The 56,959-nt window shown below is 61.6% G+C and carries 52 protein-coding genes (2 of these 52 only partly in view); 25 read left to right on the plus strand and 27 right to left on the minus strand.

All coding sequences use genetic code 11. The features are described from left to right. From ACYP2A_RS02655 to ACYP2A_RS02685, 7 genes are all read left to right on the plus strand, one after another. Nucleotides 1–79, plus strand: the 3' end of a protein-coding gene (locus ACYP2A_RS02655; RefSeq protein WP_459742506.1) for a M16 family metallopeptidase. Its footprint begins 1,409 nt before the window's first position; only the last 79 of its 1,488 coding nucleotides appear in the window; its start codon lies beyond the left edge, outside the window; it ends in the stop codon at nt 77–79. Continuing rightward, complete coding sequence (rsmD, locus tag ACYP2A_RS02660; protein ID WP_459742508.1) at nt 79–663, plus strand: 16S rRNA (guanine(966)-N(2))-methyltransferase RsmD; 585 nt, start codon at nt 79–81, stop codon at nt 661–663. The genes ACYP2A_RS02655 and rsmD overlap by 1 nt, the downstream gene beginning before the upstream one ends. An 89-nt stretch (nt 664–752) precedes the next feature. After that, nucleotides 753–1,316 carry an RNA polymerase sigma factor gene (locus ACYP2A_RS02665; protein ID WP_459742510.1) on the plus strand — a complete coding sequence of 188 codons (564 nt, stop codon included), beginning with the start codon at nt 753–755 and terminating at the stop codon, nt 1,314–1,316. Then, nucleotides 1,313–2,317, plus strand: a complete 1,005-nt coding sequence (locus ACYP2A_RS02670) for a FecR family protein (protein WP_459742512.1) — start codon at nt 1,313–1,315, stop codon at nt 2,315–2,317. The genes ACYP2A_RS02665 and ACYP2A_RS02670 overlap by 4 nt, the downstream gene beginning before the upstream one ends. 11 nt (nt 2,318–2,328) lie before the next feature. Continuing rightward, complete coding sequence (locus ACYP2A_RS02675) at nt 2,329–4,695, plus strand: TonB-dependent siderophore receptor (RefSeq protein WP_459742514.1); 2,367 nt, start codon at nt 2,329–2,331, stop codon at nt 4,693–4,695. 278 nt (nt 4,696–4,973) lie between these two features. Further along, nucleotides 4,974–6,929, plus strand: a complete 1,956-nt coding sequence (gene betT / locus ACYP2A_RS02680; protein WP_459742688.1) for a choline transporter BetT — start codon at nt 4,974–4,976, stop codon at nt 6,927–6,929. Between the two features lie 221 nt (nt 6,930–7,150). After that, nucleotides 7,151–7,912 (plus strand): DUF3800 domain-containing protein, encoded by a 762-nt coding sequence (locus tag ACYP2A_RS02685; protein WP_459742691.1) that lies wholly within the window; start codon nt 7,151–7,153, stop codon nt 7,910–7,912. 84 nt (nt 7,913–7,996) lie between these two features. Here the strand turns inward: ACYP2A_RS02685 and ACYP2A_RS02690 are convergent, their stop codons facing one another. Continuing rightward, nucleotides 7,997–8,734: an SDR family oxidoreductase gene (locus ACYP2A_RS02690; RefSeq protein WP_459742517.1), complete on the minus strand. Its 738-nt coding sequence runs from the start codon at nt 8,732–8,734 to the stop codon at nt 7,997–7,999. Between the two features lie 43 nt (nt 8,735–8,777). After that, the gene (locus ACYP2A_RS02695) at nt 8,778–9,824 is read right to left on the minus strand and encodes a LacI family DNA-binding transcriptional regulator (RefSeq protein WP_459742519.1); all 1,047 of its coding nucleotides are present in this window, start codon (nt 9,822–9,824) and stop codon (nt 8,778–8,780) included. 213 nt (nt 9,825–10,037) lie between these two features. Between ACYP2A_RS02695 and ACYP2A_RS02700 the strand changes: the two genes are divergently transcribed. The 4 genes from ACYP2A_RS02700 (at nt 10,038) to mgrA (ending at nt 15,723) form a co-directional block, all read left to right on the plus strand. Continuing rightward, complete coding sequence (locus ACYP2A_RS02700) at nt 10,038–12,308, plus strand: TonB-dependent receptor (protein ID WP_459742521.1); 2,271 nt, start codon at nt 10,038–10,040, stop codon at nt 12,306–12,308. A gap of 1 nt (nt 12,309) precedes the next feature. Continuing rightward, nucleotides 12,310–13,632 carry an LLM class flavin-dependent oxidoreductase gene (locus ACYP2A_RS02705; RefSeq protein WP_459742522.1) on the plus strand — a complete coding sequence of 441 codons (1,323 nt, stop codon included), beginning with the start codon at nt 12,310–12,312 and terminating at the stop codon, nt 13,630–13,632. Nucleotides 13,633–13,643: 11 nt separating this feature from the next. After that, the gene (locus ACYP2A_RS02710; RefSeq protein WP_459742524.1) at nt 13,644–14,579 is read left to right on the plus strand and encodes an aliphatic sulfonate ABC transporter substrate-binding protein; all 936 of its coding nucleotides are present in this window, start codon (nt 13,644–13,646) and stop codon (nt 14,577–14,579) included. A 106-nt stretch (nt 14,580–14,685) separates the two neighbouring features. Beyond that, nucleotides 14,686–15,723, plus strand: coding sequence for an L-glyceraldehyde 3-phosphate reductase (gene mgrA / locus ACYP2A_RS02715; RefSeq protein WP_459742525.1), 1,038 nt, complete (start codon nt 14,686–14,688; stop codon nt 15,721–15,723). Here the strand turns inward: mgrA and ACYP2A_RS02720 are convergent. From ACYP2A_RS02720 to glnA, 7 genes are all read right to left on the minus strand, one after another. Further along, nucleotides 15,689–16,987 carry an amidase family protein gene (locus tag ACYP2A_RS02720; protein WP_459742527.1) on the minus strand — a complete coding sequence of 433 codons (1,299 nt, stop codon included), beginning with the start codon at nt 16,985–16,987 and terminating at the stop codon, nt 15,689–15,691. The two genes, mgrA and ACYP2A_RS02720, sit on opposite strands and share 35 nt — an antisense overlap. A 129-nt stretch (nt 16,988–17,116) precedes the next feature. Beyond that, the gene (gene ntrC, locus ACYP2A_RS02725) at nt 17,117–18,553 is read right to left on the minus strand and encodes a nitrogen regulation protein NR(I) (RefSeq protein ID WP_459742529.1); all 1,437 of its coding nucleotides are present in this window, start codon (nt 18,551–18,553) and stop codon (nt 17,117–17,119) included. Continuing rightward, nucleotides 18,550–19,635 (minus strand): nitrogen regulation protein NR(II), encoded by a 1,086-nt coding sequence (gene glnL, locus ACYP2A_RS02730; protein WP_459742530.1) that lies wholly within the window; start codon nt 19,633–19,635, stop codon nt 18,550–18,552. The genes ntrC and glnL overlap by 4 nt, the downstream gene beginning before the upstream one ends. A 314-nt stretch (nt 19,636–19,949) precedes the next feature. Beyond that, on the minus strand, nt 19,950–20,549 hold the full coding sequence (locus ACYP2A_RS02735) for a DUF4124 domain-containing protein (RefSeq protein ID WP_459742695.1): 600 nt from the start codon (nt 20,547–20,549) through the stop codon (nt 19,950–19,952). A 31-nt stretch (nt 20,550–20,580) separates the two neighbouring features. Further along, nucleotides 20,581–21,096, minus strand: a complete 516-nt coding sequence (locus tag ACYP2A_RS02740; RefSeq protein WP_459742532.1) for a DUF4124 domain-containing protein — start codon at nt 21,094–21,096, stop codon at nt 20,581–20,583. Between the two features lie 69 nt (nt 21,097–21,165). Beyond that, on the minus strand, nt 21,166–22,335 hold the full coding sequence (locus tag ACYP2A_RS02745) for a hypothetical protein (protein WP_459742534.1): 1,170 nt from the start codon (nt 22,333–22,335) through the stop codon (nt 21,166–21,168). Nucleotides 22,336–22,425: 90 nt separating this feature from the next. Next, the gene (gene glnA / locus ACYP2A_RS02750) at nt 22,426–23,832 is read right to left on the minus strand and encodes a glutamate--ammonia ligase (protein WP_459742535.1); all 1,407 of its coding nucleotides are present in this window, start codon (nt 23,830–23,832) and stop codon (nt 22,426–22,428) included. A gap of 335 nt (nt 23,833–24,167) precedes the next feature. Between glnA and thiI the strand changes: the two genes are divergently transcribed. From thiI to ACYP2A_RS02770, 4 genes are all read left to right on the plus strand, one after another. After that, nucleotides 24,168–25,622 carry a tRNA uracil 4-sulfurtransferase ThiI gene (gene thiI / locus ACYP2A_RS02755; protein WP_459742536.1) on the plus strand — a complete coding sequence of 485 codons (1,455 nt, stop codon included), beginning with the start codon at nt 24,168–24,170 and terminating at the stop codon, nt 25,620–25,622. A 139-nt stretch (nt 25,623–25,761) separates the two neighbouring features. Next, on the plus strand, nt 25,762–27,582 hold the full coding sequence (gene typA, locus ACYP2A_RS02760; RefSeq protein WP_459742538.1) for a translational GTPase TypA: 1,821 nt from the start codon (nt 25,762–25,764) through the stop codon (nt 27,580–27,582). A 161-nt stretch (nt 27,583–27,743) separates the two neighbouring features. Next, nucleotides 27,744–29,168 (plus strand): L-lactate permease, encoded by a 1,425-nt coding sequence (locus tag ACYP2A_RS02765; RefSeq protein ID WP_459742540.1) that lies wholly within the window; start codon nt 27,744–27,746, stop codon nt 29,166–29,168. A 23-nt stretch (nt 29,169–29,191) separates the two neighbouring features. Next, nucleotides 29,192–30,607 carry an aminotransferase-like domain-containing protein gene (locus ACYP2A_RS02770; protein WP_459742541.1) on the plus strand — a complete coding sequence of 472 codons (1,416 nt, stop codon included), beginning with the start codon at nt 29,192–29,194 and terminating at the stop codon, nt 30,605–30,607. Here the strand turns inward: ACYP2A_RS02770 and ACYP2A_RS02775 are convergent. From ACYP2A_RS02775 to ACYP2A_RS02785, 3 genes are all read right to left on the minus strand, one after another. Continuing rightward, nucleotides 30,604–31,062, minus strand: a complete 459-nt coding sequence (locus ACYP2A_RS02775) for a YkgJ family cysteine cluster protein (protein WP_459742543.1) — start codon at nt 31,060–31,062, stop codon at nt 30,604–30,606. The genes ACYP2A_RS02770 and ACYP2A_RS02775 overlap by 4 nt on opposite strands. 179 nt (nt 31,063–31,241) lie before the next feature. Continuing rightward, nucleotides 31,242–32,618 (minus strand): DUF3482 domain-containing protein, encoded by a 1,377-nt coding sequence (locus ACYP2A_RS02780; protein WP_459742544.1) that lies wholly within the window; start codon nt 32,616–32,618, stop codon nt 31,242–31,244. Then, nucleotides 32,611–33,981 (minus strand): DUF2868 domain-containing protein, encoded by a 1,371-nt coding sequence (locus ACYP2A_RS02785; RefSeq protein ID WP_459742546.1) that lies wholly within the window; start codon nt 33,979–33,981, stop codon nt 32,611–32,613. The genes ACYP2A_RS02780 and ACYP2A_RS02785 overlap by 8 nt, the downstream gene beginning before the upstream one ends. 92 nt (nt 33,982–34,073) lie before the next feature. Between ACYP2A_RS02785 and ACYP2A_RS02790 the strand changes: the two genes are divergently transcribed. Together ACYP2A_RS02790 and ACYP2A_RS02795 are read left to right on the plus strand one after the other, a co-directional pair. Continuing rightward, nucleotides 34,074–34,592, plus strand: a complete 519-nt coding sequence (locus tag ACYP2A_RS02790) for a dihydrofolate reductase (RefSeq protein WP_459742548.1) — start codon at nt 34,074–34,076, stop codon at nt 34,590–34,592. A gap of 154 nt (nt 34,593–34,746) precedes the next feature. Beyond that, nucleotides 34,747–35,814, plus strand: a complete 1,068-nt coding sequence (locus ACYP2A_RS02795) for an HAD family hydrolase (RefSeq protein WP_459742550.1) — start codon at nt 34,747–34,749, stop codon at nt 35,812–35,814. 174 nt (nt 35,815–35,988) lie between these two features. Here ACYP2A_RS02795 and ilvD read toward each other — a convergent pair whose 3' ends face one another. The 6 genes from ilvD to ACYP2A_RS02825 all read right to left on the minus strand — a co-directional run bounded on the left by ilvD (nt 35,989) and on the right by ACYP2A_RS02825 (nt 42,259). Next, the gene (ilvD, locus tag ACYP2A_RS02800) at nt 35,989–37,830 is read right to left on the minus strand and encodes a dihydroxy-acid dehydratase (protein WP_459742551.1); all 1,842 of its coding nucleotides are present in this window, start codon (nt 37,828–37,830) and stop codon (nt 35,989–35,991) included. Nucleotides 37,831–38,116: 286 nt separating this feature from the next. Next, the gene (locus tag ACYP2A_RS02805; protein ID WP_459742553.1) at nt 38,117–39,364 is read right to left on the minus strand and encodes a hypothetical protein; all 1,248 of its coding nucleotides are present in this window, start codon (nt 39,362–39,364) and stop codon (nt 38,117–38,119) included. Nucleotides 39,365–39,378: 14 nt separating this feature from the next. Continuing rightward, the gene (locus ACYP2A_RS02810) at nt 39,379–39,864 is read right to left on the minus strand and encodes a glycine-rich domain-containing protein (protein ID WP_459742555.1); all 486 of its coding nucleotides are present in this window, start codon (nt 39,862–39,864) and stop codon (nt 39,379–39,381) included. A 71-nt stretch (nt 39,865–39,935) separates the two neighbouring features. Continuing rightward, nucleotides 39,936–40,064: a hypothetical protein gene (locus tag ACYP2A_RS02815; protein WP_459742557.1), complete on the minus strand. Its 129-nt coding sequence runs from the start codon at nt 40,062–40,064 to the stop codon at nt 39,936–39,938. Between the two features lie 377 nt (nt 40,065–40,441). Continuing rightward, entirely contained in the window at nt 40,442–41,638 is a 1,197-nt protein-coding gene (locus tag ACYP2A_RS02820; RefSeq protein WP_459742559.1) for a class I SAM-dependent rRNA methyltransferase, read from the minus strand. 81 nt (nt 41,639–41,719) lie between these two features. Further along, on the minus strand, nt 41,720–42,259 hold the full coding sequence (locus ACYP2A_RS02825) for a type 1 glutamine amidotransferase domain-containing protein (RefSeq protein ID WP_459742561.1): 540 nt from the start codon (nt 42,257–42,259) through the stop codon (nt 41,720–41,722). A gap of 226 nt (nt 42,260–42,485) precedes the next feature. On the opposite strand from ACYP2A_RS02825, the gene ACYP2A_RS02830 reads away from it, so the two are divergent. From ACYP2A_RS02830 to ACYP2A_RS02840, 3 genes are all read left to right on the plus strand, one after another. After that, nucleotides 42,486–43,298, plus strand: a complete 813-nt coding sequence (locus tag ACYP2A_RS02830) for an HDOD domain-containing protein (protein WP_459742697.1) — start codon at nt 42,486–42,488, stop codon at nt 43,296–43,298. 18 nt (nt 43,299–43,316) lie between these two features. Further along, a complete protein-coding gene (gene mutM / locus ACYP2A_RS02835) occupies nt 43,317–44,129 on the plus strand; it encodes a bifunctional DNA-formamidopyrimidine glycosylase/DNA-(apurinic or apyrimidinic site) lyase (protein WP_459742563.1) in 813 nt (270 codons plus the stop codon). A 67-nt stretch (nt 44,130–44,196) separates the two neighbouring features. Beyond that, complete coding sequence (locus tag ACYP2A_RS02840) at nt 44,197–44,538, plus strand: multidrug transporter (RefSeq protein WP_459742565.1); 342 nt, start codon at nt 44,197–44,199, stop codon at nt 44,536–44,538. A gap of 12 nt (nt 44,539–44,550) precedes the next feature. On the opposite strand, the gene ACYP2A_RS02845 is transcribed toward ACYP2A_RS02840, so the two are convergent. Then, nucleotides 44,551–44,802 carry a YfhL family 4Fe-4S dicluster ferredoxin gene (locus ACYP2A_RS02845; RefSeq protein ID WP_095101006.1) on the minus strand — a complete coding sequence of 84 codons (252 nt, stop codon included), beginning with the start codon at nt 44,800–44,802 and terminating at the stop codon, nt 44,551–44,553. 97 nt (nt 44,803–44,899) lie between these two features. After that, nucleotides 44,900–45,382 (minus strand): pantetheine-phosphate adenylyltransferase, encoded by a 483-nt coding sequence (gene coaD / locus ACYP2A_RS02850; protein WP_459742567.1) that lies wholly within the window; start codon nt 45,380–45,382, stop codon nt 44,900–44,902. A gap of 245 nt (nt 45,383–45,627) precedes the next feature. Here coaD and ACYP2A_RS02855 point away from each other — a divergent pair, with 245 nt between their 5' ends. Continuing rightward, nucleotides 45,628–46,482: a sulfurtransferase gene (locus tag ACYP2A_RS02855; protein WP_459742569.1), complete on the plus strand. Its 855-nt coding sequence runs from the start codon at nt 45,628–45,630 to the stop codon at nt 46,480–46,482. Between the two features lie 8 nt (nt 46,483–46,490). Here the strand turns inward: ACYP2A_RS02855 and ACYP2A_RS02860 are convergent, their stop codons facing one another. From ACYP2A_RS02860 to epsC, 7 genes are all read right to left on the minus strand, one after another. Beyond that, a complete protein-coding gene (locus ACYP2A_RS02860) occupies nt 46,491–46,805 on the minus strand; it encodes an AzlD domain-containing protein (RefSeq protein ID WP_459742571.1) in 315 nt (104 codons plus the stop codon). Next, nucleotides 46,802–47,527 carry an AzlC family ABC transporter permease gene (locus ACYP2A_RS02865; RefSeq protein ID WP_459742572.1) on the minus strand — a complete coding sequence of 242 codons (726 nt, stop codon included), beginning with the start codon at nt 47,525–47,527 and terminating at the stop codon, nt 46,802–46,804. The genes ACYP2A_RS02860 and ACYP2A_RS02865 overlap by 4 nt, the downstream gene beginning before the upstream one ends. Before the next feature lie 45 nt (nt 47,528–47,572). Then, nucleotides 47,573–48,619 (minus strand): hydrolase, encoded by a 1,047-nt coding sequence (locus ACYP2A_RS02870; RefSeq protein WP_459742574.1) that lies wholly within the window; start codon nt 48,617–48,619, stop codon nt 47,573–47,575. Nucleotides 48,620–48,754: 135 nt separating this feature from the next. After that, complete coding sequence (locus ACYP2A_RS02875; RefSeq protein ID WP_459742576.1) at nt 48,755–49,768, minus strand: PstS family phosphate ABC transporter substrate-binding protein; 1,014 nt, start codon at nt 49,766–49,768, stop codon at nt 48,755–48,757. After that, a complete protein-coding gene (locus ACYP2A_RS02880) occupies nt 49,765–50,811 on the minus strand; it encodes a PstS family phosphate ABC transporter substrate-binding protein (RefSeq protein ID WP_459742578.1) in 1,047 nt (348 codons plus the stop codon). The genes ACYP2A_RS02875 and ACYP2A_RS02880 overlap by 4 nt, the downstream gene beginning before the upstream one ends. Nucleotides 50,812–50,833: 22 nt before the next feature. Further along, a complete protein-coding gene (locus tag ACYP2A_RS02885) occupies nt 50,834–52,981 on the minus strand; it encodes a TonB-dependent siderophore receptor (protein WP_459742699.1) in 2,148 nt (715 codons plus the stop codon). Nucleotides 52,982–53,186: 205 nt separating this feature from the next. After that, entirely contained in the window at nt 53,187–54,140 is a 954-nt protein-coding gene (gene epsC, locus ACYP2A_RS02890) for a serine O-acetyltransferase EpsC (RefSeq protein WP_459742580.1), read from the minus strand. Between the two features lie 200 nt (nt 54,141–54,340). Here epsC and ACYP2A_RS02895 point away from each other — a divergent pair, with 200 nt between their 5' ends. From ACYP2A_RS02895 to tcyN, 4 genes are all read left to right on the plus strand, one after another. Continuing rightward, nucleotides 54,341–55,339: a D-cysteine desulfhydrase gene (locus tag ACYP2A_RS02895; protein WP_459742582.1), complete on the plus strand. Its 999-nt coding sequence runs from the start codon at nt 54,341–54,343 to the stop codon at nt 55,337–55,339. Nucleotides 55,340–55,479: 140 nt separating this feature from the next. Beyond that, nucleotides 55,480–56,277, plus strand: coding sequence for a cystine ABC transporter substrate-binding protein (tcyJ, locus tag ACYP2A_RS02900; protein ID WP_459742584.1), 798 nt, complete (start codon nt 55,480–55,482; stop codon nt 56,275–56,277). Further along, on the plus strand, nt 56,274–56,942 hold the full coding sequence (gene tcyL / locus ACYP2A_RS02905) for a cystine ABC transporter permease (RefSeq protein WP_459742586.1): 669 nt from the start codon (nt 56,274–56,276) through the stop codon (nt 56,940–56,942). The genes tcyJ and tcyL overlap by 4 nt, the downstream gene beginning before the upstream one ends. 3 nt (nt 56,943–56,945) lie before the next feature. Further along, nucleotides 56,946–56,959, plus strand: the 5' portion of a protein-coding gene (tcyN, locus tag ACYP2A_RS02910; RefSeq protein WP_459742588.1) for an L-cystine ABC transporter ATP-binding protein TcyN. It continues 733 nt past the right edge of the window; only the first 14 of its 747 coding nucleotides appear in the window; the start codon lies at nt 56,946–56,948; its stop codon lies off the right edge, out of view.

Consider the following 56,959-nt stretch of genomic DNA (forward strand, 5'->3'; position numbering starts at 1 on the left):
CCCCACCGTGGCGCAGAAACCCCTGCCGCCACCCACTGACAAACCCGCCACACAGCCTGTTGGCGTTCCGGAGCATTAATGGCCAATCCACGTCCCAAAACGCACAACGGCCAGGGCCAGTTGCGCATCATCGGTGGCGAATGGGGCAGCCGACGCCTGAGCTTCCCCGACGCCCCGGGCCTGCGCCCGACGCCTGACCGGGTGCGTGAAACACTGTTCAACTGGCTGGCGCCGTCCATCGCTGGCGCCAAGGTGCTGGATGTCTTCACCGGCAGCGGCGCGCTGTATTTCGAAGCGCTGTCGCGAGGGGCAAAATCCGGTCTGGCGCTGGACAATAACCAGGCGGCCATCGCCAGCCTGCGGCAGAACCTTGAGCTGCTCAAATGCGCGAACGGCCAGGTGCTGCACAGCGATGCACTGCGTCATCTGGAAACGGCGCCAGCCGAGGCCTTCGATGTGGTGTTCCTTGATCCGCCGTTCCATCAAGGCCTGCTGAGCAACGCCTGCGCCCTGCTGGAGTCGCGCGGCTGGTTGTCCGAACACGCGTGGATCTACACCGAAAGCGAAACCCCACCCTCCACCACCGGCCTGCCGGGCAACTGGCGGCTGCATCGCGAGAAAAAGGCCGGTCAGGTGTATTACGGGCTTTGGCAGCGGAGCTGATTTCGCATGGCCATCGGTCGAACCGCCGATGGCCAACCCAATCAAGAGCGCTTATCATCCGCATTTCCGTCGGTTGCGCTGTTTTCACCATGCCCAAGCCCCCTCCTCCCGATCCTGCCGATCCGCCGTCATCTGACGCGCCGCCCGGGCAGGAGGTATTGCAGGCGTTTTTACAACAGCAAGGCCGGGTGAAAAACCAGTTGAGCCGTTGGGTCGCCTGCCGGGCGACCGCTGCCGATCTGTGCCAGGAACTGTTCATTCGTCTGTGGCGGCGCAAGGAAGTGCCGGTCGAGGACCTGGGGCCGTACCTGATGCGCAGTGCGCGCAATATGGCCATCGATCATCTGCGCAGCGAACGCAGCCGGCTGCGCACCGAGTCGGCCCTGTTGCCGGAACAACTGTTCGCCGAACCCAACTCGCTGGCCGACGGGCATCAGGCCAGTCATGAACTCAATCAGGTGCAAGCCGCTCTGCGCGGCCTGCCGGAACGCACCCGACACATTTTTTTGCTCAACCGCATCCACGGCAAGAGCTACAGCGAGATCGCCAGCCTGCTGGATATTTCCTCCAGCGCCGTTGAAAAGCATATGATGCGGGCCCTCCAGGCCTGCAAGAGCAGCCTGGGCGCGCCCATTGCCAAGGCATCGTCATGAACGTGGTCAGCTCCTCACCTCGCCGGCAGAGCGAGGACATCGCCCTGCACTGGGTCAGCCGCCTGGCCGCCGAGCCCGATAATACCGACCTGGACGAAAGCCGCCTGCCGGCTGCCGAGCAGCAGCGCTTGCGCCAATGGCTGGCCAGCGATGCCGCCCATGCCGAGGCTTATGCCCAGGCACGACAGCTGTGGCAGATAACCGGCCCTGTTGCGGCACAACTGGCACAGGAAGACGACGCCGCGTTGCAGGCGATTCTGCGCCAGAGCAAACCTCGATCCCGTCGCTGGCCTGTGCCGGTGGCCATGGCCGCCAGCCTTTTACTGGCCAGCCTGCTGGCGCTGTTCTGGCGCCCGGAGCAGTGGCTGGACGACCTGCGCGCCGACTATCGCAGCGCCCCCGGACAACTGAGCCGCATCACCCTGGCCGATGGCAGTGACGTGCTGCTCGATGCCGACAGCGCCATTCAGGTCGACCTGAGCGAGCAGACCCGCTCTATCCGCTTGCTGCGCGGTGCGGCGTTTTTTCACGTCAAACATAACGGCCAGCCCTTTGTGGTCCGTGCACACGGTGGCGAAACCCAGGTGCTGGGCACCCGCTTCGAGGTCCGCAACGAGCCGCAAGGCGCGCAAGTCACCGTTGAGGAAGGCAAGGTCGCCGTACGCGCCCAACCGGACAGCGAGCCACAGTTATTGACCGCCGCCCAGCGTACCGACTATCGCCAGGGCCAGGCCGGCAGCCTGCAGAACGTGGCCATGCCAGAAGCTCTGAGCTGGCGCGAAGGTCGCCTGAGCTTTCGCCGCCAGCCGCTGAGCGAGGCGCTGCAGGTGGTGCAGCGTTACTCTCAAGAGCGCATCGTGCTGCTTGATGCCAGCCTGGGCACCCGCCCGGTCAGCGGCGATTTCGCCAGCAATGACCCACAGGCCATGCTGACGGCCTTTCAGGCGGTGCTGGGCTATTCAATGCTGCGCCTGCCGGGCGGCACCGTGGTCATTCGTTGACCGGCCGCTCAATGCGCTGCCCGTGGCGACCCTGGCTGCTGGTCACCGCCCTGAGCCTGTCCATGCCCGTTCAAGCAGCAGACGCTGCGCGCTACAGCATTACCCTCGCCGCCCAATCGCTGACCGACGCCCTGGCCTTACTCAGCCGCCAGACCGGGCAGAACATCGTCTACACCGACGAACAGCCCTACCGGCTGCAGGCACCGGCTTTAAGCGGGCAACTGAGTGTCGAACAGGCCCTGACTCGCTTGCTGGCCGGCACCGCCCTGACCTTTCAGCGCATCGATGACAGGACCCTGGCGCTGACATCGCCCGTCGCCGCCACCCCCGCAGGCTCGCTGCACTTGCAGCCCTTGCGCATCGACAGCCAGCGCCCTGACAGCTATCAGCCGCAAAGCAGCACGCGCATCAATCATTCCAGAGCATCATGGCTGGAACAGCCGCAATCGATCAGCCGCGTGCCCAATGCCGTGCTGCAAGACCAGCAGCCGCGCAACCTGGACGATGCCTTGCGCCATGTCAGCGGCGTGACCCAGGGCAATACGCTGGGCAGCACCCAGGACACGCTGATCAAGCGTGGCTTCGGCGATAACCGTGACGGCTCGATCCTGCGCGACGGCATGCCGGTGGTGCAGGGGCGCAATTTCAACGCCAGCACCGAGAGCATCGAAGTGCTCAAAGGTCCGGCCGCCCTGCTGTATGGCATTCAGGACCCTGGCGGGGTCATCAACGTGCTGACCAAAACCCCGCAATTACAGGCCCGCAACGAGGTACAGGCGAAGACCTCGCTGTACGCCCACGGCCGCGCAGGTACGGCGACCACGCTGGACAGTACCGGGCCCTTGGGCGACAGCGGGCTGGCCGGGCGGCTGATTCTCGATCATCAGGATGAAGACTACTGGCGCAACTACGGCGTGCGCCGCGAAAGCCTGGTCGCGCCGTCGCTGGCATGGTACGGCGAGCAGGACGAGCTGTTGCTGGCCTGGGAACAGCGCCGCTTTGTCACCCCGTTCGATCGCGGCACGGCCATCGACCCGAGCACCGGCCGGGTACTCGACATCCCCTATGACCGGCGCCTGGACGAGCCCTTCAACGACATGACCGGGCGTTCGCAGCTGTTGCGCCTGAGCTACCGCCATACCCTGGCCAATGACTGGGAACTGCGCGGGGCCTACAGCTATAACAAGGAAACCTACGACGCTTACCAGGTGCGCATCACCGCCGTGAACCCGACTGCCGGCACCCTGACGCGCAGCATGGACGGCACGCTGGGCTCGTTGAGCCGCGACCAGCAGGGCCAGCTTGAACTGTCAGGCAGCACACGCTGGCTGGGCATCGAGCACGACATGATGGCCGGGCTGAGTACCGAACACCGGCTGTACTTTCGCCGCGATCTGTTACGCCAGACCAGCCAGAGCACCTTCAGCTACCGCAGCCCGGTGTATAGCCGTGAAGTCGTGCCGACACAGGTGTCGGACAGCGCCAGCGATCAGCTCGACCGGCTGCGTACAAACGCGCTCTACCTGCGCGACACCCTGAACCTGAGCGAGCAGTGGAGCGCGATACTCGGGGTGCGCTTGCTCAGCTACGACCAGTACGCCGGTCGCGGCCGGCCGTTTCATGCCAATACCGATATCAACGGCAGCGCCTGGGTACCCAGTGCCGGGCTGGTCTACCGGTTTGCCCCGGACTGGTCGTGGTACGCCAGCTACAGCGAATCGTTCAAGCCCAACTCCAGCATTGCGCCACTGAACGCCGCCAGCGCGCAGATCATCGATTCCAGTATCAAGCCCGAGCAGGCCAGCGCCTGGGAAACCGGACTCAAGGTCGAACAACCGGACGGACTGTCGGCCAGCCTTGCGCTGTATGACATCCGCAAGCGCAACGTGCTGGTCAGCGAAACCGTCGACGCTTTGCCGGTCAGCCGCAACGCCGGGGCGGTGCGCTCGCGCGGCCTGGAGCTGGAAGCCAGCGGGCGCCTGGCCGAACGCTGGCAACTGATGTTCGCCTGGAGTTTCACCGATGCCTGGGTGACCCGCGACCCGACCCTGCAAGGCAAACCGCTGCAAAACGTGCCGCGCCAGAGCGGCTCGCTGTACCTCAGCCATGACTTGAGCGACCACCTGCACCTGGGCGGCGGCCCACGCTATGTCGGTGAACGGGCCGGGGATCCGGCCAACAGTTTCCAGTTGCCGGCCTATACCGTCACCGATGTGTTCGCCCGCTACGACACCCGTCTGGGTGAGCACAAGGCCAGCCTGCAACTGAACATCAATAACCTGTTCGACCGGCGCTACTACACCTCCAGCGTCAGCCAGTACTTCGTCTCGATGGGCGATGCGCGCCAGTGGGTGTTGTCGGCACGGCTGGAGTTTTAGGACCTCACCGGCTCTACGGAACGATCCGCCCACTGCACACGTCCTACTCCTGTTCCTGCCCCTTGAAAAAGGCCTGCGATTCGTCATCGCCGGTCCTTTCATGTTTAAATTGAACGTTCAATCAATGATGAACGGTGGTCCGCTGCCCGCTCCCAACAGGAGGCAAAGCCTTTGTCCTGCTTACGTCTGATCCTTGTTTTCCAGGCTCTTGTTTTCCAGACTATGGAGGCGTATCGACCATGAATACCCTCAACCCCGCCTCCAGCGGCCCGGTGCGCATGAATGCGCCGGTTTTCTACTTCGCTGCCAGCTTCATCCTGATCTTCGGCATCGTCGTCATCAGTTTTCCCGAGGCCAGCGGCCAGTGGCTGCTGGCGGCACAAAACTGGGCGGCCAGCACGGTCGGCTGGTACTACATGCTGGTCATGACGCTGTATCTGGTCTTCGTGGTGGTCACCGCCTTGTCTGGCTACGGCAAGATCAAGCTCGGTGCCGACCACGACGAGCCCGAATTCAGCTACCTGTCCTGGGCCGGCATGCTGTTCGCCGCCGGCATCAGCATCACCCTGTTCTTCTTCTGTGTGTCTGAACCGCTGACCCACATGCTGCAACCGCCGCAAGGCGAGGCCGGCACCGTGGACGCGGCACGCCAGGCTATGCAGTTGCTGTTTCTGCACTGGGGCCTGCATGGCTGGGGCGTGTTTGCCTTCGTCGGCATGGCACTGGCGTACTTTGCCTATCGGCATAACCTGCCGCTGGCCTTGCGCTCGGCGCTGTACCCGCTGATCGGCAAGCGCATCAATGGTCCGATCGGTTATGCGGTCGACGGCTTCGGCATCATCGCCACGATTTTCGGCCTGGGCGCCGACATGGGCTTTGGCGTGCTGCACCTCAATTCCGGCCTGGATTACCTGTTCGGCGTGGCCCACACCCACTGGGTACAGGTCGGCTTGATCACGCTGATGATGGGCGCGGCCATCGTAGTCGCAGTGTCCGGGGTCGACAAGGGCGTGCGCGTGATGTCCGACATCAACATGCTGCTGGCCTGTGCATTGTTGCTGTTCGTGTTGTTCGCCGGCCCCACGCAACACTTGCTCAACACGCTGGTGCAGAACATCGGCGACTACCTGGGCGCGCTGCCGACCAAGAGTTTCGACGTGTATGCCTACAAGAGCGTCGACGGCTGGCTGGGTGGCTGGACCGTGTTCTATTGGGCCTGGTGGATTGCCTGGGCGCCATTCGTGGGCCTGTTCATCGCGCGTATTTCGCGTGGCCGCACCATTCGTGAATTCGTCTTCGGCGTCTTGCTGATTCCGCTGGGCTTCACCCTGGCCTGGATGTCGATCTTCGGTAACAGCGCCATTCACCAGGTGCTGGAAAACGGCATGACCGCGCTGGGTCAGTCGGCCATCGACGATCCGTCGATGACCCTGTACCTGCTGCTGGAAACCTATCCGTGGAGCAAGACGGTCATCGCCGTCACCGTGTTCATCAGCTTCGTGTTCTTCGTAACCTCTGCCGACTCCGGCACCGTGGTGCTTTCGACCCTGTCGGCCAAGGGCGGCAGTGCCGACGAAGACGGCCCGAAATGGCTACGGGTATTCTGGGGCGCGGCCACCGCGTTGATCACCAGCGGCCTGCTGTTCTCGGGCAGCATCGATGCGCTGAAATCGGCGGTGGTACTGACCTCGCTACCCTTCTCGCTGATTTTGCTGTTGATGATGTGGGGGCTGCACAAGGCGTTCTACATGGAGTCGCAGCGCCAGCTGGCGCAGCTGTACTCGCTCGCCCCGGCCTCCGGTGCCCGACGCGGTGGCTGGCGTCAACGCCTGAGCCAGGCCGTGCACTACCCGTCGCGTGACGAGGTGTACCGCTTCCTCGACCAGACCGTACGCCCGGCCATCGATGAGGTGACAGCAGTGTTTGTCGAGAAAGGCCTGAGCGTCAGCCAGGTGCCTGATCCGGCCAACGATTCAGTCACCCTTGAAATCGGCCACGGCGAAGAACGTCCGTTCATCTACCAGGTGCAGATGAAAGGCTTCTTCACCCCGTCCTTCGCCCGTGGCGGCATGGGTTCCAAGCAACTCAACAACCGCCGCTACTACCGCGCCGAAGTGCACCTCAGCGAAGGCAGCCAGGATTACGATCTGGTGGGTTATACCAAGGAGCAAGTGATCAACGACGTGCTTGACCAGTACGAACGGCACATGCAGTTCTTGCATCTGGTGAGGTAGGCATCATGACGATCGCGGGTGATGTGCTGTAACTATGCATTATCCGCTCGTGTGATTTTGCGGCCAGGCTCGCAGCTAACATTGTCCTCATGCAAGCAGGTGGTCATGCCGGATCCTGATTTCACGAACCCCCGCTCGATCTGTTTACGACACAAATCAATACCGAAATAAGCGCTGAAGAGCCTGGTTCTTCAGCGCCGAGCGGCCGGTTTAGCAATTACATCGTATACGTCGATGAAAGCGGTGATCACAACCTGGATAAGGTTGACCCTAATTATCCGATGTTCGTACTGGCATTTTGTGTATTCCATAAACGGTACTACTGTGAATCGGTAATTCCCGCTTTGCAGAAATTCAAGTTCAATCACATGGGGCATGACCTGATCGGCTTGCACGAGCTTGATATACGTAAGGAAAAGGGGCAGTTTTCAGGTGTTTTTACGTCACGAAAAGACAAGGACGACTTTCTCGACGAACTCACCGGGATTATCGAAAAGAGCCACTTCATCTTGATCAGTTGTGTAATTGACAAGCGCCGGCTTGTGGAAAAACACGGAGTTTCAGGCAATCCGTACCATGTGGCACTGGAGTTTTGTCTACTGACCCTGCATGAGTTTTTAGTGGAAAAAGGTCAGCAAGGCGCATTGACTCACGTCGTTGTAGAGCGACGAGGCAAGAAGGAAGATAACGAATTGGAGCTTGAATTTCGTCGAAAATGTGACGGCGCTAATCCAACGGGCCTGTCGTTGCCTTTCGATATAGTTTTTGCCACCAAACAGGTCAACTCAACGGGCTTGCAGTTTGCTGATCTCGTAGCACGTCCGGTTGGGCTGAGTGTCTTGAAGCCTCAGCAGGAAAACCGGGCATTTCAGGTGCTCAGGAAAAAATTTTACTGTAGCGGTGGTCGTGATGCTGTGGGAGCTGGATTTGAGAATTGGGGGTTGAAAATTTTCCCTGCTCCAGAAAGCGAAAAACCCCGGTGAAGCTCACCGAGGTCAAGACGCCGACCGGGATCTCCCAGTCCATTTGTAGCGGAGTTTAGGTGTACAACCAAAGGCTGTCAATATTCAAGCGAGGCCGCCGTTGGCCCGCAGCACTTGCCCATTGACCCAGCCAGAATCCGGCCCTGCCAGAAACGCCACCACGCTGGCGATATCGTCTGGCTGGCCGAGGCGTTGCAGCGGCGGCAGGCTGGCGAAATGCTGGATCTGCTCCTCGGTCTTGCCATTCAGAAACAGCTCGGTGGCCACCGGCCCCGGTGCGACAGCATTCACCGTGATGCTGCGTCCGCGCAGTTCTTTGGCGAATACCGGGGTCATGGCTTCGACGGCGGCCTTGCTGGCGTTGTAGATCGCATAGCCGGGCAGGTTCAGGGCCAGGGCGGTGGTCGAGAAGTTGATGATCCGCCCGCCGTCGTTCAGGCGGTTGCTGGCTTCGCGCAGGGTGTTGAACACGCCACGGGTGTTGACCGCAAAGGTCTGCTCGAACAGTTCGTCGCTGGTTTCGGCCAGTGGCGTGGTCTTGAGGATGCCGGCGTTGTTGACCAGCACATCGACCTTGCCCAGATGATGCTCGGTGGCGTCGAACAGCCGGCGCACGTCGGCGGGGCTGGCGACATCGGCCTTGATCGCAATCGCATCGCGACCTTCAGCCATCAGTTCGGCCACCAGATTGTCGGCTTCGTCGGCGCTGTTGGCGTAGTTGATCACCACGGCAAACCCGTCGGCGGCCAGGCGCCGGGCGATTTGTGCGCCGATGCCGCGTGAGGCTCCGGTGACGATGGCGACTTTGCGAGGACGACTCATGAGGCATCTCCTTTCAGCGTGAGTAGGCATCTATCATAGAGCGCTATGTGCTTTCCCGTTCGATCAGACGGCAATCGAGCAGGTTCAAGCGCTGGATTTCATCCTCGACCGGCAATACCCCGAGGCTCTGCAATACCCGCTGCGCCGCCAGCACGCCGATTTCCAGCGCCGGGGGCTTGATGGTGCTCAGGCTCGGCAACAGCATTTCGGCGAAAGCGTAGTCGCCAAACCCCATCACCGCGCAGTCCTGTGGAATCGACAGCCCCGCACGCTGCCCGGCCAGCAGCCCACCGGCCGCCAGGTTGTCGTTGGCGAAAATGATCGCGTCCGGGCGTGTCTCGCCGCTCATCAACTGCTGCATGGCCTGCTTGCCGGCCTCGAACGGCGCCAGCCCCAGGTCCGGGGCAAACACCCACGTTTCAAGACCCAGCGCTTTCAAGGTGTCGGCATAACCGTCGCGGCGCTCCAGTGCGCTGAAATCGCCAGCCACGCTGTTCTGCACAAAGGCGATGCGCCGGTAGCCCTTGCCATGCAGATACTGCGTGGCCGTAACGCCGACCTGGTAATGGGAAAAACCGATCTGGATCGGGTTGCGCTCCGGGCGGTAATCCCAGGTTTCGATCACCGGCATGTCGGCCTGCTCGATCATCTTTTGCGTGCCGTCGGTGTGAAAGTGGCTGGTCAGCACCAAGGCTGCCGGCGACCAGCCGAGAAACGCCCGCACCGCGCTTTCTTCCTGTTCGGCCGAGAAGTAACTGGAGGCCAGCAGCAACTGGAAGCCGTGCTGGCTCAGGGTGTCGCTGAAGCCCTGAATAGTGCTGGCGAAGATCGGCCCGGAGATGTTCGGGATCACCATGGCCACCACCTTGCTGCGCGCCGAGGCCAGCCCGCCGGCCACCAGATTGGGTACATAACCCAGCTCTTCGACCACCGCCGCAATACGCTCGCGCAGGTCCGCAGAGACCTGCTCGGGCTGGTTGAAGTAGCGCGAAATGGTGATCGACGACACGCCGACCTGCTGGGCCACGGCACTGAGCGTGACTCTACCGGCGCCTCGGCGTTTGCGTGTTGCGGGAGGAAGCTCTGCCATGCCTGATCGTTCGCATAAAAGAAAAAAGAATATAAAAGTAATTTTTCAGTATTGGACGCTCTATGGTCCGTTTTCTGATACTGGCGATGTTAGCGCTAACGTCATGGTTTGTCTGCTACTCGCCACTGCGAATGCCGAACCCCGTTTAGCTGCAATAATCCGAAGATGCGTGGGGCATCGACGAACTTAGGCAATTTTCAGGCAGGCACGCAGATGCACACGACACTTGGCAGCGGCACCGCACACACTCCTTTGGCACAGGCCATCGGGCACGCTCATTCAGGGCGGGCACGTCATTGCGCGTGGCTGTTGATGGGCCTTGCCAGTTTGCCACTGGCGCCTGGTGTGGTGCTGGCAGACACCACCCAGAACGCTTCCGATGCGCCGGTGCTCAATGCCGTGACGGTCACCGCCACACGCCGCGAAGAGTCGCTGCAAAAAGTCCCGGTGGCGGTCTCGGTGGTCGAAGGCGAACAGCTTGAGCGCGACAACCGCAATGGCGTGGCCGGACTGGTGCAGCAAGTGCCGAGCCTGAACTTTCGTACCGGCGCCTCGAACAAGGACACCTCGCTGTTCATTCGCGGCGTGGGCACCATTTCGACCTCGCCGGGCGTCGAGCCCACCGTGGCAACGGTCATCGACGGCGTGGTACTCGGTCGTCCGGGCCAGGCGACGCTGGACCTGCTGGACCTTGAGCGCATCGAAGTGCTGCGCGGCCCGCAAGGCACGCTGTTCGGCAAGAACGCCTCGGCCGGTGTCCTGAACATCGTGACCAAGGCGCCGACCGAAGAAACCCACGGCTACATCGACCAGTCGTGGTACAGCGGCAACGAAAGCCGCACCCGCTTCGGCATCGGCGGCGCGCTGATTCCCGATACCCTCAAGGGCTCGGTCACCACGCTGTTCGGCAGCTACGACGGCAACGTCGACAACAAGGCCAACGGCCAGGAAGTCAACGGCTACAACCGCAAGGGCGTGCGCGGCAAGCTGGAGTTCACCCCCACCGACGACGTCACCTTTACCCTGGCCGCCGATTACATGCAGGCCCACGACGACGCGCCCAACGGCGTGGTCAGCAAGAGCCTGACGCCTGCGTTCGCCAGCGCCCTGGCCCCGGTGAATGCCAGCAGCGACAACCGCGATGTGGTCAGCGATTACCGCAGCCATGTCGACGATGTGAACAAGGGGTTGTCGGGCCAGCTGGACTGGCAACTGGGTGATTTCACCCTGACCTCGATCACCGCCTGGCGCGGCTGGGACAACACCCAGTACCAGGACGGCGACCGCCTGAGCATCATCAGCCCGGCCTTCGCCGGCACCGAAGACAAGGGCGACCTGGAATACAACCAGTACTCGCAGGAACTGCGCCTGGCCTCGCCCAAAGGCGGCTTCGTCGAGTACGTCGGCGGCTTGTTCTATATGCATGGCAAGAGCGACGAAACCTACCAGCGCACGCTGATCACCACGACCTCGCGTGACCGTGGCATCGCCGACTACAGCACCACCAGCGAAAGCTACTCGGTGTTCGGTGAAAGCACCTTCAACCTGACCCCGGACCTGCGTGCCATCGCAGGCGTCCGCTGGACCCATGACAAGCTCGAATACGATCACCGTCGCGTCTCGACCTCGGCGGTCACGGTCAGCGGTATCCAGCCGGCGACCAGCAGCTCGGGCTCGGTGGACGAAGACGGCAAGTCCGGCCGCCTGGGCCTGCAATACGACCTCAGCGACACGGTGACCAGCTACGTGACCTATTCGCGTGGCTACAAGGGCCCGGCCTACAACGTGTTCTTCAACATGCAGCCGCGCGACACCGATGCACTGAAGCCCGAGACGTCGAACACCTGGGAAGTCGGCATCAAGGCCAGCGCCTGGAACAACCGCCTGACCACCAACCTGGCCGTGTTCCACAGCGATTACGACAACTATCAGGCGAACTTCTTCGACAGCGTTGCCGGCCAGGTCGTGACCCGGCTGATCAACGCCGGCAGCGTAAAAACCGAAGGCGTCGAACTCGACTACGCGCTGCAAGTGACCTCGCAATTCAAGGTTTCCAGCGCACTGGCGTACACCAAGGCGCGCATCGACAGCTTCGCCTGCCCGGCCGGTGCCGCCGCGTCGTGCAACGTCGATGGCAAGACCCTGCCGTACAGCCCGGACTGGAAAAGCTATGTGCGCGCCGACTACAGCATCCCGCTGGACAACGGCCTGGATATCGAGCTTAGCAGCGACTACAGCTGGCAGAGCGAAGTGCAGTACGACATCAGCCAGAACGTCGACACCAAACAAGGCGCCTATGGTATCTGGAACGCCAGCATCGCTCTGGCCGACTACAACGCCGGCTGGCGCGTCGCCTTGCTGGGCAAGAACCTGGCCGACAAATCGTACTCGCCAATGCTGGCCACCGGCGGCAACTACATCTACCGCGCCGTGCCGCGTGACGATGAGCGTTATTTCGGTGTGCAGTTACGTAAGGATTTCTGACATGAGCAAGCGGCAACTGAAACTGGGCGCATTCCTGATGGCCACCGGGCACCATGTTGCCGCCTGGCGCCATCCGCAAGTACCGGCTGACGCGGGCCTGGATTTCAAGCACTACAAGCACCTGGCCCAGGTGGCGGAGGCTGCGCGTTTCGACGCGCTGTTCGTGGCCGACAGCGTGGCCGCCGCGACCGGCGAGATCGCCAGCCGCATGGCGCGCTCCGACCACTTCGAGCCGTTGACCCTGCTGTCGGCGCTGAGCGCGGTCACCGAGCACATCGGCCTGATCGCCACGGCGACCACCACCTACAACGAGCCGTACCATGTGGCCCGCAAGTTCGCATCGCTGGATCACTTGTCTGGCGGGCGTGCGGGCTGGAACCTGGTGACCTCCGATGCCGCCGCCGAGGCGCAGAATTTCGGCCTCGACGAACACGTCGGCCACGCCGAGCGCTACAGCCGGGCGCGGGAGTTTCATCAGGTGGTGACCGGCTTGTGGGACAGCTGGGCCGACGACGCGTTTAGCCGCGACAAGGCCAGCGGTCAGTACTACGACCCGGCCAAAGTGCATGTGCTTGACCATCAGGGCGAGCACTTTCGGGTCAAAGGCCCGCTCAACGTGGCGCGTTCGCCGCAGGGCCAGCCGGTGGTGGTGCAGGCCGGTTCTTCCGAGGTGGGTCGCGACCTGGCGGCGCGGACCGCCGAAGTGGTGTTTACCGCACAAACCTCACTGGCCAGCGCGCAGGCATTCTATGCCGACCTCAAGGGCCGGCTGGCCGCGTATGGCCGCAGCCCCGAGTCGCTGAAGATCATGCCCGGCGTGCTAATCGTGGTGGCTGAAACCGAGGCCCTGGCCAAAGCAAAATTCGAGTCGTTTCAGGACCTGGTCGAGCCGCAGGTCGGCGTGGCCTTACTGGGGCGCATGCTGGGCAACTTCGACCTGTCGGGCTATCCGCTGGATGGGCCGTTACCTGAACTGCCATTGACCGACAGCGGCCAGCGCAGCCGTCAGGTGTTGCTGACCGAACTGGCCACGCGAGAAAACCTAAACCTGGCGCAACTGGGCCGGCGCATCGCTGGCGGGCGCGGGCATTACAGCCTGATCGGCACGCCTGCGCAGATCGCCGACGAGTTGCAGAACTGGTTCGAAAACGGCGCCGCCGACGGCTTCAACGTGCTGGTGCCGCATTTGCCCGGCGGGCTGGAAGACGTGGCGCGCTTGCTGGTGCCGGAACTGCAACGGCGCGGCCTGTTTCGCACTGAGTACGAAGGCAGCACGCTGCGCGAAAACCTTGGCTTGCAACGCCCCGCCAATAAATTTGAATGAGGCTTTCACCGATGAAACCACTGGCATTACTCGCCGCAGCCCTGGCGTTCTGCGGGCTGCTCAATACCGCCGTCGCCGCTGACCCCGAGACCCTGCGCATCGGCTTTCAGAAAGGCTCGATTCCGCTGGTACTGGCCAAGGAACACAGCTTGCTGGAAAAGCGTTTCGCCCATACGCAGATCAAATGGATCGAATTCCCGGCCGGCCCGCAGATGCTTGAAGCGCTGAACATCGGCAGCCTGGACATCGCCTCCACCGGTGATATTCCGCCGATCTTCGCTCAAGTGGCCGGTGCCGATCTGGTGTATGTCGGTGCAGAACCCCCCAAGCCTCAGGCCGAAGTGATTCTGGTGCGCAAGGACAGCCCGCTGCAAAACGTCGCCGAACTCAAGGGCCGCAAGGTCGCCCTGCAAAAAGGCTCCAGTGCCCACAACCTGGTGCTGCGCTCGCTGCTCAAGGCCGGGTTGAGTTTCAAGGATATCCAGCCGATCTACCTGAGCCCTGCCGATGCCCGCGCCGCCTTTGAAAACGGCAGCGTCGATGCCTGGGCGATCTGGGACCCGTACTATTCCATCGCACTGGTCGAAGGCCATAGCCGGCTGCTGGCCGACGGCACCGGGCTCGGATTGTCGGGACCGGTCTACACTGCACGACGCGGCTTTGCCGAACAACACCCGGCGTTTGTCCAGCAGGTGCTGGACGAACTGACCGGCGCCGATGAACTGACCCGACGCCAGCGCGAACAAAGTATCCAGATTTTGACCCGCAGCATGGGCCTGCCCGCCGAGGTGATCGGCCTGTACATCGACCACCGTCCGGTGTCGCCGAGCCTGCCGATCACGCCGGAAATCATCCAGGCGCAGCAGGTAACCGCCGACCTGTTCTTCGACAACCGCCTGATACCAAGGAAGGTCGATATCCACAAAGCCGTGTGGCAACGTCCGTAGGACCGACTTTAGTCGGGAAGCAGACGCCGCAATTTTGCGTTGAGGCATTCGCGGCTAAAGCCGCTCCTACGAGAAACTCCAAATCCAGAGAGCCGGGACTTCTTCAATGACCTACATCGCTGCCGAAAACCGCTACACCGACATGCTCTACCGCCGTACCGGCCGCAGTGGCTTGCTGCTGCCGGCCTTGTCGCTGGGGCTGTGGCACAACTTCGGCGACAGCACGCCGATCGACACCCAGCGCGCCATGTTGCGCACCGCGTTCGATCTGGGCATCACCCATTTCGACCTGGCCAACAACTACGGCCCGCCCTACGGCAGCGCCGAGGTGAACTTCGGCCGCCTGCTGCGCGAAGACTTCAAGGCCTACCGCGACGAACTGATCATCTCGACCAAGGCCGGCTGGGACATGTGGCCAGGCCCTTATGGCCAGGGCGGCGGTTCGCGCAAATACGTGCTGGCCAGCCTGGACCAGAGTTTGCAGCGCCTGGGCGTCGATTATGTGGATATCTTTTATTCGCACCGCTTCGACCCCGACACCCCGCTGGAAGAAACCGCCGGCGCCCTGGCCACTGCCGTGCAGCAGGGCAAGGCGTTGTACATCGGCATCTCGTCGTATTCGGGCAGCAAGACCCGGGAAATCGCCGCCTTGCTCAAGCAATGGAACGTGCCGCTGCTGATCCATCAGCCGGCCTACAACCTGCTTAACCGCTGGGTCGAAAAAGACCTGCTCGACGCCACCGACGACCTGGGTGCCGGCGTCATCGCCTTCACCGCCCTGGCGCAGGGCCTGCTGTCGGACAAGTACCTCAATGGCGTGCCGCAAGACGCACGGGTCAACCGGCCCGGCGGCGGCTCGCTGAAGGCCGAGCACTTGTCGGAGCAGAACCTGGCCCACGTTCGCGCCCTCAACGAGATCGCCCGCAGCCGCGGCCAGAGCCTGGCGCAAATGGCGCTGGCCTGGACCCTGCGTGACCCGCGTGTGACCTCGGCCTTGATCGGTGCCAGCCGCCCGGAGCAGATCGTCGAGAACGTCGCAGCCTTGAACAACCTGACATTCAGCAGCGAAGAGCTGGCGGCCATCGATAGCTTTGCGGTCGAAGGCGGTATCAACCTGTGGGCCAAGCCTTCCTTGGCGCAGTGATCGGCGCCGCTTCGCTGCGGTAACCCGGCAGCGCTTTGCGCGGCGGTGGCCCGAAGGCCGGCACGGACGGCGCGGTGTCGTGGTACTGCGGGTAATGCGCCTGAAAGTCCAGTGCGGCCTGGATGATCTGCCAGTCGCTCAAGGGTGGCCCGCAAAAGGTGGCGTTGATCGGCCATGAACGAAGCGCGCCGCTGCCGCCATGGCTGATGGGGAAAGTGACCATCGGCCAGCCCGGAATACTGGCCAGGCGGTAGCGCTCTTCGCCGCCCTCCAGGGAAGCGTCGCGCAGGCCTGCCGGCGAGCCTTGCGCCATGACCAGCATGAAATCCAGACCGTGGCTGCGTAGCGCACTTTCCCAGCGTTGCGCCGTTTGCGGCAATGGATCGGGGAACTCCAGCAGCCGCGCACCCAGCGTGCTCAATTGGCGCCTGAGGCGTTCAAAAGCCTGTCGGTAATCGGCCTCGAACGGGCTGACTGGCAGCGCCGGCACACCAATGTTCAGTCCGGCCAAGGGCGTGGCGCCGGGCTGCGTAACGGCGGGCAGCGGATCGCTGCTGCCCAGCGTCGCCAGAATCAACGAGGCATCGCGCACCGAGCGGGCAATGCTGCCCGGTAATTCGCAGCCCGGCACAAGACCTGCCGAAGGCTTGATCGCGCTGGCGCCATTGGCCGCTGCCGGAATGATCAGGCCATCGTCGCCGACCTCGGCCAGCGTGGCAGCGCACAACCGATTGACCGGCGCGATGGCGGCAAAATCGGTGCTGATGTTGCGGGTGGTCGTCGGGTTCAGGCGGTGGCCAAGCAAGACCGCACCCTGATCGCGCAGATGGACGAACAGGGCCGAATCGGCTTTGCCCGGACTGGCCAGGCGTCCGTTGCGACCTTCCTGGCCTGTGCCGGAAAACAACTCGCGCGCACCCAGCACAATGCCGCACAGCACAGGTGCCGGACCGCGCGGATCGTCGCTGCTGCTCAGCCATTGATCGGCCAGGCGTGCCTGGGTCAGGGCCTGCTGGGCATCGATGTGGACAAAGGCGTTGTAGCCACCGTAATCGGCATGCGGGCCGCAGGCACTGTCGAATTCGTAGGTGCGGGCCAGATAAGCGATGGTGAGTTGTTCGGCGGTCAGTTCGCCGGTGCGAAACAGCACCGCCATTTCGGCGACCTGGTAGTCGACGATACGGTCGCGCAGCTTGATGGACGAGCGTGGCGGCAGGTTGACGTAACTATGGAGCACGTCGGCTGAAGAGATGCGGTGGTCCATCGCAATAAGCTCCTTGTGGTCTTGCCGAACAAGACCGTTCATGGAGCTAATCAGCGAATGTCGCAGACGTAAACTGACAGAAATACCAGCATGCCCCGCCACGCCTTATGGGCCGGGCATGCCCTTTGGTCAGCTGTCTTCGCCGTCGTCTTCGTCGCCGCCGTCGACCTTCATGCCCAACTCCTTGATCTTGCGCGTCAGGGTATTGCGACCCCAGCCCAGCAGCACGGCAGCATCGCGGCGACGGCCGGCGGTGTGCTTGAGGGCGGTCTCGATCATGATCCGCTCGAAGGCCGGGACGGCGCTGTCGAGCAGGTTCGACTGGCCACGCGACAGTGCCTGGTCGGCCCACTGGCGCAGAGCCTGTTCCCAGTTGGTAACAGGGGCTGCGTCTTGCGGAACGTTGAGCAGTTCAGGCGGCAGGTCGCTGACGTGCACTTCGCGGCCCGAAGCCATGACCGTGATCCAGCGGCAGGTGTTTTCCAGTTGCCGCACGTTGCCCGGCCACGGCAGGTGTTTGAGGTATTCCTCGGTCTCGGTCTTGAGCAGCTTGGGCTCGACCGCCAGTTCTTGCGCGGCGCGGCTGAGAAAGTGCCGGGCAAGCGTCGGAATGTCTTCGCGACGGTCCGACAGACGCGGGATGTGGATACGGATCACGTTCAGGCGATGGAACAAGTCTTCGCGGAACTTGCCGGCATGCACCAGGGTTTCGAGGTTCTGGTGAGTCGCCGCGATGATCCGCACATCGACCTTGACCGGCGTGTGGCCACCGACGCGGTAGAACTCGCCATCGGCCAGCACGCGCAGCAGGCGGGTCTGGGTGTCGGCGGGCATGTCACCGATTTCATCGAGAAACAGCGTGCCGCCGTCGGCCTGTTCGAAGCGGCCACGGCGCAGGTTGGCGGCGCCGGTGAAGGCACCTTTTTCGTGGCCGAACAGCTCGGACTCCATCAAGTCCTTGGGGATGGCGGCCATGTTCAACGCAATGAACGGGGCGATAGAGCGTGGGCTGTGGCGATGCAGGGCATGCGCCACCAGTTCCTTGCCGGTGCCGGACTCGCCGTTGATCAGCACGGTGATGTTGGAATGGCTCAGGCGCCCGATGGCGCGAAACACTTCCTGCATCGCCGGCGCTTCACCGATGATTTCCGGGGTGCGCGCCACGACCTGTGGCACGTCCAGGCCTTGTTGCTCCTGAGCGTGCTGATTGGCGCGCTTGACCAGCGACACCGCTTCGTCGACATCGAATGGCTTGGGCAGGTACTCGAAGGCGCCGCCCTGATAAGAGGCCACGGCACTGTCGAGGTCCGAGTGCGCGGTCATGATGATCACCGGCAGGCGCGGGTGCTGCTCGCGAATCTTGGCCAGCAGGTCCAGGCCACTGGCGCCGGGCATGCGGATATCGGAAATGATCACATCCGGCTGCTGGCGGGCCAGGCGGCTCATCACGCCATCGGCGCTGTCGAAGCTTTGCGTGGTCATGCCTTCCTGTTGCAGGGCTTTTTCCAGCACCCAGCGGATGGAACGATCGTCATCTACGATCCAGACAGTTTCACTACGGCTCATGTCGAAGCGGCTCCTTGTTCCAGCGGCAGGAAGATCGAAAAGTTGGTGTGGCCGGGATGGCTTTCACACTCGATCAGGCCCTGGTGCTGGCTGATGATGTTCTGGGTAATGGCCAGGCCCAGCCCGGTGCCGTCGGGACGGCCGCTGACCATCGGGTAGAAAATGGTTTCCTGAAGCTCGGGCGGGATGCCGGGGCCGTTGTCGATGATCTCGACCTTGCTCACCAGCCGGTGGCGAATATGGCCGATGGTGAACTGGCGCATCGCCCGGGTACGCAGGGTGATGCGGCCCAGGCGCAGCTCGTTCTGGCTGCCGATGGCCTGCATGGCGTTGCGCACGATATTGAGCACGGCCTGGATCATCTGCTCGCGGTCGATCAACACATCGGGGATGCTTGGGTCATAGTCACGCACCAAAGTGATGCGCCCCTGACTTTCGGCATCGACAAGGCTGCAGACCCGCTCGAGCACTTCATGAATATTGGTCGAGGCCAGCGACGGCAGCTTGTTGGAACCCAACATGCGATCGACCAGATTACGCAGCCGGTCGGCTTCCTCGATGATGACGTTGGTATAGTCCTTGAGGCTTTCTTCGGGCAGCTCACGCGCCAGCAATTGCGCCGCACCGCGAATGCCGCCCAGCGGATTCTTGATCTCGTGGGCCAGGCCGCGCACCAGCATCTTGGTGGTTTCCTGCTTGGACAACTGGGCCTCTTCCTTGGTGATACGCAGCAGGCGGTCACGCGGGTGGACTTCGAGCAGCAGCAGGGTCTCGCCCTTGTTGAGGATCGGGGTGACGGCGTAGTCGACAGTCAGGGTCTGGCCGGTCAGCGCCGTGAGCATGGCCTCGCGCTTGGTGAACGGGTGCGCATGTTCCACCGCCTGGCGAAGCGAACTGAGGGCTTCGGCGGACTCGGTGAACAGTTCGCTGATGAACTGGCCATGGCTACGCTGACCACTGATGGCCAGCAGCATTTCTGCGGCGGGGTTCATGTACTCAAGGCGCAGGTCGGCGTTGAGCAGGATCGTCGCAGTGGTCAGATTGTCGAGTAACAATCGGTGCAGCGCGTCGCTGATAGTCATGAATCCGGGTGACCTCTTTTGGCACATTGCAATCACGAACTGTAACGCTGGCAGGATTTGCCAGCCTGGGCACCGTCTTCAATACGGTGCGTAACGGAGTGCTGTGCTGGCTGAAGTTGCAAGAACCAAACCAAGGCTCCGAAAAGAAGCGGCTGTTCCGCAAAAACCGGGCTTTTATTGTGCCCTTGTTGAAAGCCCGCGACCTTTGCGCGTCAAAATTGAACCGAAGTGGGGCTATAGGCCAGTGCACTGGATTATTTATGCACCAGTTTAGTGCTTCGTGGCGTTTTGGTAAGAATGTGCCCGGTATCGATTCAGAAAGACGGCAACCAGCTGCTTTTTTCTTCAGGCTTGTCCTTGAGCGCACATTCCGGGCGCACGCCGTATTCCTCGACCTTGCAGGGGTTGGCCTGGCGCTTCTGGGTCAGTGACTGGCGCTGCAGGTGAAATGGCTGGTTGGGGGTCTTTTCCAGCAACTGGCCGTTCTGGTCGAGGATTTCCACCGACAGCTGGTGAGTGCCGCGGTCGATATTGCTCAACGGGAATACCGGGCTGCGGCCAGGCTCGCCCACCGGCTGGCCGTCGAGCAGCAGGCGGTAAGCGTGGCCTTCCTGCAGGGCCGGGTCGCTGCTGACGGTGACGATCAGATTGCCTTCCATGTTGCGCAGGGTGGCATCGGGCTCGGGCACCAGAATGCGCAGCAGTTCGTAGCGGGCGGCCGGCTTGACCCTGGCAGGCGAAGCCGGGCTGAGCTTGACGCTGCGGGTCGGCGGCGTGCCGGTCATGTTGTTGGTTGGTGCGACGTCTACGCGCCTGGCGTTCTTGTGGGGCTGGTCGGTGAACACCTGGTTGCCCTGGGCGTCGGTGTAGGTATAGATGTCGGCGGCCATCAGCGAGCTGCTGGCCAGCGTCATACTCAGTGCCAAGGCGTGCACAAGCTTCACTTCAAGGCCTGCCAGCGGCAACGCGCATGATACTCAGGGTCACATTCGGGCTCTGCTGGATGACCCCACGCGCATCCTGCACTACCACTGCAAAGCTGTGCTCGCCACGTGCCAGGTTGACCACTTGCAGCTTTGGCAGGTTGCTGGCCTGGCCGTAAGGGCTGCCGTCGACCAGCAGTTGCAGGCGATGGCCCGATTGCAGACGTGGCTCTACCGCAACATTGAGGGTAAAGGTGCCGTCGTTGGCGCGCACCGTGGCGTCACCGGGCAGGTCGGTCAGTTCCAGACGCTGATAAACAGGCTGTTCGGCCGGGTTCTGCACGGGATTGCTGACGGGCGCCGCAGGACGCTGGGCCTCGACGCTGTTGAGCGGCTTGAGTTCGACCGCTTCGGCCTTGGCGCCATCGGGCGGCTGGTTGCTGAAGGCAGGGTTGCCGTTGGCATCGGTGTACTTGTAGATCTGCGCCATGGCGGGCACACAGATCAACAGCAGCAGGCAGGCAAGGTAACGGCGCATGGACTTCTCGGCATCAATGGGGCGCGATGGGCAATCAGCATAATGCACATTGGTGCGCCGTGCGTGGCCTCAGTAGTCGCGCACCTGATCGAACCACTGTTGCGCCATGGATTCGGTCACGCCCAGGCGCAAGGCGTCGGCGCACTGGCCGAGTTGCCAGACCGCTTCGCCCAGGTCTTCGCGCTCGCTGGTTTCGATACCTTTGAAGGCGTTGAAGCAGCGAGCGAAGGCGGTGATCGCCGCTTGGGCCTGCGTCAGGTCTTGCGCATCGCTCAGTTGCACCAACGCCCGATCGAAGGCCTGGTTGGCCTGCGTGGCCTGTCGTTTCGGCCAGCCCGAGAAGGGTCGGCCAAATTCGGCTTCCCACCACTGCGCCTTGCGCAGTTGACTGACCGAGGCATGCCTCGCCCATGTGCGCTTCTTGAGCTGCTGGCGCAGGCGCTTGCCGGTGTCTTCTTCAACATTGAAGGCGATGAAACTCTCAAGCTTCGGCCAGGTGTCGAGCGGTGGCAGCGCGCTCAGTTCAGGCATGAAGCGCAATTGCAGTGTGTGCAGCGCAGGGTGATGGGCCAGTTGCTCAAGATCACAGAAATGCCCCCGCAGGCTCAGCGACACAAGGTTCGGGAAGCGCGCCAGGCACTTGAGGGAAATCGGCTGCGCCATCGGGCCGTTGTGCAGCGTCAGGTCGTCGACGCGATGCAGTTCGCCCATATCGGGCAGCACGTAAGGCTGCGCGTTTTTGCGGGCCAGGGTGGTGGGCGCAAGCGCCAGACTGCTCGGCAAGTCGCCGTCGGCACTGAAGCGGGTCAGATCGCCTTCGACGCTCAAATGGCGATGCGGCCAGACTTCGTGGCTGGGCAGGGTCAGGTGCAGGTGCCCGCCCGACCGGCTCAGGTCCAGTGACAGTTGATGGATGTTGCTGTGGCGGGCATCAAGCCGGGTATCCCCAGCCAGCACCGGTGTCCAGTTCAGGGTTTCGATCGGGCGTTTGCAGGCCCAGGCGAAGAATCCGCTGTCGCTGCCGGTATAGCTCAGCACGCGCGGCCAGGGCGAGCCGGCCGGGGTGCTGAAGGCATCGAACACATTCCAGTTCAATGGCTGGTGCGCCTCGACGTGCAGGTCGGCGTTTTTGCCCAGCGCTGCCGGACCGATGCGCAGCAGGCCGACGCCCGGCTCCCGAATCAGGGTGTGGCTTGCGGGGCCGGTCAGGTCGATGAGGTGCTGCGGTTTTTTATCCATGAGCGGCAGGATAACGCTGCAGGACCAAACGAAAAAGGCCACCCGAAGGTGGCCTTTTTCGTGGCGCGGGTTTGACCCCGCGCACTGGAATCAGCAGCTGTAGTACAGCTCGTATTCCAGAGGGTGTACGAAGGTGCGGACTTTGATTTCTTCGTGGCTTTTCAGCTCGATGTAGGCATCGATGAAGTCATCGGAGAACACGCCGCCCTTGGTCAGGAACGCACGGCCCTTGTCCAGCTCTTCCAGAGCTTCTTTCAGGCTACCGCAAACCTGTGGAATCTCTTTGGCCTCTTCAGGCGGCAGGTCATACAGGTTCTTGTCGGCAGCATCGCCTGGGTGGATCTTGTTCTGGATACCGTCCAGGCCGGCCATCAGCAGTGCTGCGAAGGCCAGGTACGGGTTGGCAGCCGGATCCGGGAAGCGGGCTTCGATACGACGGCCACGTGGGCTGGAGACGTAAGGAATACGGATCGAGGCGGAACGGTTACGTGCCGAGTAGGCCAGCATGACCGGTGCTTCGAAGCCTGGGACCAGACGCTTGTAGGAGTTGGTCGACGGGTTGGTGAAGCCGTTCAGGGCCTTACCGTGCTTGATGATACCGCCGATGAAGTACAGGGCGGTGTCGGACAGGCCGGCATAGCCTTCACCTGCAAAGGTGTTCTTGCCGTCTTTGGCGATCGACAGGTGGACGTGCATGCCCGAACCGTTGTCACCGTACAGAGGCTTTGGCATGAAGGTAGCGGTGCGGCCATACGCGTCGGCAACGTTGTGAACAACGTACTTCAGGGTCTGGACTTCGTCAGCCTTCTTGACCAGCGTGTTGAATTTCACGCCGATTTCGTTCTGACCGGCAGTGGCCACTTCGTGGTGGTGCACTTCGACGAACTGGCCCATTTCTTCCAGTGCGTTGCACATGGCAGTACGGATTTCGTGGTCATGGTCGACCGGTGGCACCGGGAAGTAGCCGCCTTTGACGCCTGGACGGTGGCCTTTGTTGCCGCCTTCGACTTCCTGGTCAGTCATCCACGAGCCTTGCTCGGAGAAGATCTTGAACATGGAACCGGAGATGTCGGACTTGTATTTGACCGAGTCAAAGATGAAGAACTCAGGCTCAGGACCTACGAAGACGGTGTCACCGATACCGGTGGTCTTCAGGTATTCCTCGGCGCGGTGAGCGATGGCGCGCGGGTCGCGATCGTAACCTTGCATGGTCGAAGGTTCGATGATGTCGCAGACCAGGATGATGGTCGGCTCTTCGGTGAACGGGTCCAGTACAGCGGAGTCGTCGTCCGGCAGCAGGATCATGTCGGAGGCTTCGATGCCTTTCCAGCCTTCAATGGAGGAACCGTCGAACATCTTGCCGACTTCGAAGAAGTCGTCGTCCAGCGCATCGCGCGCCGGCATGGTGACGTGCTGCTGCTTGCCCTTGGTGTCAGTGAAGCGCAGATCAATCCATTTAACGTCATGATCTTTGATGAGTTGAACCGACTTCGACATGGTGTCCTCCGGGTGACTTGAGGCCTTTGCTTGGTATTGGCCCCGACGATTTGGGTGATGCACGGCGCAGAATACTCTGCCATGGCAACCTGCCTCACAAGGGAGCAAATTGCATGCCAGTGCCCCGAGTTGGGTTGAGCGCCCCAAATACACGCGTTTACGGCGTTCAAACGGATTTTACGGGAAATATATGCACCTTAATGAGGCTGAATTTGTCTTTAGTGGTCTTTTTTGGTGCGCCGATGATCGGGTGTACGATAACTGGTTAAACCTTGAGCAATTTCCGCTATAATCCGCGCCCCTCTTTTTTAGCTGGCCCCACGCGCATTGTTTCTATGAAACTGATCGTCAAAGTTTTCCCCGAAATCACCATCAAAAGCCCGCCGGTGCGCAAGAAGTTCATTCGCCAGCTGGCCAAGAACATCCGTGTCGTCCTGCGTGAGCTGGATGCGGACATCGTCGTGGGCGGTGTGTGGGACAACCTTGAGGTCGAAACCCGGCTGACCGATCCGAAAATCCTGCAGGGCATTACCGAGCGCCTGAGCTGCATGCCCGGCATCGCCAATTTCCTGCAGGTGGCCGAATACCCGCTGGGCGACTTCGACGATATCGTGGCCAAATGCAAGGTGCATTACGCCGACCTGCTGCCGGGCAAAATGTTTTCGGTGCGCTGCAAGCGCGCTGGCAGGCACACCTTCACGTCCATGGAAGTCGAGCGCTACGTGGGCAGCCAGCTGCGCCGTGAATGCGGGGCCGCCGGCATCGAGCTGAAAAAGCCCGAGCTGGTGGTGCGCATGGAAATCCGCGACCAGCGCCTGTTCGTGATCCACAGCCAGCATCAGGGCCTGGGCGGGTATCCGCTGGGCGCGCTGGAGCAGACCCTGGTATTGATGTCGGGCGGTTTCGACTCCACCGTGGCGGCTTACCAGATCATGCGCCGTGGCCTGGTCACGCATTTCTGCTTCTTTAATCTGGGCGGCCGCGCCCATGAACTGGGCGTGATGGAAGTCGCGCACTTTATCTGGAAAAAATACGGCAGTTCCCAGCGCGTGCTGTTCATCAGCGTGCCGTTCGAGGAAGTTCTGGGCGAAATTCTGCAAAACGTCGATGACAGTCATATGGGTGTAGTGTTGAAGCGTATGATGTTACGCGCAGCCTCTGCCATGGCTGACCGACTGGAGATCGACGTGCTGGTGACCGGCGAAGCGATTTCCCAGGTGTCGAGCCAGACCCTGCCGAACCTGAGCCTGATCGATTCGGCGACCGACAAGCTGGTACTGCGCCCGCTGGTGGCGACCGACAAGCAAGACATCGTCAACCTGGCGACCCAGATCGGCACCGCCGAGTTCGCCCGGCACATGCCTGAATACTGCGGGGTGATTTCGGTCAACCCCAAGACCAATGCCAAGCGCAATCGCGTCGAGCATGAAGAAACCCGCTTCGACATGGCGGTGCTGGAGCGTGCCCTGGAGCGCGCCCGGCTGGTGACCATCGATCAGGTAATCGATGATCTGGGCCAGCATGTCGAGGTTGAAGAAGTCCAACAGGCCCTGGCAGGCCAGGTCATCGTCGACATCCGTCACCCGGATGCCCAGGAAGACCAGCCGCTGCACGTGCCGGGCGTAGAAGTACAGACGCTGCCGTTCTATGCACTGAACAGCCGTTTCAAGGAACTGGACGGTAATCGCCAGTACCTTTTGTATTGCGACAAAGGCGTCATGAGCCGCCTGCATGCTCACCATCTGCTCAGTGAGGGGTATGCCAATGTGCGCGTATATCGACCGAGCTAAGTGCCCGGGGCTGTTTGCCTGTGGCTTGCGTCACCGGCCCCCCGACGCCTTGCGGCATCGGCCGACGCCTTGAAGCTTCAAACGCTAATCGCTGACCCTCACCGGGCAGCAAACCGAATCCTCTGATCGAGATACACAAGTGATCGAAAATCTCCGCAACATCGCCATCATCGCCCACGTTGACCATGGTAAAACCACCCTGGTAGACAAACTCCTGCGTCAGTCCGGCACTCTGGAGCGCAACGAGCTCAACGACGAGCGCGTGATGGACTCCAACGACCAGGAGAAAGAGCGCGGTATTACCATTCTGGCGAAAAACACCGCCATCAACTGGAACGGCTACCACATCAACATCGTGGACACCCCGGGCCACGCCGACTTCGGCGGCGAAGTAGAGCGCGTCATGTCGATGGTCGACTCCGTGCTGCTGCTGGTCGACGCTCAGGACGGCCCTATGCCGCAAACCCGTTTCGTGACCAAGAAGGCGTTCGAAGCCGGCCTGCGTCCGATCGTGGTCATCAACAAGGTTGACCGTCCAGGCGCGCGTCCGGACTGGGTTCTGGACCAGATTTTCGACCTGTTCGACAACCTGGGCGCTACCGAAGAACAACTGGACTTCCAGGTTGTTTACGCCTCGGCCCTGAACGGCATCGCCGGCCTGGACCACACCGCCATGGGCGAAGACATGACCGCGCTGTACCAGGCGGTTGTCGATCACGTTCCGGCCCCTGCCGTTGACCGTGACGGTCCGTTCCAGATGCAAATCTCGGCACTGGACTACAACAGCTTCCTGGGTGTTATCGGTGTTGGCCGTATCGCCCGTGGTCGCGTCAAGCCGAACACCCCGGTGGTCGCCATCGACGCCGACGGCAAGCGCCGCAACGGTCGTATCCTGAAGCTGATGGGTCACCACGGTCTGCACCGTGTAGACGTTGAAGAAGCAGCGGCCGGCGACATCGTCTGCATCAGCGGCTTCGACGAGCTGTTCATCTCCGACACCCTGTGCGACCCGTTGAACGTCGAGGCCATGAAGCCGCTGACCGTCGACGAGCCAACCGTTTCGATGACCTTCCAGGTCAACGACTCGCCATTCTGCGGTAAAGAAGGCAAGTTCGTGACCTCGCGTAACATCAAGGACCGTCTGGACAAAGAGCTGCTGTACAACGTGGCCCTGAAAGTTGAAGAAGGCGACAGCGCCGACAAGTTCAAGGTTTCCGGCCGTGGTGAGCTGCACCTCTCGGTACTGATCGAAACCATGCGTCGCGAAGGCTTCGAGCTGGCCCTGGGCCGTCCTGAAGTGATCATCCGCGAAGTCGACGGCGTCAAGCAGGAACCGTTCGAAAACGTCACCATCGACATCCCTGAAGATTCGCAGGGCAAGGTCATGGAAGAGATGGGCCTGCGTAAGGGCGACCTGACCAACATGGTGCCGGATGGCAAAGGCCGTGTTCGTCTGGAATACAACATCCCTGCTCGCGGTCTGATCGGTTTCCGTAACCAGTTCCTGACCCTGACCAACGGTGCTGGCATCCTGACCTCGATCTTCGATCGCTACGACACCGTCAAGTCGGGCCACATGTCCGGCCGTCAGAACGGCGTTCTGGTTTCGGTTGAAACCGGCAAGGCACTGACCTACTCGCTGGAAACCCTGCAAGCGCGCGGCAAGCTGTTCGTCGAGCACGGCCAGGAAATCTACAACGGTCAAATCGTCGGCCAGAACAGCCGCGACAACGACCTGGGCGTCAACCCTACCAAGGGCAAGAAGCTCGACAACATGCGTGCTTCGGGTAAAGACGAAACCATCGCTCTGGTTCCACCTGTGAAGTTCACTCTGGAACAGGCTCTGGAATACATCCAGGAAGACGAGCTGTGCGAAGTCACGCCGAAGTCCATCCGTCTTCGCAAGAAGATCCTGGACGAAAGCGAGCGTACCCGCGCTGCCAAGAAAGCCAAGAACTGAGTAATCGGTTCAAGCGCTGACTAAAAACGCCCCCGGTCGCAAGGCCGGGGGCGTTTTTTTATGTGTATTGAAAAACACCGCCTGTCTGTATCTGCCGCCCGCTTCGAGCCTCGCGCACCCTGTCCCGAACATGCTCTCCACTGATTCGGGAAACGTAAACCATGGCACCCCTGTTGTTGCAACTTTCACCCCTCGGCCTGGTGATTGCCTTGATCCTTGTCCTGCGCAGGCCGCCGGTGCAGGCGGCGTTCATGGGCGTGGTGCTGGTGCTGCTGTTATGGCTGACGGGAATGGCGGCACCCTGGTCTGCAGCCTTGTCGGCGATCATCGCGCAAGACACCGCGATTCTGTTTCTGAGCACCGCCTGCGTCATCGTGCCGGGGCTAGCCTTTGTCATTCAGGTAGAGCAGCGCGGTGCGCCTGCTGCGATTGGCGAATGGGTCAAGGGGCTGGGCTGGAAGCCGGCCGCGCAGGTGATCTTCATTGTGCTGGGCCTTGCGCCCTTGCTGGAGGCCATGACCGGCTTCGGCGTATCGCTGATTGCCACCGTGCCACTGCTGATGGGCCTGTTCGGTCGTGCGGCCGGGATGAAGATCGCTCTCGCCGGCATGGTCATCATGCCGTGGGGCACGCTGGGTCTGGCCACCTCGATGGGTGCCTTGCTGGCGCACCTGCCGGCGCAAACCCTGGGCAGTCATTCGGCGCTGATCAGCGCCCCGGTGTTTTTCAGTCTGGCGGCCATCGCGTTGTGGCTGGCTGGCATTCGCAAGGTTGCGCCGTGGCTGGGCCTGTTGCTGATGACCGCGCTGTTCATCGCGGTGCTGTACGCGATCAATCGCTGGATCGGGCCGGAAGTGTCCGGCGTGCTGGCGGCGCTGGCCGTAGCGGGTGTGGGCCTGGGGCTTTCGTTTGTGCAGCGCAAAAGCCTGCTGCGCTGGCCGCCCGTGGCGTGGCCCTATCTGGCGCTGCTCGGCATCGTGGTGCTGTCGCGGGGCATCTTTGTGCTGTCGGGCTGGGATGGGCTGTGGGTCATCCAAGGCGAACGGGTGTCCTGGAAGCCGTTGGCGTCGCCGGGGCTGGCGTTGCTGATCGTTACCGTACTGATGTCGATCAGGCCGGGCGCTGCGTCTGGCTTTGACTGGGCCGCACTGTTCAGGCGCAGCCGCTTTCCGGTCGCGACCATCCTGTTGTTTTTGCTGCTGTCGCAGGTGATGGTCAACGCCGGTTTTCTGCTGGAGGCCCAGCGCTTTCTGCAGTCGCTGTCGGGGTTGTCTCTGGCGCCCACAGTGGCGCTGTTCTCGGGCGTAGCCGGTTATGTCACCGGCTCCAACGTCGGTGGCAATACGCTGGTGATGCCGTCAATCGCAGCACTGTCTGGCGAGCACGGTGCCTGGCTGGCGGCGATGGTCAACAGCGCGACCGGGCACGGGGCGCTGGGGTCGCTGTCGATTCTGTCGCTGATCACCGGGCTGGCGGCGGCCAATCGGCAAGAAGAACACCACCTGGTGCGCTTCGGCTTTGCACTGGTGCTGCTCAACATTGTCATCGTCGCCGTGATGGGCGCCGTGCTACTTTCCCGGCTCTGAATATCGACCCAGCAAGAGCCGACATGCACCGCTTCGATGAATCCGCCAAACGCTGGCACGTGGTCAGAGACTGGGTCATTCGGCAGATCGAGGGCGGTGAGTGGGCGCCTGAGGCAAAACTGCCCTCGATCCGCACGCTGGCGCGGATGTTCGAGACCAGCATCACCACCGTGCAGCGCGCCTTGTCCGACCTTGAGGCCGATGCCTGGATTCTCAGCGTGCCGAGGGTCGGTTATCGGGTGGCGAGAAGCGGCGGGACTGCAGGCTTCGACCTTTCCGGAGTGACGGTCAACGTCAACCATGCGGTGGTGGCGATGCTGGCTCAGGCAGCCAGCCACGACACGCCGTCCCTGAGTTCGGCGGTGCTGCATGCCGATCTTGCGCCTGATGTGCTGCTGAACAAATGCCTGGTCGCGGTCGCCAAGGCCGACATCGCCCTGAGCGGCCTTGTCGCACCACCGGGTCTCGCCGCATTGCGGCGGCGGATTGCCGGGTTGATGCTGGCGCGTGGCGTGGTTTGCGCCCCGGAGGACATTCTGGTGACCAGCGGCGACACCACCGCACTGGAACTGGCGCTGGAAGCGGTGGCCCCCAAGGGCGCGACCGTGGCCATCGAAACCCCGACCTACTACGGCATTCTGCAAACCCTCGAGCGCCTGGGCTTGCGTGCCTTGCCGATGCGTACCGATGCCCAGCAAGGTCTGGACATCGATCATCTTGACGAGGCACTGAAGCAGAAAAGCGTCGCCGCGATCTTTCTTAATCCGACTTTGCAGAACCCGCGTGGCTTCATCATGGGCAATCAGGCACGCGCACGGTTGTCGCAACTGGCCAGCGCCGCCGGTGTGCCGGTCATCGAGGACGATATCTTCTTCGACCTGGTACCCGAGGCGGATCGCCCGCGTGCCATCAAGAGTTACGACACGGGCGGCAACACGCTGTATTGCTCATCGTTTTCCAAGACCGTGGCGCCCGGCTACCGGGTTGGCTGGTGCGTGCCGGGAAAATACCGCGATGCCATCCTGGCGCAGATGTTCTCTCGCAACCTGGCGGTGTCGAGCATTGCCCAGCATGTCTTGAACGAGTTCATCGGGCGCGGCTACATGGAAGAACACCTCGCCCGGTTGCGCACCCGGCTGAGCGAGGTAACGGCGACGGTCGAGGCGCTGGTGCGCAGTGATTTCCCGCCCGGCACACGCTATGTGCCGCCACGCGGCGGGTTCATTCATTGGTTCGAATTTGCCGCAGAGACCGATATGGACGCCTTGCAACACCTGGCGCGTGAGCGCGGTTGCCATGTGGCGGGCAGCGGGATTTTCTTTGCCGATGGTCGCAGTGCCACAGGGTTGCGTGTGTGCCTGGGCACCACGCTGTCGCCTGCGTTAGTGCACAGCCTGAAAACCCTGGCGGCCTGTGCACATCTGGCAGGGGCGGCTTAGAACTTGATCGGTGCCCGTGCCGAGCTCTGGTTCAGCGCGCTGCTGCTGTTGTTACGCTCGACAGCCTTGGGCTTGTACGCGCAATAGCCGGGGCGCGGGCCGATCTTGGGGTGGCTGCGGCAGGTGTCGGGGCGTTTTTCGTAGATGGTGCACAAGCGGCTCTTGCGGTCCAGGTACAGGCAATCGTTGTTGCTCATGCGCTGCAGGGTGAAGATCCCGCTCTTCTGGTTATAGCGCTCGATGGTGCCTTCCTTGAGCAGGCGCTTGGCGATGTTCTTCGGTGGCTCGCCGCTTTCGAACTCATCGACCACGCCGATGCGGATCAAATCCTTGATCTTCACTTCCACCGGCAGCGTGCAGCAGCTGGAAATACAGCCTCCGCACATGTGGCTGGCGTATTTGGCCCAGGTTTCAAGGCGGTCGATTTCAGCGGCGGCAATCAGCGTAGGTTTCATTATAAATTCTGGAGGCGGACATCACGGGCGCGGAATGATACCGGTCCCGAAGGGTTTGCAGTAGCGATACATGATGGCCGGACATACGCAGCCTTTCGTAGGAGCGGCTTTAGCCGCGAACCGCAGCGCCACTGTTCCCGACTAAAGTCGGTCCTACGCGGAACGCCACCCGGTCGGTGTCAGGTGTGCAGCACCTGCGCCAGTTCCTCCAGCGTTTCCTGCCGTTCTGCCTGGCTCAGCCGCGCATGTGCATTGAGCGCCGACCATTGCGGGTGGGCGCGGGCCTTGCGCAACGGCTCGGGCAGTTTGCCTTTGCGCCAGTGATCATCCTGCGGCGTATCGAGCTCGATGCTGTTCATCGCCGCATGGCCGCGGGCGCCCAGCGCTTGCAATAACTGGCGCTGACGCAAAGCCAGCAGGCGCAGCACGGCATCGTCGACGGTCAGCTCGCGCTGGCCCTTGAGCTTGCCCAGCAGCCGGCCGCCGTAACTGCGCGCGGTCAGCAGTGCGCCGCCGGCAATCGCGCCGACCAATGCCGCAGCGCCCAGGGTGATGCCGCCGACCAGCAAATCGACGCCCGCCCCCGCTGCCGCCCCGGCAGCCACACCACTGCCGACGCGCACACCCAGCAGACGCAGGGTTTCCGGGTTGAACAGGTCATCGCCCCAACGGCCGTCGAGCAATGGCAGGTGGCTGGCCGCCGCATCCTGCACCCGAAAGGCATACAACGTGAGCAGGCTTTCGACGCAGCGCTGTTCGCGTTGGCGAATGGCCTGATGCAGCGCATCGATGGCCTGACGTTCGGGTTCTTCGCGAGACTCGACACTGCGTCGGCAGGCCGCACAGTCGATCAGCAGATCGGCAATCAGCCGCGTGGCACTGTGATAACGCGCCTGGCGCTGCACCTCGATATCGGCGATCAGTGTTTCCAGGCGCGGACGTGCGCTTTCCAGCAGCAGGGCCAGGCTTTCATACAGCCGCCGCTCGCCGTCCTGCGGCGGCGCGACGCTGTCGAAACGCACCAGCGCATGCAAGCCCAGGCGCGACAGCGCATCGCGCCATTCGGGCTCACGCTGTTGCGGGCTGCTGACAAAGTTGAGCACCGGCAGCAGCGGCTTGCCGCAACTGGCCAGCACCGCCAGTTCGTCACGGTACTTGGCCAGTACCGGCTCGCGGGCATCGATCACGTACAGCCCGGCATCGCAGGCCAGCAACTGGCGCAGCACCTTGGCTTCCTGCTCGAAGCGCTGGCGCGCCTCGCTGCCTTGCAGAAACTTCTCTAGCCGCGCCGGGCCGTCCAGACGCTGCTCGGCGGCCAGGCGTTCCAGATAGTCGAGCAGGTCGATGGCGTCTTCCAGGCCCGGCGTATCGTACAACTCCAGCAGCGCCTGGCCGTCCACCGACAGCCTTGCGCCTTCAACATGCCGCGTGGTGCTGGGGCGATGCGACACCTCGCCAAACGTCACATCGCGGGTCAGGGTGCGCAGCAGCGAGGTCTTGCCCACGTTGGTGTGGCCGACTACAGCCAGCTTCAGGGTCTGCAGGACTTCAGTCATGGCCTGTCTCCAGCCAGCTCATCGGGGCGCTGTCGGTGTACGTCAGTTGCAGGTCGCGCAGTGCCACGTGCCAGTCGTCCAGCCGCTCCGGGTCCAGATGCTGGCCGGCGGGCGCCGGCAGCAGCCACACGCGGGTGTCGCCGGCACTGCGCGCCAGCTCGGCAATCAGCGCCAGGCTGCCGCGATCCGGTGAACGACGCGGGTCACAGGCGATCAGCAAGCGGGCCGGTGGTGTTTGCGCCAGTTGCTCCAGCAAATTGCGGCGCGATTCACGGCTGTCGAGCACGCCGGCATTCGCCACGCTGTCGGGGTGCTGCGGCGGCCAGGGCTGTTGATCGTCCAGTTCGATGGCCACCAGCACCGCGCCCGCGCTGGCGAAGGTCGCCGCTGGCGCGCTGACCTGATGCAAATGCTCAGGTGCGGCATCGTTGACGCCCAACCGCTCGCTGCTCGGCATCAGGCGCTCGCGCATCTGCAGGTAAGCCGGGTCGTTGAGGTCCAGCTTCAGGGCCTCGCGACCCCGGCGCCAGCGCCACAGGCACAGCAGCGTCAGCAACAAACGCGGCAGGATGCCGTAGACCAGCAACACCCCGACCTGCCAGGCAGCCCAGCTTTGCCGGGCGTCTTCCAGGCCTGCAAGGCTGTTGCCACTGGCGCGGATCATCTCGGCGTCCGGCACGCTGAAACCGAGCAGGGCCGGCAAAGCGCCAAGGGTCTGGGTCAGGCCGACAAAGGTCTCGCTGCCCAGAATCGTGGTTTCCCAGACAAAGCCGTAACGCCGCGTGGCCATCAGTGCCAGCATCACCACCAGCGCACTGAGCAGTGCCAGCAGCCATAACGCGTTGCTCAACAGGCCCAAGGCCCAGCGCTCCAGACGCTGGCGTTGCAGCAGCACCAGCAAGGCCGGCGCCAGTTGAAGGGCCTGGGCATCACGGGCCAGCCGGTTACTGAGCCACAACCACAATTGGCCCAGGTTGCCGACTGTATGCCCGGCAAACAGCATGCCCAGCCCCCAGGCCAGCAACAGCAGCAGGTTGATGCCCAGCAAACTGCCCATCGCCCAGAACACATTGACGGGTGCCTGGCCATCGCCCAGCGCAGCAAAGGCCAGGCCCGCGCCGCTGATCACCGAGAGCACGATCAAGGCCAACAGCGCCAGGCGCGCGCCTTGCTTCCAGCGGCGCAACGCATGGGTCATGCCGTCGCGTTCGGCCAGCCACAGCGCACGTTGCTGCACACGCGTGCTCAGGTCGCCATTGGCGGCGCGCGCCAGACGGCACGCTTCAAGGTCATCCAGCGGGCCGGCCTGCGCCTCGCGCAGGCGCACGGCTTCGGTCAGCCATAAGGTATCGAGGGAAGTCACACAGCGTCTCTTTGAGAAATACCAATCGGCAGCATACCGCTGTGATGGGCCGTACGGGGCAACAGTTCCTTTGCTCTGGTATTCTCACGGCCATGAAAAAACAACTCCCCCTTAGCCTGATCGCCGCCCTGGCCGAAAACCGGGTCATCGGCATCGACAATTCCATGCCCTGGCATTTGCCGGGGGATTTCAAATACTTCAAGGCCACCACGCTGGGCAAGCCGATCATCATGGGTCGCAAGACCTGGGATTCGCTGGGCCGGCCGCTGCCGGGCCGCCTGAACCTGGTGGTCAGCCGCCAGGCCGGTCTGCAACTTGAAGGTGCCGAAGTCTTTGCCTCGCTGGAAGCCGCCGTACAGCGCGCCGAGCAATGGGCGATCGAACAGGGCGTCAGCGAAGTGATGCTGATCGGCGGCGCGCAGTTGTACGCGCAAGGCCTGGCCGATGCCGATCGGCTGTACCTGACCCGCGTTGAACTCAACCCCGAGGGCGATGCCTGGTTTCCCGAGTTCGATACCACGCAATGGCAACTTGTTTCGACCCAGGCCAACGCGGCCGAAGACGGCAAGCCGGCGTATCACTTCGACGTCTGGGAGCGACGCGGCGCCTGACATCTTTTTGTCATGAAAGTGTCGCTTTGGCGGTCGGATGTCGCAAACGGAAAACTGCCTGACGGAATCGGACTCGAAGCAGTCGCAGGCGCGCACAAGCTGAAACAGGATTTTGTTAGGGTCGACCCCATCTATCACGAAGGGGGCACCAACGATGAAGTGTCAGCCAAAACTGTTAACGGCCGCGCTCTGCCTCGGTCTGGGTCTGGCATTCGCAGGCCAGGCCTCTGCCACCGATTTGAAGCACTGGCCGGAGCCTGCCGCCAAGGCGCTGGACGCGATGATCGCGGCCAACGCCAACAAGGGCAACTACGCGGTGTTCGACATGGACAACACCAGCTACCGCTTCGATCTTGAAGAGTCGCTGCTGCCGTACATGGAAAGCAAAGGCCTGATTACCCGCGACACGCTTGACCCTTCGCTGAAACTGATCCCCTTCAAAGACACCGCCGAACACAAGGAAAGTCTGTTCAGCTACTACTACCGCCTGTGCGAACTGGACGACATGGTCTGCTACCCATGGGTGGCGCAAGTGTTCTCCGGTTTCACCCTCCAGCAACTCAAGGGCTACGTCGACGAACTGATGGCGCTGGGCAAACCAATCCCGGCCACCTATTACGACGGCGACACGGTTAAGACCCTCAATGTCGAGCCGCCGAAAGTCTTCACCGGGCAGACCGAGCTGTACAAGAAGCTGATGGAGAACGGCATCGAGGTGTATGTGATGACCGCCGCCTCCGAAGAGCTGGTGCGCATGGTCGCCTCCGATCCCAAGTACGGCTACAACGTCAAACCGGAAAACGTCATCGGCGTGACCATGCTGCTCAAGGACAAGAAAACCGGCGAACTGACCACCGCACGCAAACAGATCAGCGCCGGCAAGTACGACGCCAAGGCCAACATGGACCTGGAAATCACCCCGTACCTGTGGACTCCAGCGACCTGGATGGCCGGCAAACAGGCCGCGATCCTGACCTACATCGACCAGTGGAAAAAACCGGTACTGGTGGCCGGCGACACGCCAAGCAGCGACGGCTACATGCTGTTTCACGGCGTGGACGTCAACAAGGGCGGCGTGCACTTGTGGATCAACCGCAAGGACAAGTACATGAAACAGCTCGACGGCATGATCAAGAGCAACGCCGAGGCCCAGGCCAAAGAAGGCCTGCCGGTGACGGCGGACAAGAACTGGGTGGTGGTGAAGCCGGAGGAGATTCAGTAGGACCGGCGGGGCGGCCATCCGTTTTAGTCGGGAACGGGGGGCACCACATGATTTGGGGGGCGCCATTCGCGGCTAAAGCGGAGCGCCGCCCGGCCGCTCCTACGGGTCGTGCCAGACGCACGACCAATAAAAAACCGGCGCCAGGCGCCGGTTTTTTTATTCGCTACAACCCGCTCACAGACCGTCGAGCAGGGCCTTGTTGCGTACTGCGCCCTTGTCGGCGCTGGTAGCCAGCAGGGCGTAGGCCTTGAGGGCGGTAGTCACCTTGCGTGGACGGACTTCGACCGGCTTCCAGCCTTTAGCATCCTGTTCGACGCGGCGGGCGGTGAGTTCTTCGTCGCTGATCAACAGGTTGATCGAGCGGTTCGGGATGTCGATCAGCACCTTATCGCCATCGCGTACCAGGCCGATGGCGCCGCCGGCGGCGGCCTCAGGCGAAGCGTGGCCGATGGACAGGCCGGAGGTGCCGCCCGAGAAACGACCGTCGGTCAGCAAGGCACAGGCTTTGCCCAGGCCCTTGGACTTCAGGTAGGACGTCGGGTAGAGCATCTCTTGCATGCCCGGGCCGCCTTTCGGGCCTTCGTAACGGATGATCACGATGTCGCCGGCCTGCACTTCGTCAGCGAGGATGCCGCGCACGGCGCTGTCCTGGCTTTCGAAGATCTTGGCGTTGCCTTCGAAGACATGGATCGACTCGTCGACACCGGCAGTTTTCACCACGCAGCCGTCCAGAGCGATGTTGCCGTAGAGCACGGCCAGGCCGCCTTCTTTGGAGTAGGCGTGCTCGAAACTGCGAATGCAGCCGTTCTCGCGGTCGCCGTCCAGGGTTTCCCAACGGGTCGACTGGCTGAACGCGGTCTGGGTCGGGATACCGGCGGGACCTGCCTTGAAGAAGTGGTGGACCGCTTCATCGTTGGTCTGGGTGATGTCCCACTTGGCGATGGCTTCTTCCATTGAGCGGCTGTGCACGGTCGGCAGATCGGTGTGCAACAGGCCGCCACGGGCCAGCGAACCCAGAATGCTGAAGATACCGCCGGCACGGTGCACGTCTTCCATGTGGTACTTCTGGATGTTCGGCGCCACTTTGCACAGCTGCGGCACCACGCGCGACAGGCGATCGATATCACGCAGGTCGAAGGCGATCTCGGCTTCCTGGGCAGCGGCCAGCAAGTGCAGGATGGTGTTGGTCGAACCGCCCATGGCGATGTCGAGCATCATGGCGTTCTCGAACGCCTTGAAGTTGGCGATGTTGCGCGGCAAGACCGACTCGTCGTTCTCGCCGTAGTAACGCTTGCACAGCTCGACGATGGTGCGGCCAGCCTGCAGGAACAACTGCTCGCGGTCGCTGTGGGTAGCCAGGGTCGAACCGTTACCCGGCAGCGCCAGGCCCAGGGCTTCGGTCAGGCAGTTCATCGAGTTGGCGGTGAACATGCCGGAGCACGAACCGCACGTCGGGCAGGCGCTGCGCTCGTATTCGGCAACCTTCTCGTCGCTTGCGGTCGAGTCGGCGGCGATCACCATGGCGTCGACCAGGTCCAGGCCGTGGCTGGCCAGCTTGGTCTTGCCGGCTTCCATCGGGCCGCCGGAAACGAAGATCACCGGGATGTTCAGGCGCAGGGCAGCCATCAGCATGCCGGGGGTGATCTTGTCGCAGTTGGAGATGCAGACGATGGCGTCGGCGCAGTGAGCGTTGACCATGTACTCCACGGAGTCGGCGATGATCTCGCGGCTCGGCAGCGAATACAGCATGCCGTCATGGCCCATGGCGATGCCGTCGTCCACGGCAATGGTGTTGAATTCCTTGGCCACGCCACCGGCGCGTTCGATCTCGCGGGCAACCAGCTGACCCAGGTCCTTGAGGTGCACATGGCCTGGCACGAACTGGGTAAAGGAGTTGGCGATGGCGATGATCGGCTTCTTGAAGTCGTCATCCTTCATGCCTGTGGCGCGCCACAGTGCACGGGCCCCGGCCATGTTGCGGCCGTGGGTGGAAGTCTTGGAACGATAATCAGGCATTGGAACACTCCGGCAAAGCAGGCTAATCAGTAAGGGGAGTGAGCTTCTATTGGCGCCGCAGACACTGGCAGTGACCGGATGTTGCGAAGGCACCGACTACCATGGGATCACCGTGTAATCGGCCTGAGCTCATAAACCCGCCGGGGGTGACTGGCGATGAATAGGCGCGATTCTACACCTCTGGGGCGTGTTGCGGACAATCTGTGGGGCTGACCGGTTACGATTTACAGGGCTGGTGGGGCGGCCCTTTGCTTCAGTCGGGAAGCCGTCGTCATCTTCAAGTGTTTTACTGAGTGTGTCGCTTGTGAAATACAGTGATTCGTTTATGCAGAATATACGCCCCGAAAAGAATGGCCGCGCTTTGAATCAGGATCAGTGTGATGACACTTCCAGCTTCCCATGAAAGCATATAAAAAACAGGAGTAACGACGGCAAGCATAATGATATTGATCGCCATTTGTGGAAGCAGAGTGTCATTGTGGGCGCGAAGATGAGCCATGGTCAGGGCTAATAAAGCATTGGAGAACAAGAAGACCGTCATTGCAAGGTAAAGCACTGTAGAGTAGCTGAGCGTATTGTTTCCATACATTGAAAATATGAAATGGCCTACAGGTGAAAAAAACATCATCAGCGCCAATGTCAGTGCCGTTGCCCAGACCAATCCCTTTGCATAACTTGTTTCGGGCCTGGCCACCTGCCTGCTGATATAAAGACTGTGGACTTGACTGAGTGCCAAGCAAGGGATTGCAATAATATTGATGATATTCATGAGCACTGAAAACTGGGCAGCAAGTGCAATATTACTTGTCGTTAATCGTTCCACGATCAAGTAAAAATAGATTTTTTGCCCTGCAATACCAGTGGCTATAGGCATTCCTTTTTTTGTCAACTCAAAGGCGGTGATTCGAGCGTGGGCAACTGATATAAAGCCATGACCTTTGCTCATTATTACCAGGCATATAAAAGACAACGACTCTGTAATGAGAAAATATGAAACCGCATAGTAGATAAAGCTCTCTTCCGTCGTATAGATGAAGGCACCTATCAGAAAAATGGAGCCTACTAATGTGATGTGGATTTTTATTTTTGAGTAGTGACTTGCTTTGTTATTGGCTTCGTGAAACAGCTGAAGAAACACGTTAAGGGGGAGCAATGTTGTTGCCGGTATATATATCATTGCCAAAGCGGTAAAAACATGGAGCTCAATGTTATCCAGATTGAAGAAGTTGACAACCGTCAACAGGGCCACACTACAGAGCAGTAGAGTGATGGCCGCCAAGTAGAGTGCTGTTGTGAAGCCTCCGGTGAAGAAAGCACGTTTTTTCGCCTCTTCATTAATTAGTAGCGATGTGATATTTCCCGATGTAGCAACCAGCATCGATGTAATGGCTGAGATGATTGAGAATAAGGCCAAGAGGTAAGAGGCGATTGCCAAATCTGTTGGGTTTTTATGAGCGATCAATGAAAAAATCAACGAAACGCCAAGTAAAGGAAATGCACGATTTAACGTAAATGCCGGAAGTGATTTGATCATGAAGGCGTTATACTTCATTTCAAATCTTCCCAGATGGATAATAGAGGGCCGCCAAATTCTTTTTGATGGAGGCGTTGCGTGATTTCAAATGCAGTGCTGAGGTTTTTAGCATCTTGAACCCCCCTCATGCCAAAGTAGGGATAGTGGTGAAAGTAATGACCGAAAATTTCATTACAGTCTTTGGAATACTGTAATGTGTCCAAGATGTGCTGATGCCAAACCTCATCGACTTCGAGTGACGGAGGAATGACAGGATAGATCTTTAAGTATTTCTTGTTTAAAAAAAGAAAATTTTTATAATAGTTTATTGCGATCTCGCTTTCTACTGCACTCCATTTCCGACATAAAAGCTTGCCGCCTGAGCACAGTTTTTCATGAATCATGGACAGGTCCATTTTATCTATATATTCCACCGCCTGTTCAAGTGTTGTCTCTTGATGGATTGTGGCACTTCTCATGTGTGGAAGTGTATCGACTATTCCGTCATAATTCTTATCCATGATTCTCTTTTCCTCTATAGTGCGCTGCCTTTAGGTGCTAGCAGCGCACTATATCTAGCTAAGGGGTCTAATTAATGCCAGCCGCCACCGCCTTGGCAGTGATGGCCTTGAGCACTCATATTTTTGCGTTCGCTCAACACAGCTTTTGCTTCCGGCGAAAGTTTTTGGGAAGGTTGTTTTTTGACAGGACTGGCTTTCATGATTTTTCCTTTGGGTGCATGGCGTACTTGCCATGGGAAAAACATAGCGCCTGCCCTACTGCCTGTGAGACTAGAAGGGCTTTTGATGTTGCAGGCCGTTTTGACACCCTGCGCAGGATGCGTCCTACAGCTATGCTGATTTTTATTCTAATCGTGCTTGGATCTAGATACAGAAAGGTCTGTGCGTGAGTGACTTTTGTATACGGCACAAAGCAGGTTTGGATTTTTATTACAGGCGCCTTTAAACAGTTATCTTTTACTGATAACACATTTAACTTTAGATGCGTCCTGCTGGACGGCGACGATAATAAGCGATATGAGTTCGCACAGGTCGCAAGGCGGGCTCCCTCCAACAATCAGAGGGAGCTATATCTCATTCAGCTGTTAGGCAACAACCGGCAGGTAATGCTCTTGATATACCGCGTCTCGACAATCGCCGGGTGCACCGGGTGGTCCGGGCCCTGGCCGCCGCGCTCCAGCAGCTGGATATTGCGGTCCAGGTGACGGGCGCTTTGCAGCAGGATGTTCTGCAGGTCGTCTTCGGGCAGGTGCATCGAGCACGAGGCACTGACCAGGATGCCGTCCTTGCTGAGCAGGCGCATGGCTTGCTCGTTCAGGCGGCGGTAGGCGCCTTCGCCGTTTTTCAGGTCTTTCTTGCGCTTGATGAAGGCCGGCGGGTCGGCAACGATCACGTCGAAACGCTCTTCGGAGGCCTTGAGTTCTTTCAGGGCTTCGAACACGTCGCCTTCGATGCAGGTGACTTTCTCGGCAAAGCCGTTCAGCGCGGCGTTGCGTTCAACACCGTCCAGGGCAAAGGCCGAGGCGTCGACGCAGAACACTTCGCTGGCGCCGAACGCGCCGGCCTGGATGCCCCAGCCACCGATGTAGCTGTACAGGTCCAGCACGCGCTTGCCCTTGACGTAAGGGGCCAGGCGGGCGCGGTTCATGCGGTGGTCGTAGAACCAGCCGGTCTTCTGGCCGCCCATGACCGGGGCTTCGAATTTGACGCCGTTTTCTTCCAGCGCGACCCATTCAGGCACGGCACCGTAAACGGTTTCGACGTAGCGGTTCAGGCCTTCGGCGTCGCGGGCGCTGGAGTCGTTCTTGAACAGGATGCCGCTGGGCTTGAGCACTTGCACCAGTGCCGCGACCACGTCTTCTTTATGTTGCTCCATGGTCGCCGAAGCCAGCTGTACCACCAGAATATGGTCGAAACGGTCGACCACCAGGCCTGGCAGCAGGTCCGAGTCGCCGTACACCAGACGGTAGAACGGCTTGTCGAACAGACGCTCGCGCAGCGACAGCGCCACGTTCAGGCGGTGCACCAGCAGCGATTTGTCGAGCGGCAGCTTGATGTCGCGTGACAGCAAGCGGGCGCAGATCAGGTTGTTGGGGCTCATGGCGACGATGCCCAGCGCCTTGCCGTTGGCGGCTTCCAGCACGGCCTGGTCGCCGGCTGCAAATGCGTTCAGCGGCGTGGCGGCCACGTCGATTTCATTGCTGTAGACCCACAGGTGGCCGTTACGAAGGCGACGGTCGGCATTGGCTTTCAGACGCAGGCTGGGCAGGGACATGACGTCGCTCCGAAAAAAAGAGCGGGAGTATAGCGCGTCATCCCGGCCAAGGGCCGGGATGACGCGAATTAACGTGGTGTGTCAGACAGACAGCGCTTCGATCAGGCGCTTGTTGAACGCCGGAATATCATCGGGCTGGCGGCTGCTGATCAGGTTGCCGTCGGTGACCACTTCTTCATCGACCCAATGGGCACCGGCATTGACCAGATCGTCCTTGACGGTTTTATAACTGGTGATGGTCTTGCCCTTGACCAGTTCGGCGGAAATCAGCAACCAGCTGCCGTGGCAGATCACCGCCAGGGGTTTGTTCTGGCCATTGATCAGTCGCACGATATGCTGGGCGCCTTCATCTATACGGATGGTGTCGGAGTTTTGCACGCCACCGGGCAGCACCACCGCGTCGTAATGTTCATCCTTGGCCTCGACGAAGGTGCGATGCACCTCGAAGTCGTCTGCCGGTTTATCGTGATTCCAGCCTTTGACCTTGCCGGCCTTGGCCGACAGGATTTCGACCTTGGCACCGGCCTGTTCAAGCGCCTCTTTGGGGCCAGTGAGCTCGACCTGTTCAAAACCGTCGGTCACCAGAAATGCAACACGTTTTCCATTCAGGGAACTGGACATGGGCGTCTCCTGTATCAGCTTGGGTGGGTAGCTGGCGCATGAGGTCATGTCGCGCTAGCGTTAAAGAGTCCGAAGCCTGAGGCGCGGCAAAGTTCATGGAAAATCACCGGATGGTGATGGACCGTTTCTGATTAAGGGGGCAGAATTCCGGTCTGATCCCGAGTAAGAATCTATGCCCCCAGAGTTGACCCAAGAGCAGATCCAGCTTGCCTTGCAAGGCATCAGTGTGCCGCCGCAGCCGCAAATCCTGGTCGATCTGCAGATGGAGCAGTACATGCCCGACCCTGATCTGGGCGTGATCGCACGGCTGATCTCACAGGATCCGGGGCTTTCCGGGGCGCTGCTCAAGATCGTCAACTCGCCGCATTACGGCCTGTCCAACAAGATCGCCTCGATTGACCGGGCTGTGAACCTGCTGGGCAGCCGCACGGTGATCAACCTGATCAACGCCCAGTCGATCAAGGGCGAGATGAGCGATGAAACCATCGTCACCCTGAACCGTTTCTGGGACAGCGCCCAGGATGTGGCCATGACCAGCCTGACCCTGGCCAAGCGCCTGGGCTCGCAGACGGTGGATGAGTCCTACGCGCTGGGCCTGTTTCACGATTGCGGCATCCCGCTGATGCTCAAGCGCTTTCCCGACTACATGCCGGTGCTCGAAAGTGCCTACGCGCGCGCCACCGCCGACTGGCGGATCGTCGACACCGAAAACGACACCTTCAACACCAACCATTCGGTGGTGGGCTATTACACCGCGCGCTCGTGGCGCTTGCCCGAACACCTGTGTGAGGCGATTGCCAACCACCACAATGCGCTGGCGATCTTCCAGGACGATTCGAGCCGCAATGCGCCGGTCAAGAACCTGATGGGGCCGCTGAAGATGGCCGAACATATCTGCCAGTCGTACCGCGTGCTGGGCAATCAGGACGAGGATCACGAGTGGGATGCCGTCGGCCCGCTGGTGCTCGATTACGTCGGGTTGTCCGAATACGATTTCGAATACCTCAAGGAAAGCATCCGCGAACTGAGCGGACACTGATCATCACCTGAGTCTTCCATGCCCGAATTACCTGAAGTCGAAACCACCCGCCGGGGCATTGCGCCGCATCTGCAAGGGCAGCGCGTCAGCCGCGTGATCGTGCGTGACCACCGCCTGCGCTGGCCGATCCCCGAAGACCTGGACGTGCGCCTGTCGGGACAACGTATTGTCGAAGTCGGACGTCGCGCCAAGTACCTGCTGATCCAGGCCGAGGCCGGGACACTGATCAGCCACCTGGGCATGTCGGGCAACCTGCGGCTGGTCGAAGCCGGGCTGCCGGCGCTCAAGCATGAGCATGTGGATATCGAGCTGGAATCGGGAATGGCCCTGCGCTACACCGACCCTCGGCGTTTTGGCGCGATGCTCTGGAGCCTGGACCCGCACAACCACGAACTGCTGGTGCGCCTGGGGCCGGAGCCGTTGACCGATCTGTTCGACGGCGCGCGGCTGTTCGAGCGCTCGCGTGGCAAGTCGATGGCGGTCAAACCGTTCATCATGGATAACGCAGTGGTGGTCGGGGTGGGTAATATCTACGCCACCGAGGCACTGTTTGCCGCCGGCATCGACCCGCGCCGCGAGGCCGGGAGCATTTCCAGCGCGCGTTATCTGAAGCTGGCCGTCGAGATCAAACGCATCCTGGCCCACGCCATCGAGCGCGGCGGTACCACCTTGCGCGACTTTATCGGCGGTGACGGCAAGCCTGGGTATTTTCAGCAGGAACTGTTCGCTTATGGCCGTGGCGGGCAACCGTGCAAGGTCTGTGGCAGCCTGCTGCGCGAGGTCAAGCTGGGCCAGCGCGCGAGCGTGTTTTGCCCCAGGTGTCAGCGCTGACACTTGTTAAACCCTTATCGCTGTTTATAGTTAAAACCACTCAAACCGCACAGCCGAAGGATCCAGCATGAGCCCGTTCCGCATTCTCGCCGTTACCCTGGCCTTGTTCATCGGCGTGCAGGCCATGCCCGCGATGGCTGGCTTCGATCACCCTACGGGCGAAGGCAACCCGGCCTACGAAATCCAGAACCCGCCAGCCTACGCCATGATCGGCGACCTGCTGATCGCCCGGCCGCTGCTGATTGCCGCCACCGTGGCCGGGGCTGCATTGTTTGTGGTTGCGCTGCCCTTTACCGCGACCGGCGGTGGCATCGGCCGCACCGGCAAGGCGCTGGTGGTCGACCCGGCCAAGGCAGCCTTCGTGCGCTGCCTGGGCTGTACCGGCGATCGTTATGGTGAACAGGAGTAATGAGGGAGGCGATCAGGCCTTGCCGGTGATGATCAGGTACTTGGTCATCAGCTCGTCCTTGCTCTCGACGCGGTTTTCATCCAGCGGGATGCAATCCACGGGGCAGACTTGCTGGCACTGCGGCTCGTCGTAATGGCCGACGCATTCGGTGCACAGGCTCGGGTTGATCACGTAGATCTCTTCGCCCTGTGAAATCGCTTCGTTGGGGCACTCGGGTTCGCAGACGTCGCAGTTGATGCAATCGTCAGTGATGATAAGGGACATGCAATGCTCCTGCCGCGGGCGTACCGGGCACATGAAAACCAATGCGGCGAATTGTGCCGCATTGGGACTTCGGATGCACCCTGAGCTTAACGGCCGTTCACGTGCGCTTGAAACGCTCGTTCAGTGCCTCGGCCACCGCCGGGTGCACGAACTTGGTGATATCGCCGCCCAGCGCCGCAATTTCCCGGACCAGCGTCGAAGAAATGAACGAATAACGCTCCGAAGGCGTCAGGAACAGGCTTTCGACGTCGGGTGCCAGTTGTCGGTTCATGTTCGCCAGCTGGAATTCGTATTCGAAGTCAGACACCGCCCGCAGACCGCGCAGCAACACGTTGGCGCCCTGCTCCTTGGCGAACTGCGCCAGCAACGTGGAGAAGCCCTGCACTTCGACGTTGGGCAGGTGGCGGGTGACCTCGCGGGCCAGCTCCACGCGCTGCTCCAGGCCGAACAACGGGTTTTTCTTGGGGCTGGCCGCCACCGCGATGATCACATGATCGAAGAGGCGCGAGGCGCGTTCGACCAGATCGCCGTGGCCCTTGGTAATAGGGTCGAAGGTGCCTGGATACAACACTCTATTCATCGCGCGGTCCTGTCAGGAATCCGTTGAGGGAACCGGATGGTATCGCAGCCGCTTGCAGGGGCCAAGCCGCGAGCCTTTCGACCTGCGTAACAAGCGCCGATAATCGGTCATCGGCAAGGTGCTTGAAGGCGGGCCTACCAAAGGCCAGTCGACGTCATCCCTTGCTGCAGCCTATGCTCGGCATCTTGGCGCTGGCCATTGCCGCGCCGCCTGATTGTTCGATTTTCTGCCTACAGGAGTTCGTTATGCCGATTGCGCAATTGATCAGCCCCCAGGAATTGGCCGCCCGGCAAAAAGCGCCGAACCTGCTGATCCTCGATTGTCGCTTTGCCCTGGAAGACCCCGATTACGGGCAACGCAGCTATGCGCAGGGGCATATCGACGGGTCTTCGTTTGCAGACCTTGAGCGCGACCTCAGCGGGCCGGTGACCAAGGGCAAGACTGGTCGCCATCCACTGCCGGACCCCAAGGTGTTGCTGGAAAAGCTGCGCGGCTGGGGCATCAACGATAACAGCGACATCGTGCTGTACGACGATGGCCCCGGCGCTTTTGCCGCCCGCGCCTGGTGGTTGCTGGCGTGGCTGGGCAAGCGTGACGGCGTTTACTTGCTTGATGGCGGCCTGAAAGCCTGGCACGCGGCAGGCCTGCCGCTGAGCCTCGATGCACCGGGCAACAAACCGGGCCAGTTCCACGGTGAGCCGGACATGTCGCTGCTGTTGAGTGCCGAGCGCCTGCAAAGCCGTCTGGGGCGCCCGTCCCTGACGCTGATCGACGCCCGTGCCGAACCTCGTTTTCGCGGTGAAGTCGAGCCGATCGACCCGGTCGCCGGGCATATTCCGGGCGCGCAGTGCCTGGCGTTCACCGACAACCTGGGTGCCGACGGGCGCTTTCTGCCGGCTGAACAACTGCACGAGCGTTTCGCCCAGGCGTTGCAAGGCCGCTCGCCCACCGATCTGGTGGCCTATTGCGGCTCTGGCGTGACCGCCTGCCACAACCTGTTCGCGATGGCGTTGGCCGGTTACCCGTTGGGCGCACTGTATGCCGGTTCCTGGAGCGAATGGATCACCAACGCCAGCCGCGAGGTGGCGACCGGCGCCTGATCAGGGATTCAAAGAATCCAGCGCAACAGAAAAAACACCGCCAGTCCGCCACCGATGGTCGCCAGCAGGTTGCGGGTCAGGGCGGCGATGCCAATGCAGGCAATGCCGCCCAACAGGTAAGGGTTGCTCAGCGACACTTGCCAGTTCTGGCCATCGGGCAGCAGCATGCCGGGCACCACGATGGCAGTCAGCACCGCCGTCGGCACGTAATGCAGCGCCTGGCGCACCACCGGCGGAAAACTCAGGCCCGGCCAGGCGAACAGGCTGTAACGCAGCACAAAGGTAATCGCGGCCATGGCCGCCACCAGCCACCAGAAACTCATGGCTGCACCCCGGCTGCAGTGCCCTGCCCTGCGGGCGTTCGCCTGCGTTCCAGCAACACGCCAGCGACGATGCCGCTGAACGCCGCCGCCATCAGGCCCAGCTTGTAGGGCAGTTCATAGGTCAACAAGGCAACCCCGCCGGCCACCAGTGCGGCAGCGATCTGCGGCCGGTTGCGCAGCATCGGCACGACAATGCCGATGAACGTGGCCAGCATGGCAAATTCCAGCCCCCAGCCGGCCATGTCCGGCACGGCCTGACCGAACAACACGCCAATCAGCGAACTGCCGACCCAGCAGGTGTAAAGCGCCGTGGCCACGCCCATCCAGTACCAGTGCGCCTGCGGCGTGCGGCCATGGACCAGATAGAAGCGCTGCACCACGGCAAAGGTTTCGTCGGTCAGCCAGAACGCCAGCAGAATCCGCCAGCGTTGCGGCAGCGCACTGACCTGCGGTTGCAGGGTTGCGCTGTAGAGCACATGGCGCAGGTTGACCACCAGCGTGGTCAGCAGAATCACCGCCGCACTGGCCCCGGAGCCCAGCAGGCTGATGACGATAAATTGCGCCGACCCGGCATACACCAGCGCCGACATGCCCACCGCCTGCAACAGCGAAAGCCCGCCAACCCCGGCCAATGTGCCGAAAATAATGCCAAACGGCGCGATACCGACCTGCATCGGCACACTGTCGCGAAGACCGCGATAAAACAGATGACTGCGTGACATGGGAATACCACCTCATTGTGCCGCGCATCTTAATGCTTTTTGCCACTACCGCGTCATGCTTCGTGGGTACGGGTTGTCTCGCTCATGGGCAATACCCAGCCACAACGGTATGCGTCGCTCCAGATAATACCGGGGATTTTTCAGCGAGCCTTCGACAAACCCCACATGGCCGCCCCTGGCTTGCAGCTCGAATTCGATGCTCGACGAAAGCTCCGCAGGCTCCGGCAGGCTGTGGGCGAACACGAACGGGTCGTCGAGCGACTGGATAATCAGCGTCGGCGTGCGGATCTGGCCAAGAAAATAGCGGCTCGAGGCGCGCCGGTAGTAATCATCGGCATCGGCAAAGCCATGCAGGGGCGCCGTCACCCGGCCGTCGAAGTCCCAGAAGGTGCGCAGGTTCTCCAGTGAGCCGAGGGCGGCCAGCTCAGCCAGGCCTTCGCTGAGCCCTTCATGCTGGAAACGCCGCTGTTTGTCGCGGATATAGCCGAGCATCTCGCGCATGAAGTGCCGTTGATAGACCTTCGAGAAGCCCTGGCTCATACGATTGGCGCACTGGTCGAGCCGAAACGGCACCGACACCGCGACGGCGCCGAGCAAATGGCTGTGGTCGCCCGACTCGCCCAGGTACTTGAGCAAGACATTGCCGCCCAGCGAATAGCCCACCGCATACAGCGGCGCCAGCGGGCGCTGGGCGCGCAGATGGGCGATGACCGCCGCCAGGTCTTCACTGGCGCCAGAGTGATAACTGCGCGAACGCAGGTTGGGCTCGCCCGAACAGCCGCGCCAGTTGAGCGCCACGCTGGCCCAGCCCTGCTTCATCATGGCCCGCTGCAAGCCCACCACATACGGCGAGTTCGCCGAACCGGTCAGCCCGTGCAGCACCAGCACCAACGGCGTGTCGGGCTGATGCGGGCCATGCCAGTCCAGGTCTAGAAAGTCGCCATCGTCCAGCCACATGCGCTCGCGGGTTCGCTCGATCGGCATACCCCGGCGCAACAGCGGCCCCCATAAGGTTTGCAGGTGCGGGTTGCCCAGGCCGGTGGCGGGCACGAAGGGGCTGACGTGAAGGGGGTGGAAGGAAGGCGAGGGCATGGCGTCAATCGTCGGTCCAGACAAAGTCGTTGCCTACGTTGCCACCAAGTCAGGTCAGATGTAAGGGCTGATTGCCTCAATGGTGCCGATGCCAGGCGGTACCGGGCGATTGCCAGTGCAACCGCCCGGTGGCCGTCAGAGCCCTTCGAGTTTGCGCCGTTCCAGCGCCAGGTCCTGGGCGCTGAGCGGGACATAGCCTTCTTCGCTAGCGGTCTGCGCACGCACCAGTGCCTGGCCCTCGTCGCTCAAGGCCAGGCGCAGGTATTGCTTGATAAACGGTGCCAGTGGCTGATCCGGGGCGTGATTGACCAGCAGGTACAACCCCGCCGACAGCGGATAAGCGCCCTTGGCCACATCGGCCAGAGCCGGGGTATAGGCCTGTTCGCCAGGCTTGCTGGCGAGCGGCACGATGCGCAGTTGCGGGGCGATCTTGCCGGCTTCGACCCAACCGGTCAGGCCGATGCCATAAGGGTCTTTGGCCACCGCTTCAAGCACCGCCTCTCGGCTGTCCAGTGCCTCATAGCGCGGGGCAAACGGGTAACCGCCGAAGCGATCCATACGCTGGTTGGTGGCAAAGCCGCCATCGTCACGCAAGCCATAGACGTGGATACGCCGTTGGCTCCAGGCGCCGTCCAGGCCCAGTTGTCCCCAGGTATTGAGATCGCCTTGTGGCTGGCCGGCGGTGACGATCCTCGCCAGTTGCTGCATGTCCAGCCGGGCCAGCGGGTTGTCCGGGTGGACATACACCGCAGGTGGCGTCTTGCCGTTGGCGCGCGGACCATGGCCCGAGTAGCCGATGCGGATAGACAGCGGCTGGCGCTCGAACACCTGCACGAAGGCATTCATGTCGCCCAGCCAGGGCTCGCGGGACATGGGCGCTATGGCGGTAGCGCCGGCGGTCAGGGCCGGCAGGGCAACCGAAGAACCCTTGGCGGTCACGGCAAAGCGAAAGCCCGGATACTGGCGCACGAACAGCGCGTTGAGCTGTTCGATCAGGGTTTGCATGCCATCGTTGCCGATGATTGCAATCGCGCCATCGGGGGTCAGGTAGCTGGCGTGGGTGGGCGGTTTCAGTGGTTCGGCGTGTACGGTGCCCAGACAAGCAAGGCTGGCCAGCAAGCACAGACCTGATTTGAAGAATCTGTTCATGGCGCTGCCACCTCATCGAGTCTGGCCAGTTCGGCCCGGGCCTGTTCGGCGCTCAGCGGAAAGTAGCCATTGGCCTGGCTGGCGATGATCTGCTGGCCTTCACGCGACAGCACCAGGCGCAGGTATTCGCGGGCGACCGGGTCCACCGCCTTGCCGGGCTCACGGCGCAGGTACAGATACAGGTAGCGGCCATAAGGGTAACGGTCGACGAGGATCTGCTCCGGCGTGCCGGTGCTCAGGCTGCCATCGCGCTCATCGACGATGGGCAGTTGCTTGATCTGCGCGTTTTCCAGACCGATGGCGGCGACCGCCAGGCCTGCCGGGTCAGCTGCCAGACGGGCGAGGATTGCCTTGGTATTGCCATAGGCTTCATAACCGGGCGTCAGCGCCCGACCGTTCAGGTGGTTGCTTTGCAGGTAGGTGCCGAAGCCGGTGAACTCCGGCGTACCGAAGGGATGAATGCGCCGCTCGCGCCATTCATCGGCCAGGCCCAGTTGACCCCAGGTCGACAGATCGCCTTGCGGGTTGCCGATGCTCAGTGCCCGGCTGACCTGCGTGGCACTGATGCGGGTCAATGGGTTGGCGCGGTTGACGTACACCGCAAGCGAGGTCGCCAGGTGTTGCGAGGTGTCGTTGGCGGCGTGGGCAATACGGATTTCCAGCGGTGCGCTGCCGACGATCTTGCGGTAGGCCTGGATTTCCAGCGGGTTGATCTCCCGGCCCATAGCGCCGAACAGCGTCACGCCGTGGGTCAGCAGCGGCACGGCACTGGTGGTGCCTTTGGACTCGTCGACAAAACGCCACTCGGGATGGTGCGTGTGCAGCGCGGCATTGAAGCGTTCGACGATGTAACGCACGTGTTCGGCGCCGCCGATGCGAATCGCACCGTCGGCATCAAGGTAGCGGGCCTGGGCCGGCAACACCGCCGGCTGGGGCCTATATGCCTCCAGCTGCGGGTCCAGCCCCTGGGCCGCTGCGCTCGCGGACTGGCAGGCAAGCAGCAAGGCAGCGGCCATCAGGGCCTTGGGCATCAAAGTGGTCATGACGATTCCTTTGCTGAGCGACTTAGAACGCGACGGTGACTTTGCCGATCACCTGACGCGGTTCGCCGATGGCAATCGCCGGTGAACCCAGGCCGCTGTTGGACACGTAATAGGTCTCGTCGAACAGGTTTTTCAGGTTCAGTTGCAGGGTCACGTCTTTCTGGTCGAGCTTGAGCTTGTAGCTGACAAAGGCATCGGCCACTTTGGCCGACGGCAGCCAGTACTCGGTGCCTGCGCCGTCGTTGGCGCCCCACTTGCTCATGTAGCGACCGCCGAAGCCGGCGCGCAGGTCGCCGATACCGACATGGCCGAAGTCGCGGGTCAGGTACAGGGCAGCGGTGTTTTTCGACACGGCGTCCAGCGGCTGGCCTTGCAGGATCGGGTCCTTGGTCCATTCGGTGTCGTTGTAGGCGTAGCTGGCAGTCACGCTCCACTGGGCGTTGATCTGCCCGGTCACGTCCAGCTCGACCCCGCGCGAGCGCGCTTCGCCGCCCAGGCGGGTACAGGTTTCGCTGCCGCAGGCGACGCTGGTCTGCACGTTGGTCTTGGTGATGTTGAACGCCGCCAGGCTGGCGGTCAGGTAGTCGTTCTGGAACTTGGTGCCGATTTCCCAGGCCTCGCCTTCTTCGGGCGCCAGGTCGCCGATCACCGTGGCGATCGAGGTGTTGGGGCGGAACGACTCGGTGTAGCTGCCGTACACCGACCAGTCAGGCTGGATCATGTACACCAGGCCCAGGCGCGGCACGGTCTTGCTGCGGTCGACATCGGCACCGACCACGAACGGCCGGCCCTTGCCGGTCAGCTCGGTGAACGACTCATGGCGCAGGCCGGCCTGCAAAATCCAGTTGTCGCTCAGGTGGATCGAGTCCTGAATGAACAGTGCATGGGTATGCAGTTCATCGGTCTGCTCGCTGTTGGCGGCGCTGACCCGGCTAGGGGTCGGTACCTGACCGTAGACCGGGTTGTTGTAGTTGAACGCGGTGTCGTTGACGTTGCGGATCAGGTCGCCCAGATGCCGCTCGTTGTTCATGTAATCGACGCCCACCAGCACTTCGTGGCGCATGCCGGCGAACTCCAGGTTGCCCAGCGCGTTAAGCGTGGCGGTGTGGGCTTCCTGTTCGGCATCGCGGGTCGCGTCGCCACGGCGGGTGACTTGCCCGGTGGTGAAGTTGGCCGAGATATAGCGCGATTGCTGGTCGTTGTAGTAGTTGCGGCTGTAGCCGTATCCGGCCTTGAGCGTCCACTGCTCGTTGAGGCGATGCTCGGCAGTCAGGTTCAGGGCATCGGAACGACCGGTGGTGATGTTGAAGTGCTCGTCCAGGCGGCGTTTACGCGGAATGTCGAGCACCTTGCCGGTGCTGGTGTTGATCTGCGTGCCACGGTCGAACGGCACCGAGTATTCCATGTGCTCGTAGGCGGCGGTCAGGGTGGTGTCTTCACCGAACCAGGACAGCGACGGGGCAAACACTTCCTGGTCGATGCTGCCGAAGTTGCGCCAGTAGTCGGACTCTTGCTTGTCGTAGATCAGCCGGTAGGCCAGGCCGCTGTCACCCAAGGGGCCAGTGCTGTCGAACTGACCGCCACCGCCGCCGAAACTGGTGCCCCAGCCCGACACCGAGGTGGCCTGGGTCAGTTGCGGCTTTTTGGTGACCACGTTGATCACCCCGCCCGGGTCCTGCACGCCATACAGCATCGAGGCCGGGCCCTTGAGCACTTCGATGCGCTCGGTGGTCGGGGTGAAGTTACGCGCCTGCACCGATTGCATGCCGTCGCGCATGATCGAGTTATCGCGGTTGGTGCCAAAACCACGCTTGATGATCGCGTCCTGGGTGCCGCCCAGGGTGTTGCCCTGCTTGACACCGCTGACGGTATTGATCGCTTCGTCCAGGCTTTGCGGGCTGCGGTCGGCAATTGCGCGCTGGGTCACGACGTTGACCGACGCCGGCGTCTCGACCAGCGGCGCTTCGGTGCGCGAGGCCACGGTGGAGGCCACGGCCTGGTAGCTGGTCTGGCTCTTTTGCGTGGTGGTCTGGCTCAGGCGCGTACTGTCGATATTGATATCGCCCAGCTCCACGGGGTCGGCAGCCCACACCGGTTGCGCCAGGCTCAACAACAACACGCTACTGGCGCAGGTTAGGGGGGCAAATGCGGTGGGCTGCCTGGATTTCATGCGGATGCTCTGCTCGTCGGTGAAGTGAAAGTGGGCAATTTTTGCTTTTCTCACTCACTGCACGGACGCCGAGGACAAACACCTCACATAAAAATGAAAATTATTTACAGTTTGATCGAGGGCACGCCGCGAACCACCGATACCGCCTTCAGCCGGAAAAGCCGTCAGCGGTGTCTGCTTGTTGGCGACGGTTTTGCGCAGGCGTTTACTTCTGGGTGCCGTCGTCGGTTTGCAGCAGGTTGGCCTGGGTCAGGTTGCTGCCGGCCGGCACGCTGCGGGTCAGCCAGACGTTACCGCCGATGGTGGTGCCCTTGCCGATGGTGATGCGCCCCAGAATGGTCGCGCCGGCGTAGATCACCACATCGTCCTCGACGATCGGGTGACGCGCCTGGCCCTTGTGCAGATTGCCGTTTTCGTCTGCCGGGAATCGCTTGGCGCCCAAGGTTACGGCCTGATAGATGCGCACACGTTCGCCGATGATCGCGGTTTCGCCGATGACCACACCGGTCCCGTGATCGATAAAGAAGCTCGGGCCGATCTGCGCACCGGGGTGCAGGTCGATACCGGTCTCCGAATGCGCGATTTCGGCGCTGATACGCGCCAGCAACGGCAAACCTGCACGGTACAGATGGTGCGCCAGGCGGTGATGGATGATCGCCAGAATACCCGGATAGCACAGCAGCACTTCATCGACACTGCGCGCTGCGGGGTCGCCCTGGTAGGCGGCCAGCACATCGGTGTCGAGCAGCCGGCGGATGCCAGGCAAGGCGATGGCGAAATCCTGAATCAGTTGCAGCGCATGCTGATCGATGCCTTCGATGCTCGAGCCCTGTTGCTGGGCCACATAGCGCAGTTCCAGCCGGGCCTGGGCCAGCAAGGCGTTAAGGGCGACGTCCAGGGTGTGGCCGACATAGAAGTCTTCGCTTTCTTCACGCAGGTCCACCGGGCCCAGGCGCATCGGGAACAATGCCCCGGTCAAGGCCTCGATGATGTCGCTCATGGCCGCGCGCGACGGCAGTTCGCGACCGCCATGCTCGCCGCTGACCCGTCGGTTACGGGTGCGCCAGTCGTCACGCGCCTCGCGCAGCTGACCGACGATACGCTGCAGTTGCCAGTGGCTGGAGCGGCCGTCGGCAGCGCCTTGTGGAATATCGCTCACGCTGAACTCTCCTGAGTCGGTAAGGGGACGCAATCGGGTGTGTGCGGCCGCCGGCCTTCTACTCTACGGTAAACAATTGCGTTGAAAAAATACCCATTTTTGTCGGCCTGGGCTTTCAAAGGCATAAGGCCATGCAGGTTGCCGTGTACGAAAGCTCTGCCTATAGTCGAGCGATTCTCCACAGGAACGCCGTTACCCCCATGCTCACTCAACAGCTTGCCCGCTTCGCGCGCCTGGACCTGATCGGCGCGCCGACCCCTCTGGAAAAACTCGAACGCCTGTCGGCCTGGGCCGGGCGCGACATTTATATCAAGCGCGATGACACCACCACACTGGCGCTGGGCGGCAACAAGGTGCGCAAGCTGGAATACCTGGCCGCCGATGCGCTGGCGCAAGGTGCCGACACGCTGATCACCGCCGGCGCCATCCAGTCCAACCATGTACGCCAGACTGCTGCCCTCGCGGCGCGCCTGGGCCTGGGCTGCGTGGCGCTGCTGGAAAACCCCATCGGCAGCGAAGACGCCAATTACCTGCACAACGGCAATCGCCTGCTGCTGGAACTGTTCGACGCCAGGGTCGAACTGGTCGAAAACCTCGACAACGCCGATGACCAGTTGCAAGCCCTGGCCGCGCGCCTGCAAAGCAACGGTAAAAAACCTTATCTGGTGCCTATCGGTGGCTCCAGCCCGGTCGGTGCACTGGGTTATGTGCGTGCAGGCCTTGAGCTGGCCGAACAGATTGAGCAGGTCGGCGAAACGTTCGCCGCCGTGGTCGTGGCGTCCGGCAGTGCCGGCACCCACAGCGGCCTGGCGCTGGCGCTGGCCGAGCGGCTGCCGGACGTGCCGCTGATTGGCGTTACCGTGTCGCGCAGCGAAGAAGACCAGTTGCACAAGGTTCAGGGGCTGGCCGAACGCACGGCACAGTTGCTCAATATTTCTTTGCCGGAACGCTTGAAAATCAACCTGTGGGATGAGTATTACGCGCCGCGCTACGGTGAACCGAATGCCGGCACGCTCTCGGCCATCCGCCTGGTCGCCAGCCAGGAAGGTGTGTTGCTCGACCCGGTGTATACCGGCAAGGCAATGGCCGGCCTGCTCGACGGCATCGGCCGCCAGCGCTTCGATGAAGGCCCGATTGTCTTCGTGCACACCGGCGGAGCACCTGCTTTGTTTGCCTATCCACAGGTGTTTGGCAGTTAAGCACCGCAGGCTAGAGCGTCGCGCACCGCTTATCTAAAAAAGAAATATAAATCTGTTTTTTAGTTATTTTTGTTTATAAAAAACAGCTTTTATAGTGCGCACAACTTCCGATACACCCATGTATTAACCAAGGGGCTTGTATGAACATTTCCGCTATTCGCCGTACCTTCCTGTTCTCCGCCTTGAGCCTTGCGCTCGGCGCCGGCCTTGCTGGCCAGGCGATGGCCGGCGAGCAACTGCAGAAAATCAAGGACAGCGGCACCCTGAGCGTGGGCCTGGAAGGCACTTATCCACCGTTCAGCTTCGTCGATGCCGATGGCAAACTCAGCGGTTTCGAGGTCGAGCTGTCCGAAGCGCTGGCCAAGGAGCTGGGCGTCAAAGCGAAGATTCAGCCAACCAAGTGGGACGGTATCCTCGCGGCGCTGGAATCAAAGCGTCTGGACGTCGTGGTCAATCAGGTGACCATCTCCGAAGAGCGCAAGAAAAAGTACGACTTCTCGACGCCCTACACCGTGTCCGGTATTCAGGCCCTTACCAAAAAGGCCGACGCCGACAAGATCAAGAGCGCACAGGACCTGGGCGGCAAGAAAGTCGGCCTGGGCCTGGGCACCAACTACGAGCAATGGCTCAAGGAAAATGTGCCAAGCGCCATCATCAAGACCTACGACGATGATCCGACCAAGTACCAGGACCTGCGCGTAGGCCGTATCGACGCCATCCTGGTTGACCGCCTGGCCGCGCTGGAACTGGTGTCCAAGACCAAGGACACCCTGGCCGTGGCCGGTGAGCCGTTCTCGCGTCAGGAGTCCGGTATTGCCCTGCGTAAAGGCGAGCCTGAACTGCTGGAGGCCATCGACAAGGCCCTGGCCAAACTGCGCGCCGACGGCACGCTGGCCAGGCTGTCGCAGAAGTACTTTGGCGCTGACGTCACTCAATGATTGAAGAAAGCCTCAACCTCGCCATCGAGTCCGCGCCCTTTCTGCTCAAGGGCGCGTATTACACGGTAGTGCTCAGCCTGGGCGGCATGTTCTTCGGCCTGCTGCTGGGGTTTGCCCTGGCCCTGATGCGCCTGTCGCGGTTGAAGCTGGTGAACTGGACGGCACGTATCTACGTGTCGTTCTTTCGCGGCACGCCGCTGCTGGTGCAGCTGTTCATGATCTATTACGGCCTGCCGCAACTGGGCATTGAACTCGATCCGCTGCCGGCCGCCCTGATCGGCTTTTCGCTGAACATGGCCGCCTATGCCTGTGAAATCCTCCGTGCTGCCATCGGTTCGGTAGACCGTGGCCAATGGGAAGCCGCCGCCAGCATCGGCATGACCCGCTGGCAGGCCATGCGCCGGGCAATCCTGCCGCAAGCGGCACGCACTGCACTGCCGCCGCTGGGCAACAGTTTCATTTCGCTGGTCAAGGACACCGCGCTTGCCGCCACTATCCAGGTGCCGGAGCTGTTCCGCCAGGCGCAATTGATCACTGCCCGCACCTTCGAGATTTTCACCATGTACCTGGCCGCTGCGCTGATCTACTGGGTGCTGGCCACGCTGCTGTCGCACCTGCAGAACCGCCTTGAAGCGCGGGTCAACCGCCATGAACAGGAGTCCTGAGGCATGATTGAAATCAA

The organism is Pseudomonas sp. 3A(2025), from assembly GCF_054589175.1.

Bases quoted from the DNA above. Each gene is read 5' to 3' on its own strand.
- ACYP2A_RS02775 (WP_459742543.1), bottom strand. From the start codon at position 31,062: ATGAAACCTACGCTGATTGCCGCCGCTGAAATCGACCGCCTTGAAACC.
- ACYP2A_RS02710 (WP_459742524.1), top strand. From the start codon at position 13,644: ATGAAACCACTGGCATTACTCGCCGCAGCCCTGGCGTTCTGCGGGCTG.
- ACYP2A_RS02695 (WP_459742519.1), bottom strand. From the start codon at position 9,824: ATGGCAGAGCTTCCTCCCGCAACACGCAAACGCCGAGGCGCCGGTAGA.
- ACYP2A_RS02815 (WP_459742557.1), bottom strand. From the start codon at position 40,064: ATGAAAGCCAGTCCTGTCAAAAAACAACCTTCCCAAAAACTTTCGCCG.
- ACYP2A_RS02780 (WP_459742544.1), bottom strand. From the start codon at position 32,618: ATGACTGAAGTCCTGCAGACCCTGAAGCTGGCTGTAGTCGGCCACACC.
- ACYP2A_RS02795 (WP_459742550.1), top strand. From the start codon at position 34,747: ATGAAGTGTCAGCCAAAACTGTTAACGGCCGCGCTCTGCCTCGGTCTG.
- ACYP2A_RS02805 (WP_459742553.1), bottom strand. From the start codon at position 39,364: ATGATCAAATCACTTCCGGCATTTACGTTAAATCGTGCATTTCCTTTA.
- ACYP2A_RS02700 (WP_459742521.1), top strand. From the start codon at position 10,038: ATGCACACGACACTTGGCAGCGGCACCGCACACACTCCTTTGGCACAG.
- ACYP2A_RS02770 (WP_459742541.1), top strand. From the start codon at position 29,192: ATGCACCGCTTCGATGAATCCGCCAAACGCTGGCACGTGGTCAGAGAC.
- ACYP2A_RS02820 (WP_459742559.1), bottom strand. From the start codon at position 41,638: ATGTCCCTGCCCAGCCTGCGTCTGAAAGCCAATGCCGACCGTCGCCTT.
- ACYP2A_RS02845 (WP_095101006.1), bottom strand. From the start codon at position 44,802: ATGTCCCTTATCATCACTGACGATTGCATCAACTGCGACGTCTGCGAA.
- ACYP2A_RS02810 (WP_459742555.1), bottom strand. From the start codon at position 39,864: ATGGATAAGAATTATGACGGAATAGTCGATACACTTCCACACATGAGA.
- ACYP2A_RS02885 (WP_459742699.1), bottom strand. From the start codon at position 52,981: ATGAAATCCAGGCAGCCCACCGCATTTGCCCCCCTAACCTGCGCCAGT.
- ACYP2A_RS02765 (WP_459742540.1), top strand. From the start codon at position 27,744: ATGGCACCCCTGTTGTTGCAACTTTCACCCCTCGGCCTGGTGATTGCC.
- ACYP2A_RS02865 (WP_459742572.1), bottom strand. From the start codon at position 47,527: ATGTCACGCAGTCATCTGTTTTATCGCGGTCTTCGCGACAGTGTGCCG.
- ACYP2A_RS02790 (WP_459742548.1), top strand. From the start codon at position 34,074: ATGAAAAAACAACTCCCCCTTAGCCTGATCGCCGCCCTGGCCGAAAAC.
- mgrA (WP_459742525.1), top strand. From the start codon at position 14,686: ATGACCTACATCGCTGCCGAAAACCGCTACACCGACATGCTCTACCGC.
- ACYP2A_RS02870 (WP_459742574.1), bottom strand. From the start codon at position 48,619: ATGCCCTCGCCTTCCTTCCACCCCCTTCACGTCAGCCCCTTCGTGCCC.
- ACYP2A_RS02825 (WP_459742561.1), bottom strand. From the start codon at position 42,259: ATGTCCAGTTCCCTGAATGGAAAACGTGTTGCATTTCTGGTGACCGAC.
- ACYP2A_RS02720 (WP_459742527.1), bottom strand. From the start codon at position 16,987: ATGGACCACCGCATCTCTTCAGCCGACGTGCTCCATAGTTACGTCAAC.
- ACYP2A_RS02880 (WP_459742578.1), bottom strand. From the start codon at position 50,811: ATGACCACTTTGATGCCCAAGGCCCTGATGGCCGCTGCCTTGCTGCTT.
- thiI (WP_459742536.1), top strand. From the start codon at position 24,168: ATGAAACTGATCGTCAAAGTTTTCCCCGAAATCACCATCAAAAGCCCG.
- mutM (WP_459742563.1), top strand. From the start codon at position 43,317: ATGCCCGAATTACCTGAAGTCGAAACCACCCGCCGGGGCATTGCGCCG.
- glnL (WP_459742530.1), bottom strand. From the start codon at position 19,635: ATGACTATCAGCGACGCGCTGCACCGATTGTTACTCGACAATCTGACC.
- ACYP2A_RS02690 (WP_459742517.1), bottom strand. From the start codon at position 8,734: ATGAGTCGTCCTCGCAAAGTCGCCATCGTCACCGGAGCCTCACGCGGC.
- ACYP2A_RS02895 (WP_459742582.1), top strand. From the start codon at position 54,341: ATGCTCACTCAACAGCTTGCCCGCTTCGCGCGCCTGGACCTGATCGGC.
- ACYP2A_RS02860 (WP_459742571.1), bottom strand. From the start codon at position 46,805: ATGAGTTTCTGGTGGCTGGTGGCGGCCATGGCCGCGATTACCTTTGTG.
- coaD (WP_459742567.1), bottom strand. From the start codon at position 45,382: ATGAATAGAGTGTTGTATCCAGGCACCTTCGACCCTATTACCAAGGGC.
- ntrC (WP_459742529.1), bottom strand. From the start codon at position 18,553: ATGAGCCGTAGTGAAACTGTCTGGATCGTAGATGACGATCGTTCCATC.
- ACYP2A_RS02875 (WP_459742576.1), bottom strand. From the start codon at position 49,768: ATGAACAGATTCTTCAAATCAGGTCTGTGCTTGCTGGCCAGCCTTGCT.
- rsmD (WP_459742508.1), top strand. From the start codon at position 79: ATGGCCAATCCACGTCCCAAAACGCACAACGGCCAGGGCCAGTTGCGC.
- ACYP2A_RS02705 (WP_459742522.1), top strand. From the start codon at position 12,310: ATGAGCAAGCGGCAACTGAAACTGGGCGCATTCCTGATGGCCACCGGG.
- betT (WP_459742688.1), top strand. From the start codon at position 4,974: ATGAATGCGCCGGTTTTCTACTTCGCTGCCAGCTTCATCCTGATCTTC.
- tcyJ (WP_459742584.1), top strand. From the start codon at position 55,480: ATGAACATTTCCGCTATTCGCCGTACCTTCCTGTTCTCCGCCTTGAGC.
- ACYP2A_RS02665 (WP_459742510.1), top strand. From the start codon at position 753: ATGCCCAAGCCCCCTCCTCCCGATCCTGCCGATCCGCCGTCATCTGAC.
- ACYP2A_RS02740 (WP_459742532.1), bottom strand. From the start codon at position 21,096: ATGCGCCGTTACCTTGCCTGCCTGCTGCTGTTGATCTGTGTGCCCGCC.
- ACYP2A_RS02855 (WP_459742569.1), top strand. From the start codon at position 45,628: ATGCCGATTGCGCAATTGATCAGCCCCCAGGAATTGGCCGCCCGGCAA.
- ACYP2A_RS02675 (WP_459742514.1), top strand. From the start codon at position 2,329: ATGCGCTGCCCGTGGCGACCCTGGCTGCTGGTCACCGCCCTGAGCCTG.
- tcyL (WP_459742586.1), top strand. From the start codon at position 56,274: ATGATTGAAGAAAGCCTCAACCTCGCCATCGAGTCCGCGCCCTTTCTG.
- glnA (WP_459742535.1), bottom strand. From the start codon at position 23,832: ATGTCGAAGTCGGTTCAACTCATCAAAGATCATGACGTTAAATGGATT.
- ACYP2A_RS02735 (WP_459742695.1), bottom strand. From the start codon at position 20,549: ATGACGCTGGCCAGCAGCTCGCTGATGGCCGCCGACATCTATACCTAC.
- ilvD (WP_459742551.1), bottom strand. From the start codon at position 37,830: ATGCCTGATTATCGTTCCAAGACTTCCACCCACGGCCGCAACATGGCC.
- ACYP2A_RS02745 (WP_459742534.1), bottom strand. From the start codon at position 22,335: ATGGATAAAAAACCGCAGCACCTCATCGACCTGACCGGCCCCGCAAGC.
- ACYP2A_RS02670 (WP_459742512.1), top strand. From the start codon at position 1,313: ATGAACGTGGTCAGCTCCTCACCTCGCCGGCAGAGCGAGGACATCGCC.
- ACYP2A_RS02840 (WP_459742565.1), top strand. From the start codon at position 44,197: ATGAGCCCGTTCCGCATTCTCGCCGTTACCCTGGCCTTGTTCATCGGC.